This is a genomic window from Streptomyces sp. NPDC001220, from assembly GCF_053597895.1.
Genome location: NZ_JBSFJE010000018.1, coordinates 114,436 through 170,677, shown reverse-complemented (window position 1 = coordinate 170,677; position 56,242 = coordinate 114,436). Strand labels below are relative to the sequence as shown.

At 71.8% G+C, this 56,242-nt stretch carries 51 protein-coding genes (2 of these 51 running past the window's edge); 37 read left to right on the top strand and 14 right to left on the bottom strand.

Features of this window, described 5'->3' with window-relative positions:
- A protein-coding gene (locus ACWDGI_RS35850) for a pyridoxal phosphate-dependent aminotransferase (protein ID WP_450766350.1) crosses the window boundary here: on the bottom strand, positions 1–1,178 show its 5' portion. The gene continues 31 nt to the left of window position 1, outside the view; only the first 1,178 of its 1,209 coding nucleotides appear in the window; its start codon is at positions 1,176–1,178; the stop codon falls past the left edge of the window.
- Positions 1,179–1,259: 81 nt separating this feature from the next.
- On the opposite strand from ACWDGI_RS35850, the gene ACWDGI_RS35845 reads away from it, so the two are divergent.
- Positions 1,260–1,886: a winged helix-turn-helix transcriptional regulator gene (locus ACWDGI_RS35845; protein ID WP_450766348.1), complete on the top strand. Its 627-nt coding sequence runs from the start codon at positions 1,260–1,262 to the stop codon at positions 1,884–1,886.
- A gap of 52 nt (positions 1,887–1,938) precedes the next feature.
- Here ACWDGI_RS35845 and ACWDGI_RS35840 read toward each other — a convergent pair whose 3' ends face one another.
- The 3 genes from ACWDGI_RS35840 to ACWDGI_RS35830 all read right to left on the bottom strand — a co-directional run bounded on the left by ACWDGI_RS35840 (position 1,939) and on the right by ACWDGI_RS35830 (position 5,626).
- Positions 1,939–2,742 (bottom strand): hypothetical protein, encoded by an 804-nt coding sequence (locus tag ACWDGI_RS35840; RefSeq protein WP_450766346.1) that lies wholly within the window; start codon positions 2,740–2,742, stop codon positions 1,939–1,941.
- Positions 2,742–4,013 (bottom strand): VWA domain-containing protein, encoded by a 1,272-nt coding sequence (locus ACWDGI_RS35835; RefSeq protein ID WP_450766344.1) that lies wholly within the window; start codon positions 4,011–4,013, stop codon positions 2,742–2,744. Before ACWDGI_RS35835 ends, ACWDGI_RS35840 begins: the two co-directional genes overlap by 1 nt.
- A gap of 107 nt (positions 4,014–4,120) precedes the next feature.
- Positions 4,121–5,626 (bottom strand): IucA/IucC family protein, encoded by a 1,506-nt coding sequence (locus tag ACWDGI_RS35830; RefSeq protein ID WP_450766343.1) that lies wholly within the window; start codon positions 5,624–5,626, stop codon positions 4,121–4,123.
- Between the two features lie 94 nt (positions 5,627–5,720).
- On the opposite strand from ACWDGI_RS35830, the gene ACWDGI_RS35825 reads away from it, so the two are divergent.
- From ACWDGI_RS35825 to ACWDGI_RS35805, 5 genes are all read left to right on the top strand, one after another.
- Positions 5,721–7,223, top strand: coding sequence for an IucA/IucC family protein (locus ACWDGI_RS35825; protein WP_450766341.1), 1,503 nt, complete (start codon positions 5,721–5,723; stop codon positions 7,221–7,223).
- A 427-nt stretch (positions 7,224–7,650) separates the two neighbouring features.
- The gene (locus ACWDGI_RS35820) at positions 7,651–8,049 is read left to right on the top strand and encodes a nuclear transport factor 2 family protein (protein WP_450766339.1); all 399 of its coding nucleotides are present in this window, start codon (positions 7,651–7,653) and stop codon (positions 8,047–8,049) included.
- A gap of 162 nt (positions 8,050–8,211) precedes the next feature.
- A complete protein-coding gene (locus tag ACWDGI_RS35815) occupies positions 8,212–9,354 on the top strand; it encodes a PP2C family protein-serine/threonine phosphatase (RefSeq protein WP_450766337.1) in 1,143 nt (380 codons plus the stop codon).
- 219 nt (positions 9,355–9,573) lie between these two features.
- A complete protein-coding gene (locus tag ACWDGI_RS35810; protein WP_450766335.1) occupies positions 9,574–10,479 on the top strand; it encodes a HipA family kinase in 906 nt (301 codons plus the stop codon).
- Complete coding sequence (locus ACWDGI_RS35805; protein WP_360475128.1) at positions 10,476–10,751, top strand: SelT/SelW/SelH family protein; 276 nt, start codon at positions 10,476–10,478, stop codon at positions 10,749–10,751. Before ACWDGI_RS35810 ends, ACWDGI_RS35805 begins: the two co-directional genes overlap by 4 nt.
- Before the next feature lie 11 nt (positions 10,752–10,762).
- Here ACWDGI_RS35805 and aceB read toward each other — a convergent pair whose 3' ends face one another.
- Both aceB and ACWDGI_RS35795 read right to left on the bottom strand, forming a co-directional pair.
- On the bottom strand, positions 10,763–12,385 hold the full coding sequence (gene aceB / locus ACWDGI_RS35800; protein WP_450766333.1) for a malate synthase A: 1,623 nt from the start codon (positions 12,383–12,385) through the stop codon (positions 10,763–10,765).
- 184 nt (positions 12,386–12,569) lie between these two features.
- The gene (locus ACWDGI_RS35795) at positions 12,570–13,169 is read right to left on the bottom strand and encodes a nucleotidyltransferase family protein (RefSeq protein WP_450766331.1); all 600 of its coding nucleotides are present in this window, start codon (positions 13,167–13,169) and stop codon (positions 12,570–12,572) included.
- A 157-nt stretch (positions 13,170–13,326) separates the two neighbouring features.
- Between ACWDGI_RS35795 and ACWDGI_RS35790 the strand changes: the two genes are divergently transcribed.
- Positions 13,327–13,641 carry a DUF5955 family protein gene (locus tag ACWDGI_RS35790; protein WP_450766329.1) on the top strand — a complete coding sequence of 105 codons (315 nt, stop codon included), beginning with the start codon at positions 13,327–13,329 and terminating at the stop codon, positions 13,639–13,641.
- A gap of 5 nt (positions 13,642–13,646) precedes the next feature.
- Here the strand turns inward: ACWDGI_RS35790 and ACWDGI_RS35785 are convergent, their stop codons facing one another.
- Positions 13,647–14,438, bottom strand: a complete 792-nt coding sequence (locus tag ACWDGI_RS35785; protein WP_450766327.1) for an IclR family transcriptional regulator — start codon at positions 14,436–14,438, stop codon at positions 13,647–13,649.
- Between the two features lie 285 nt (positions 14,439–14,723).
- Here ACWDGI_RS35785 and allB point away from each other — a divergent pair, with 285 nt between their 5' ends.
- The 4 genes from allB (at position 14,724) to ACWDGI_RS35765 (ending at position 18,777) form a co-directional block, all read left to right on the top strand.
- Positions 14,724–16,064, top strand: a complete 1,341-nt coding sequence (gene allB, locus ACWDGI_RS35780; protein ID WP_450766325.1) for an allantoinase AllB — start codon at positions 14,724–14,726, stop codon at positions 16,062–16,064.
- Positions 16,065–16,116: 52 nt separating this feature from the next.
- Entirely contained in the window at positions 16,117–17,238 is a 1,122-nt protein-coding gene (alc, locus tag ACWDGI_RS35775) for an allantoicase (RefSeq protein WP_450766323.1), read from the top strand.
- Positions 17,239–17,320: 82 nt separating this feature from the next.
- Positions 17,321–18,130, top strand: a complete 810-nt coding sequence (locus tag ACWDGI_RS35770; protein ID WP_450766321.1) for an AIM24 family protein — start codon at positions 17,321–17,323, stop codon at positions 18,128–18,130.
- Between the two features lie 251 nt (positions 18,131–18,381).
- Complete coding sequence (locus ACWDGI_RS35765; protein ID WP_450766319.1) at positions 18,382–18,777, top strand: ribonuclease; 396 nt, start codon at positions 18,382–18,384, stop codon at positions 18,775–18,777.
- A gap of 66 nt (positions 18,778–18,843) precedes the next feature.
- Here the strand turns inward: ACWDGI_RS35765 and ACWDGI_RS35760 are convergent, their stop codons facing one another.
- Positions 18,844–19,044, bottom strand: a complete 201-nt coding sequence (locus ACWDGI_RS35760; protein ID WP_450766317.1) for a hypothetical protein — start codon at positions 19,042–19,044, stop codon at positions 18,844–18,846.
- A 170-nt stretch (positions 19,045–19,214) separates the two neighbouring features.
- On the opposite strand from ACWDGI_RS35760, the gene ACWDGI_RS35755 reads away from it, so the two are divergent.
- The 3 genes from ACWDGI_RS35755 (at position 19,215) to ACWDGI_RS35745 (ending at position 22,459) form a co-directional block, all read left to right on the top strand.
- A complete protein-coding gene (locus ACWDGI_RS35755; RefSeq protein WP_450766315.1) occupies positions 19,215–20,477 on the top strand; it encodes a sensor histidine kinase in 1,263 nt (420 codons plus the stop codon).
- Positions 20,478–20,539: 62 nt separating this feature from the next.
- Positions 20,540–21,202 (top strand): response regulator, encoded by a 663-nt coding sequence (locus tag ACWDGI_RS35750; protein WP_450766313.1) that lies wholly within the window; start codon positions 20,540–20,542, stop codon positions 21,200–21,202.
- Positions 21,203–21,277: 75 nt separating this feature from the next.
- Positions 21,278–22,459 (top strand): cytochrome P450 family protein, encoded by a 1,182-nt coding sequence (locus ACWDGI_RS35745; RefSeq protein WP_450766311.1) that lies wholly within the window; start codon positions 21,278–21,280, stop codon positions 22,457–22,459.
- 64 nt (positions 22,460–22,523) lie between these two features.
- On the opposite strand, the gene ACWDGI_RS35740 is transcribed toward ACWDGI_RS35745, so the two are convergent.
- Positions 22,524–23,534, bottom strand: a complete 1,011-nt coding sequence (locus ACWDGI_RS35740; protein WP_450766309.1) for a Gfo/Idh/MocA family protein — start codon at positions 23,532–23,534, stop codon at positions 22,524–22,526.
- A 130-nt stretch (positions 23,535–23,664) separates the two neighbouring features.
- Here ACWDGI_RS35740 and ACWDGI_RS35735 point away from each other — a divergent pair, with 130 nt between their 5' ends.
- The 8 genes from ACWDGI_RS35735 (at position 23,665) to ACWDGI_RS35700 (ending at position 34,329) form a co-directional block, all read left to right on the top strand.
- Entirely contained in the window at positions 23,665–24,402 is a 738-nt protein-coding gene (locus ACWDGI_RS35735) for a GntR family transcriptional regulator (RefSeq protein WP_450766463.1), read from the top strand.
- 201 nt (positions 24,403–24,603) lie between these two features.
- Positions 24,604–25,608: a sugar ABC transporter substrate-binding protein gene (locus tag ACWDGI_RS35730; protein ID WP_450766307.1), complete on the top strand. Its 1,005-nt coding sequence runs from the start codon at positions 24,604–24,606 to the stop codon at positions 25,606–25,608.
- The gene (locus tag ACWDGI_RS35725; RefSeq protein ID WP_450766305.1) at positions 25,605–26,645 is read left to right on the top strand and encodes an ABC transporter permease; all 1,041 of its coding nucleotides are present in this window, start codon (positions 25,605–25,607) and stop codon (positions 26,643–26,645) included. The genes ACWDGI_RS35730 and ACWDGI_RS35725 overlap by 4 nt, the downstream gene beginning before the upstream one ends.
- Positions 26,642–27,433, top strand: a complete 792-nt coding sequence (locus ACWDGI_RS35720) for an ATP-binding cassette domain-containing protein (RefSeq protein ID WP_450766303.1) — start codon at positions 26,642–26,644, stop codon at positions 27,431–27,433. Before ACWDGI_RS35725 ends, ACWDGI_RS35720 begins: the two co-directional genes overlap by 4 nt.
- Positions 27,434–27,514: 81 nt before the next feature.
- Positions 27,515–28,660, top strand: coding sequence for an ROK family glucokinase (locus ACWDGI_RS35715; RefSeq protein WP_450766301.1), 1,146 nt, complete (start codon positions 27,515–27,517; stop codon positions 28,658–28,660).
- Positions 28,657–29,238, top strand: coding sequence for a sugar kinase (locus ACWDGI_RS35710; RefSeq protein WP_450766299.1), 582 nt, complete (start codon positions 28,657–28,659; stop codon positions 29,236–29,238). Before ACWDGI_RS35715 ends, ACWDGI_RS35710 begins: the two co-directional genes overlap by 4 nt.
- Before the next feature lie 97 nt (positions 29,239–29,335).
- Complete coding sequence (locus ACWDGI_RS35705) at positions 29,336–32,146, top strand: SNF2-related protein (protein ID WP_450766297.1); 2,811 nt, start codon at positions 29,336–29,338, stop codon at positions 32,144–32,146.
- Positions 32,143–34,329 (top strand): SWIM zinc finger family protein, encoded by a 2,187-nt coding sequence (locus tag ACWDGI_RS35700; RefSeq protein WP_450766295.1) that lies wholly within the window; start codon positions 32,143–32,145, stop codon positions 34,327–34,329. Before ACWDGI_RS35705 ends, ACWDGI_RS35700 begins: the two co-directional genes overlap by 4 nt.
- Before the next feature lie 77 nt (positions 34,330–34,406).
- Here ACWDGI_RS35700 and ACWDGI_RS35695 read toward each other — a convergent pair whose 3' ends face one another.
- Positions 34,407–34,940: a TetR/AcrR family transcriptional regulator gene (locus tag ACWDGI_RS35695; RefSeq protein WP_450766293.1), complete on the bottom strand. Its 534-nt coding sequence runs from the start codon at positions 34,938–34,940 to the stop codon at positions 34,407–34,409.
- 393 nt (positions 34,941–35,333) lie between these two features.
- Between ACWDGI_RS35695 and pcaDC the strand changes: the two genes are divergently transcribed.
- The 8 genes from pcaDC (at position 35,334) to ACWDGI_RS35655 (ending at position 41,414) form a co-directional block, all read left to right on the top strand.
- A complete protein-coding gene (gene pcaDC, locus ACWDGI_RS35690) occupies positions 35,334–36,653 on the top strand; it encodes a bifunctional 3-oxoadipate enol-lactonase/4-carboxymuconolactone decarboxylase PcaDC (protein WP_450766291.1) in 1,320 nt (439 codons plus the stop codon).
- Positions 36,654–36,681: 28 nt separating this feature from the next.
- The gene (locus ACWDGI_RS35685) at positions 36,682–37,317 is read left to right on the top strand and encodes an MBL fold metallo-hydrolase (protein ID WP_450766289.1); all 636 of its coding nucleotides are present in this window, start codon (positions 36,682–36,684) and stop codon (positions 37,315–37,317) included.
- Positions 37,318–37,353: 36 nt separating this feature from the next.
- The gene (locus tag ACWDGI_RS35680) at positions 37,354–38,133 is read left to right on the top strand and encodes an exodeoxyribonuclease III (RefSeq protein ID WP_450766287.1); all 780 of its coding nucleotides are present in this window, start codon (positions 37,354–37,356) and stop codon (positions 38,131–38,133) included.
- A gap of 16 nt (positions 38,134–38,149) precedes the next feature.
- A complete protein-coding gene (locus ACWDGI_RS35675) occupies positions 38,150–38,557 on the top strand; it encodes a DUF6278 family protein (RefSeq protein ID WP_450766285.1) in 408 nt (135 codons plus the stop codon).
- 173 nt (positions 38,558–38,730) lie between these two features.
- Positions 38,731–38,961, top strand: coding sequence for a hypothetical protein (locus ACWDGI_RS35670; protein ID WP_450766283.1), 231 nt, complete (start codon positions 38,731–38,733; stop codon positions 38,959–38,961).
- Between the two features lie 16 nt (positions 38,962–38,977).
- On the top strand, positions 38,978–39,913 hold the full coding sequence (locus ACWDGI_RS35665) for a glutamate ABC transporter substrate-binding protein (RefSeq protein ID WP_450766281.1): 936 nt from the start codon (positions 38,978–38,980) through the stop codon (positions 39,911–39,913).
- 11 nt (positions 39,914–39,924) lie between these two features.
- Entirely contained in the window at positions 39,925–40,569 is a 645-nt protein-coding gene (locus ACWDGI_RS35660) for an amino acid ABC transporter permease (protein WP_450766279.1), read from the top strand.
- Positions 40,566–41,414, top strand: coding sequence for an amino acid ABC transporter permease (locus ACWDGI_RS35655; RefSeq protein ID WP_450766277.1), 849 nt, complete (start codon positions 40,566–40,568; stop codon positions 41,412–41,414). Before ACWDGI_RS35660 ends, ACWDGI_RS35655 begins: the two co-directional genes overlap by 4 nt.
- A 43-nt stretch (positions 41,415–41,457) precedes the next feature.
- On the opposite strand, the gene ACWDGI_RS35650 is transcribed toward ACWDGI_RS35655, so the two are convergent.
- Both ACWDGI_RS35650 and ACWDGI_RS35645 read right to left on the bottom strand, forming a co-directional pair.
- Positions 41,458–43,071, bottom strand: coding sequence for an alpha/beta fold hydrolase (locus ACWDGI_RS35650; RefSeq protein ID WP_450766275.1), 1,614 nt, complete (start codon positions 43,069–43,071; stop codon positions 41,458–41,460).
- A 116-nt stretch (positions 43,072–43,187) separates the two neighbouring features.
- On the bottom strand, positions 43,188–43,952 hold the full coding sequence (locus ACWDGI_RS35645; protein WP_450766273.1) for a hypothetical protein: 765 nt from the start codon (positions 43,950–43,952) through the stop codon (positions 43,188–43,190).
- A 143-nt stretch (positions 43,953–44,095) separates the two neighbouring features.
- Here ACWDGI_RS35645 and ggt point away from each other — a divergent pair, with 143 nt between their 5' ends.
- Positions 44,096–45,889 carry a gamma-glutamyltransferase gene (ggt, locus tag ACWDGI_RS35640; RefSeq protein ID WP_450766271.1) on the top strand — a complete coding sequence of 598 codons (1,794 nt, stop codon included), beginning with the start codon at positions 44,096–44,098 and terminating at the stop codon, positions 45,887–45,889.
- A gap of 61 nt (positions 45,890–45,950) precedes the next feature.
- Here ggt and ACWDGI_RS35635 read toward each other — a convergent pair whose 3' ends face one another.
- Entirely contained in the window at positions 45,951–48,482 is a 2,532-nt protein-coding gene (locus tag ACWDGI_RS35635; protein ID WP_450766269.1) for an ATP-dependent Clp protease ATP-binding subunit, read from the bottom strand.
- 206 nt (positions 48,483–48,688) lie between these two features.
- Complete coding sequence (map, locus tag ACWDGI_RS35630) at positions 48,689–49,468, bottom strand: type I methionyl aminopeptidase (RefSeq protein ID WP_450766267.1); 780 nt, start codon at positions 49,466–49,468, stop codon at positions 48,689–48,691.
- 57 nt (positions 49,469–49,525) lie between these two features.
- Here map and ACWDGI_RS35625 point away from each other — a divergent pair, with 57 nt between their 5' ends.
- The 6 genes from ACWDGI_RS35625 to ACWDGI_RS35600 form a co-directional block, all read left to right on the top strand.
- Positions 49,526–49,777 (top strand): helix-turn-helix domain-containing protein, encoded by a 252-nt coding sequence (locus ACWDGI_RS35625; RefSeq protein WP_450766265.1) that lies wholly within the window; start codon positions 49,526–49,528, stop codon positions 49,775–49,777.
- A 126-nt stretch (positions 49,778–49,903) separates the two neighbouring features.
- A complete protein-coding gene (locus tag ACWDGI_RS35620; RefSeq protein ID WP_450766263.1) occupies positions 49,904–51,367 on the top strand; it encodes a hypothetical protein in 1,464 nt (487 codons plus the stop codon).
- A 137-nt stretch (positions 51,368–51,504) separates the two neighbouring features.
- The gene (locus tag ACWDGI_RS35615) at positions 51,505–52,347 is read left to right on the top strand and encodes a nitrilase-related carbon-nitrogen hydrolase (protein WP_450766261.1); all 843 of its coding nucleotides are present in this window, start codon (positions 51,505–51,507) and stop codon (positions 52,345–52,347) included.
- Entirely contained in the window at positions 52,344–53,627 is a 1,284-nt protein-coding gene (locus tag ACWDGI_RS35610) for an aspartate aminotransferase family protein (RefSeq protein ID WP_450766259.1), read from the top strand. Before ACWDGI_RS35615 ends, ACWDGI_RS35610 begins: the two co-directional genes overlap by 4 nt.
- A 174-nt stretch (positions 53,628–53,801) precedes the next feature.
- Positions 53,802–55,382, top strand: a complete 1,581-nt coding sequence (locus tag ACWDGI_RS35605) for a PucR family transcriptional regulator (RefSeq protein ID WP_450766257.1) — start codon at positions 53,802–53,804, stop codon at positions 55,380–55,382.
- Between the two features lie 155 nt (positions 55,383–55,537).
- Positions 55,538–56,242, top strand: partial view of a nitrilase-related carbon-nitrogen hydrolase gene (locus tag ACWDGI_RS35600; protein ID WP_450766255.1) — the 5' portion only. 138 nt of this gene lie beyond the right edge of the window; only the first 705 of its 843 coding nucleotides appear in the window; the start codon lies at positions 55,538–55,540; its stop codon lies off the right edge, out of view.

Below are 56,242 nucleotides of genomic sequence, written 5' to 3'. Positions count from 1 at the left end.
ATCCGGCCGATCGCGGTCTCGAGGTCGTCGGCGTGCGGGAGGGTGAGGATGCGGAAGTGGTCCGGGGCGGGCCAGTTGAAGCCGGTGCCCTGGACGACCTGGATCTTCTCCTGGAGAAGCAGGTCGAGGACGAACTTCTCGTCGTCGTGGATCGGGTGCACCTTGGGATCGATCCGCGGGAAGGCGTACAGGGCGCCCTTGGGCTTCACGCAGCTCACACCGGGGATCTCGTTGAGCTTCTCCCAGGCCACCGTCCGCTGCTCGTGCAACCGGCCGCCGGGGACGACGAGTTCGCGGATGGACTGGCGGCCGCCGAGCGCGGCCTGGATGGCGTACTGGGCCGGGGCGTTGGCGCACAGCCGCATGGAGGCCAGCATGGTGAGGCCCTCCAGATAGTCCTTCGCGTGCTGCTTGGGGCCCGTGACGACCAGCCAGCCGGAGCGGAAGCCGGCCACCCGGTAGGTCTTGGACAGGCCGCAGAAGGTGAGGACCACCAGGTCGGGGGCGAGGGCCGCGGCCGAGTGGTGGACGGCGTCGTCGTACAGGATCTGGTCGTAGATCTCGTCAGCGAAGACCATCAGGCCGTGCCGGCGGGCCAGGTCGAGGATGCCCTCGACGATCGCCTTGGGGTAGACGGCACCCGTGGGGTTGTTGGGGTTGATGATGACCACGGCCTTGGTGCGGTCCGTGATCTTCGACTCCATGTCGGCCAGGTCCGGGTACCAGTCCGCCTGTTCGTCGCAGAGGTAGTGCACCGCCTTGCCGCCGGCGAGGGTGGTCACGGCGGTCCAGAGGGGGAAGTCCGGGGCCGGGACGAGGACTTCGTCGCCGTCCTCGATCAGCGCCTGTACGGCCATGGAGACCAGTTCCGATACGCCGTTGCCGAGGAAGACGTCGTCGACGCCCACCTCGAGGCCGAGCGCCTGGTAGCGCTGGGCCACGGCCCGGCGGGCGGAGAGGATGCCGCGTGAGTCGGTGTAGCCGTGTGCCTGCGGGAGCATCCGGATCATGTCCTGGAGGATCTCCTCCGGTGCCTCGAAGCCGAAGGCCGCCGGGTTGCCGGTGTTCAGGCGCAGCACGCTGTGGCCCGCCTCCTCCAGCGCGTTGGCGTGCTCGATCACCGGCCCGCGGATCTCGTAACAGACCTCACTGAGCTTGTTGGACTGCCGGAACTCCATGCGCCCCTCCGGAAACTCGTGTTGCTTGGTTTTACCAAGTAGCAGCTTGGAAAGTCCAACATCTTGTCTAGACTGCGTCGCATGTCACCTCGCCGAAGCTACGACCAGTACTGTTCCGCGGCCCGCGCCCTCGACGTGGTGGGCGACCGCTGGACCCTGCTGATCGTCCGGGAGCTGCTCGCCGGTCCCCGCCGCTACACCGACCTGCACGCGGATCTGCCGGGGGTCAGTACGGACGTCCTCGCCTCGCGGCTGAAGGACATGGAGCGGGACGGGGTCACGACCCGGCGGCGGCTGCCCCCGCCGGCCGCCGCGTACGTCTACGAACTCACCGCGCGAGGGCGGGAGTTGCTGCCGGTCATCCAGGCGCTGGGCAGGTGGGGGGAGCCCGAGCTGGGCGAACGCCGGCCCACCGACGCGGTCCGCGCCCACTGGTTCGCACTGCCGCTGCTGCGGGCCCTGGACGGCGAGGGGCTGGTCGAAGTCCGGCTCGGGGACGGGGACTTCCATCTGCACGCCGGTGCGGAGGACGGCCCGGTGTACGGCGACGGTCCCGCGCCGCGCGAACCCGACGCACGGCTCGTGCTCGACATCGGGACATGTACGGCCCTGGCCCGGGGGGAGTTGAGCCTGGCGGACGCGGTCCGGGCCGGGCGGGTCACGGTGACCGGGGACGGCGCGCTGGCGAAGGGGCTGCGGGACGCCTGAAACGGTGACCGGGCCCGCCGCGAACGGGGGCCCGGTCACCGGTTACGTCAGGTCAGGCGCCCGGCGGCACCCGGTACGGCCGTCCCGTCCCTCGGGTCAACGCGTATCCGCCGATGCCGGCCAGCGCGGCCAGCACCCCGCCGATCCCGGTCCACACCCAGCGGTCGGTCCACCAGCCGGAGGACCAGCCGTCGTCCGAACCGAAGCTGGAGAGCACCGCGGCCTTGCTGTCGCCGTCGCTCTTCTCGGAGCTGACCGCGATCCCGGGAACCAGCGGCTTCGCCAGCGAACCGTCCACCGCCGCCGAACCGCCGATGTCCTTCGAGTCCACCCGCACCTCGGCGCTCACCGGCTGGCCGAGGTCCGCGTTGCCGAGGTCCACCACCGTCAGCCGGACGTAGTACGTGCCGGGCAGCGGGTCGTTGGCCCACGGCTCCGACCAGGCCCGGACGGTGCGCGTCACACAGGCCAGCCGCACCGAGGTGGTGCCCTGCGCGGCCGTGCGGGTCGCCGCGCCGTACTGGCAGGCCTGGCGGCGCCGCAGCCCGTCGTACACGTCGAGCTGCCAGGTCTGTGCCGCGTGCGAGCCGGGCAGCTTCACCGTCGCCTGGACGTCGGGACGCCGGCCGGCGTCGGCGGGGAAGGACCAGTACAGGTAGTCGCCGGTCGACGCGCCCGCGGTGCCCTGCTGTCCCTGGTCGAGTTCGGTGGCCGTACGGAAGGACGTGCCCGCCTGGGTGGGCGCGCCACTGTCCTCCGAGGCGCTCGGGGAGGGCGAGGCGTCGTCGGCGGCGGCCGGGCCCGCGGCCAGGCCAACCGCCAGCAGGGCGGCGCTCAACACACGTGTGATCGACATCAGTTGGTCCTCCAGACCGCTACCCGCCAGCGCGACACCCAGCCCCACACCAGACCCGCGAGGAAGCCGGTCAGCACCAGCGCCCCGAGCAGCCACCAACCGCGGCCGAGACCGAAGGAGGCGACGTCGGACGCCTTCGACGGTCCGTCCACCACGTCGACCGTCAGCTCGACGGGCAGACCGGGGCTGGTCTTCACGCCGGCCGCGGCCGAGAAGGAGTTGGTCACCTGGAGACAGACGCTCTCCGGGGTGGTGTCCTCGTCGTCGCTCTCGGCCTTCGGGTACCGCAGACCGGTCGAGATGACATCCGTACGGCCCGTGCCCGACGCCTCGCCGCGCACGATCTCGCGTCCCTGCGCGGTCACCGCGCGCAACAGCACCCCGTAGTCCGGATTGACGGCCCGGTCGGCGGCGACGCTGACCGAAGCCCGCAGCTCCTGGCCGGGCTTGACGTCGACCTTGTACCACCGCTGCTGCCCGAACTCCTCGCGGTCGGTGTACAGCCCGGACTTCAGCGCGGGCGCCGAGGAGCACTGGCCGCTGCCGTCCGTGGCCACCGGCGTCACCACCGGATCGGCGGCCCGGTGCACCAACTGCCCGACCCGGTCGGTCAGTTCCTCCTTGTGCTGGACGGAGGTGTAGGTGCCGCCGGTCGCGTCCGCGATGCAGCTCAGCTGGTCCCGGGTCTTGGCGTCCGGCACCAGGCCGAGCGTGTCGATGGTCAGCCCGACGCCCTTGGCGGCGATCTCCCGGGCCACCTCGCACGGGTCCAGCGGCTGGCAGGTGTCCTCGCCGTCGCTGATCAGGACGATACGGCGGGTCCCGGAACCGCCTTGGAGATCGTCGGCCGCCTTGAGCAGCGCGGGGCCGATCGGGGTCCACCCGGTCGGCGAGAGCGTGGCGACGGCGGTCTTCGCCTCGGTGCGGTCCAGGGTGCTGACCGGGTAGAGCTGCGCGGTGTCCTTGCAGCCGGTCTTCTTGTCGTTTCCGGCGTAGTTGGCGCCGAGCGTGCGGATGCCGAGCTGGACCCCCTCCGGCGTCGCGTCGAGCACCTCGTTGAAGGCCTGCTTGGCCGCGGCCATCCGCGTGCCGCCGTCGATGTCAGCCGTCCGCATGGAACCGCTGACGTCCAGCACGAGCTCCACCTTGGGAGCGGCCTGACCCGTCTCGTCCGTCTCGTCGGCGACCGCTCCGCCGGGGAACGCGATCCCGGCCGCCAGGGCGGCGAGCAGAGCGCAGACTCCTGCCGCCGTCCGTTGTGTTCTGATCATCGGCGGATCCTATTGATCAGAGGGGCCGGGCTCCAAAACGAGGTCCGGATGCCAAAAGGAGAGCGGCCGGCGGGCCAACGGAGGGTGGCGGGCGGGAAGGTGAGCGCTCACTGCCCGTCGGCCAGTGGATTCGGCAGTGCCGCCCAGTGGTCGCCGGGTGCCTCCGGCGACAGCCGCATCAGCGTCAACGCCTTCGCCGGCACCGGTCCTTCGAGGAGGGCCGTCAGGTCGGGGGTGGCGGGAAGGTCCCGTACGGCCGTCCCCAGCGCCGTCGCCAGAGCCGGTCCGGAACCCGCCGTGCCGGCCAGGGCGCCCGCGACCAGAGAGCCGAACAGCTTGCGGCGCAGCGTCGTTTCGTCGTCCGTGACCAGGCGCCCCGTCAGCCCGGGCGGGGTGATGCCGTGCCGGGTCAGACGGGCCGGACTGAGGCGGATGTCGGCCAGGTCGCGATAGACCAGCCGCAGCGGCGCGCCGGTCCCGGACAGCACCACCAGGAGGTTCTGGCCGTGTGCTTCCAGGGCCACGCCCAGGTCCAGCAGCCGCAGCCCCACGGTCAGGGCGAGCCGGGTGAACTCGGCCAGCCAGGAGGGCGATTCCGGGAGGGCCGTGGTGGCGAGGGCGGCCACCGGCAGGACCCGCTCGCCCGGCGCCGCGTACGCCTCGGGCGACTCGCGCAACACGGCCGCCAGGTCGGGGGAGTGGGCGGTGGCCGCGCCCAGGGTGCGGGTGAAGTGCAGAAGCCCGTCCGTGCGGGACGCCAGGTCCGTCGCGAACGACGACAGGGTCATGGCCGCGTCGATCGAGTACGTCGAGATGTCCCGGACGGACGAGGTCAGCCGGGCGCTCAGCGCCGTCTTCACATGCGGTCCGCCGGGCAGGGCGAGGGTGCGCAGGGACATCAGGGGGTGCGCGGTCCGCCAGGGCTCGCCGGGGCCGCCCTTGAGGACATGGGCGGTCTGCCATGGATGCACCGGGATCAACAGCCGCCCGGCGTCCCGGAGTTCCTCCGGCCAGTCACCGGTCAGCAGACAGTCCCCGGCCGCCACCGGAACCGTCTCCAGCCGCACCGCCGGCCGGTGCTCCGGCCCGTACGCGAGCTGCTCCGCCACCGAGAAACCGGGCCGGGACCGGCAGTTGGGGTGGAAGGGATGCCCGTCGACCACCCGCTGCTCCCACTCCCAGTCCTGCCCGGGCCACTCCTTCGGAGGGAACTCCCGGTCGGCCCGCGAGAGCGCCAACGACGCCGCGCTGTGCCCCAGTTCGGCCGCGAACCCCGCCGAGTGCGGCCACCCCAGATCCGTCATCAACCGTGCCGGGTCGTCGTACGACACCCCGTCCAGTCGTACGGCGGTCACATACGCGTCGGTGGCGTACGGATCCGCGCGCGGGCCGTGCAGGGCGCGTCCGTCGGCCAGCCACAGGGCCAGGCCGTGCGCCCCGCGCACCCGGCGCGCCACCCACGGCAGCGGCTCGTGCGCCAGCGCCCGCCACAGCCGGGTCAGCACCGCCGCCCGCGCACCGGGCAGCTCGGCCGTGTACCCGGACACCAGGTCCGGCCGCGCCTCGGCCAGCTCCGTGGCGAGCTGTGTCTCGATGGGGGAGGGACGGTGCACGGGAGGGCTCCTCGGGGGACGGGTCCGACGGTCATGATGGCTGATGACGGCAGACATACTGATCGTGATCGGACCGTGTGGACGTAGAGAACGAATGGAACGCGTGGATCTCATGCCCCCCGGCGACGGCATCGGCGAGCGCGCCGACGCGTACGCTGCCGCGCCCCTGCTCAACTGTCTGCTGCGGGAGCTGGCCGAGCCGCTCCCGGGCACCGGGGAAGGGAAACCGCTGGTCTACCGGCTGCCCGGCGGCGGACGGCTGCTGCGGGTGCGCGGTGCGCGCAGGCCGGCCACGCCCGAGGTGTACGCGGCCGGCCGCTGGCACCGCATCGGCCACACCGAGCTGGTGAAACTCGTCGCCGAGGAACTGCGCGCGCACACCGGCCTGTCCAACGGTGACCTGCCGGCCGAGATGATCGACAGCCGGGACGTGGTCGCCGCGCTGCTCACGGCACGCGCCCGGGCGACGGCACCCGACGACCCGTATCTGCGCTCGGAACAGTCCCTCATCACCGGCCATCCCTACCACCCTGCCCCGAAGGCGCGCGGCGGCGGCCCGGTCACCGCCTGGTTGCCGTACGCGCCCGAGGCGCACGCCCGGTTCCCGCTGGTGCTGCTCGGGGTGCGCGAGGACCAGGTGGCCGAGGAGGGCGACATGTCGGCGCTGGACGCGCTGGCCGCCGTACCGCCGGGCTACCGGCTGCTGCCGGCCCACCCCTGGCAGCTCGACCTGGTCGCCCGTGACCTGGCCCCGGCCTTCGCCGACGGACGTCTGGTACGACTGCGGGAGACCGACTTCGCGGTCTGGCCGACGGCCGCGATCCGCACGGTCCACGAGCCGGAGCGCGATCTCTTCCTGAAGTTCAGCCTGGACGTCCGGATCACCAACGACATCCGCCGGCTGTGGGCGCACGACCTGCGGAAACTGCGCCGCACGGACACGGCCGCGACCGCCGCCTTCGCCGCGATGGACGGGCCCGCGGCCTGGCTCGGCGACCGTGGATACCGCACCGCCCGCTTCGCCTTCGAGGAACTCGCGGTCGTCGTCCGGGACGGGCTGCGCGGGGCGCTGCTGCCCGGAGCGACCCCGCTGCTCGCCGCCGGCCTGGTGGAGGGCTTCGAGGGCAGCCCCCTGGCCACGGCGGCGGATCCGGGTGCCTGGTGGCAGGCGTACCTGCGCGCGGTCGTACCCCCGGCGCTCATGGCCTTCGCCGACCACGGGGTCGTCATCGAGGCGCATCTGCAGAACACCCTGGTCGCCGTCGACCCGGACGGTACACCGGTGCAGGCGCTGTACCGGGACGCCGAGGGCGTCAAGCTGCTGGGCGACGTGGAGCGGGCCGCCGGGTGGGAGCGGCTGGTGTACTGCCTGGTCGTCAACCATCTGATCGAGGTCGCCGTCGTGCTCGCCGAGCGCCACCCCGGGTTCGATCCCTGGCCCGCGGCCCGCCGGGAGCTGGCACGGCATCGGCTCCCCGAGGTGGCCGGACTGCTGGCCGCGCCGACCCTGCCGGGCAAGACCAACCTGCTGCTGCGCTGGACGGGAGCGGACGGCGCCGACGCACGCTACCTGCCGCTGCCGAACCCCTTGGCCTGAAGCCGTGGCGGCCGGCGGGGCGGCCCGTCGGACCCGCCGCTGTACGCACGGGGTCCTGCCGCTGAGGGCCAGTGCGCGGCCGAACAGGGGCGCCTTCGTCCCGGTCCATTAGGGGACAATGGGAGAGGGCTCCTCCGGGAAGTGAATTCCCGTTCCTGCCGCGGGAGAGTTGCATTCCCTGGCCGCCAGTATTGCGTTCGGTACGACCGTAGTTCTGCATTCGGTACGACCGTGCGGCCCCTTCGTGCAAGTCTTCCTGAACCTAGGTCCGACTGGTCCACCTTCACCGCGCCCGCACCGCGCCGCGGGAGCCATACTGGCCATGTGAAGCACAACGGCGAACCGGGTGACCTTCTGTCCAACTGACTGCGAAGGCCTTTCGCGGGGGCGAGGCCACGGGAATCACATTCGATCACCGGAGACTCGCATGACAACGCCTGCACAGAACAAAGAGCTGGTACTGAATGCTTTCGACACCCTGTTCGGAAAGCGCGACTACCTGGCGGCCGAAGAGTTCTGGTCCGAAAAGTACATTCAGCACAGCAAGCATATTCCGCCGGGCCGTGAGGGTCTTTTCGGCCTTGTCCGAGGTCTCCCCGACACCCTTCGCTACGAGAACCAGTTCGTGATCGCCGAAGGTGACCACGTCATGCTGTACGGCCGCTATGCCGGCGGCGGCGCTCCCGCCGCCTCGGTGGTCGCCGACGTGGTCCGTGTCGAGGACGGCAAGCTCGCCGAGCACTGGGACGTCTGGGAGGACGAGGCGGCCCGACCGGAATCCGCGGGCGGGTGGCCGATGTTCGGCGACCGGTTTCCCGGCGAGTGAGTCCGGAGCCGGGAACGGGCCGGAGGCCGGGATCCGAGGCCCTCCACGGCGGCGCTGAACGCGGCCGGACGGTCACAGGAGGCCACACCGGGAATGGGGGACATGTCGGCATGTGTTCCGGAAGCAGGACGACGAGCACCGGAGCACGACGTGAGCGCTGCGATGATCACTGCATCTGTGGTCGAGACCCTGCGAGCATGGCGTCGTTCGACGCGCCCTCTGTGGCTGGTCGGGCCCCTCCTGCTGATCGTCGCGATCCCGGTGGCCGACGGGTTCCTGCCGCCGGACATCCATCTCGCCCATCTCCTCGTCGTCGCCGTCGCGGTCACCGCGGTCGGCGCCGGGCCGCGGGCCACCGCGCTGATCGGGGCACTGGCGGTCCTCGCGCTGGTCTACGCCGGCGTGGAACGGCGGTCACTGACCACCGAGAACGTTCTCGTCGAACTGGCCGCCCTGCTCGCCGTCTGTACCTTCTTCGTCCTCTTCACCCGGCTGCGGGACCGGCGCGACCGCGAACTCGTCCGGGTGCGCTCGGTGTCCGACGCGGCACAGGGCGTCGTGCTGCGGCCGCTGCCGCAGCGGGCCGGTCCGGTCACTCTCGCCTCGCGGTACCGCAGCGCCGAGGCGGACGCGACCATCGGGGGCGACCTGTATGCGGCCGCCCGGATCCCCGGCTCCACGCGGCTGCTCATCGGAGACGTGCGGGGCAAGGGGCTCCCCTCCATCAGTGACACGGCGATCGTGCTGGGTGCCTTCCGGGCCGCCGCCCACCGCCGGATCCCGCTGCCGGAGCTGGTCGCCTACATCGAGGACGCCGTCCAGTGGGGGCTCGCGGAGTTCTCGGAGCCGAACGAGGACGCCGCCGAGCGCTTCGTGACCGCCGCCGTCCTGGACATCCCGGACGACGAGCCGGTGGTGCATCTGATCAGCTGTGGGCACCCGCCACCCTTCCTGCTGCGCGGTTGCGCCAGGACGGCGCTGCCGCTGACGGTTCCCGAACCGTCGCCCCCGCTCGGCCTCGGCGTGTGGCCCGCCGACCCGCACGGCACGGACGGTGCCGGCGCCCGCTATGTGACGGCGACCTTCCCGTTCGAGCACGGTGACAGGCTGGTCCTGTACACCGACGGCGTCAGCGAGGCCCGTAACGCCGACGGCGACTTCTATCCGCTCGCCGAGCGCGCCACGGCCTGGGCGGACAAGGCGCCCGGTCCGCTGGTCGAGCGGCTCGCCGCGGACGTCCGGGCGTACACGGGCGGCCGGCTGCACGACGACATGGCCATGATCGTCGCCCAGCGCGACGCGTAGGTTCCGGTCCGGACGGCGGCGCCGCGCACCTGGTACCCGGCCGCCCCTGTCGGCGTACGCAACCGCCGTCGAGAGCAGCGGAGTCCGGGGCGATGCCGGCGCGACGGGTCGGGCCGCCCGGCTGTCACGCTTGGTTACTATGCTCACTTCATGCCCGGATCGCGGCACGGGGGAGCCATCCGTGGAAGGTAAGGCAGACGAGCGATGGGGCCTTGGAAGATGCTGAGAGAGGTTACCGCTGACCGGTATGTCGCTCCCCTGCGCTCTGGTGGCTCCGTACCCGGGATCGTCGAGGCCGACGACCTGGGGACGTACGTCGTCAAGTTCACCGGCTCCGCGCAGGGCCGCAAGGCGCTCGTCGCCGAGGTGATCGTGGGGGAACTGGCGCGGGCGCTCGGACTGCGCTTCCCCGAGCTGGTGCTCGTGCACTTCGACCCGGCGATCGCCGAGGACGAGCCGCACCAGGAAGTGCGCGAGCTGCACGCGGCCAGCGCCGGGGTGAACCTCGGGATGGACTTCCTGCCCGGCGCGAAGGACTTCACCCCGGAGATCGCCGAGGTCTTCCCGGTGGACCCGCTGGAGGCCGGCCGGATCGTCTGGCTGGACGCGCTCACCGTCAACGTCGACCGTACGGTGCACAGCTCCAACCTCATGGTCTGGCCGACGTTCGGCACCGCGCCCCCGCACCTGTGGCTCATCGACCACGGAGCGGCCCTCGTCTTCCATCACCGCTGGGACACCTCGGCACCCGAGAAGGCCTACGACTTCCGCCACCACGCCCTCGGCCGGTACGGCCCCGACACCCGGGCCGCCGACGCCGAACTCGCGCCCAGGGTCACCGAGAAGCTGCTCAGGGACACCCTCGCCGAGGTCCCCGACGCCTGGCTCACCGACTTCGGCACACCCGCGGAGATGCGTGAGGCCTACGTCGGCTATCTGCTGGCCCGGGTCCGGTCCTCCGCGCAGTGGCTGCCCACCGATTTCCCGGGCCGCGACCAGCTCGCGGCCGAGGAGGCCGCCCGCGCGGCCAGATCACAGCAGGGACGCCCGGCCTGGCTGAAGCAGGTTCCCGACCTGCACGGCAAGCCCGCGGCTCAACAGGATTGGTCGGTGCACCTCGGATGAGTGACAGCCAGCGCGTCGAGATCGAATACTGCACCCAGTGCCGCTGGCTGCCCCGCGCGGCCTGGCTGGCGCAGGAGCTGCTCACCACCTTCGAGGCCGAGCTGACCGAACTGGCCCTGAAGCCCGGCAAGGGCGGGATCTTCGTCGTCCGGGTGAACGACGAGGTGGTCTGGGACCGCAGGGAACAGGGGTTCCCCGAGCCCACGGCCGTGAAGCAGGCCGTACGCGACCGAGTGGCCCCGGGGAAGTCCCTGGGCCACTCGGACAAGTGAGCCTCTGAAGATCAGCCGCGCAGCTGCTGGTACGCGGGCAGCGTCAGGAAGTCCGCGTAGTCGTCGTCGAGGGCGACGGTGAGCAGCAGGTCGTGGGCCTGCTGCCAGTGGCCGGCCGCGAAGGCCTGCTCGCCGGTCTCCTTGCGGATGGTGTCGAGTTCCTCGGCGGCGATCTTGCGGGCCAGTTCCGGCGTGGCCTTCTCGCCGTTCTCGAACTCGACGCCCGCGTTGATCCACTGCCAGATCTGGGAGCGGGAGATCTCCGCGGTGGCCGCGTCCTCCATGAGGTTGAAGATGGCCACCGCGCCGAGACCGCGCAGCCAGGCCTCGATGTAACGGATGCCCACCTGGACGGCGTTGACCAGACCGGCGTAGGTCGGCCTGGCGTCCAGCGAGTCGACCGCGATCAGGTCGGCGGCCTCGACGTGGACGTCCTCGCGCAGCCGGTCCTTCTGGTTCGGCCTGTCGCCGAGAACCCGGTCGAAGGACTCCATGGCGATCGGGACCAGGTCGGGGTGGGCGACCCAGGAGCCGTCGAAACCGTCGTTCGCCTCCCGGTCCTTGTCGGCGCGGACCTTTTCGAAGGCCACCTTGTTGACCTCGGGGTCCCGCCGGGAGGGGATGAAGGCCGCCATGCCGCCGATCGCGTGCGCACCGCGCTTGTGGCAGGTGCGGACGAGGAGTTCGGTGTACGCCCGCATGAACGGGGCGGTCATCGTCACCGCGTTGCGGTCCGGCAGGACGAACCGGGGCCCGCCGTCACGGAAGTTCTTGACGATGGAGAACAGGTAGTCCCAGCGGCCGGCGTTCAACCCGGAGGCGTGGTCGCGGAGTTCGTAGAGGATCTCCTCCATCTCGTACGCGGCCGTGATCGTCTCGATCAGCACGGTGGCGCGGACCGTGCCCTGCGGGATGCCGACGTGGTCCTGGGCGAAGACGAACACGTCGTTCCACAGCCGGGCTTCGAGGTGCGACTCGGTCTTCGGCAGGTAGAAGTACGGTCCCTTGCCGAGGTCGAGCAGCCGCTGCGCGTTGTGGAAGAAGTAGAGCCCGAAGTCGACGAAGGCGCCCGGCACCTGCTCGCCGTCGACCTCGATGTGCCGCTCGTTCAGGTGCCAGCCGCGCGGCCGCATCACGACCGTCGCCAGCTCCTCGTCCGGGCGCAGGGCGTACGACTTGCCCGAGCCGGAGTCCGTGAAGTCGATGTTCCGGGTGTAGGCGTCGATCAGGTTCAGCTGGCCCAGGACGACGTTCTCCCAGGTCGGCGCGGAGGCGTCCTCGAAGTCCGCGAGCCAGACCCGGGCGCCCGAGTTGAGGGCGTTGATGGTCATCTTGCGGTCGGTGGGGCCGGTGATCTCGACCCGGCGGTCGTTGAGCGCCTCGGGGGAGGGGGCCACCCGCCAGGATTCGTCCGCGCGGATCGCGGCGGTCTCCGGGAGGAAGTCGAGCGTGGAGGTGCGGGCGATCTCGGCGCGGCGCTCGGCCCGGCGGGCGAGGAGTTCGGCACGGCGCGGCGAGAACCGCCGGTGCAGCTCGGCGACGAAGGCGAGCGCCGCGTCGGTGAGGACCTCCTCCTGCCGGGGCAGGGGCTCGGCGTCGACGATGGCCGGCGGAGACGGCGCTGGTGCGGACATGAGCTGTCACTTCCTTCAGCGGTGGCACCGGGTGCCAGTCGTTCCGGGTAGAGCGAAGCACACCCGATCAGGGGTCGGGCGCTTCTGAACAGTGGATACTAGTTTCCTCATTGTGGAAGTTCAATGGTTTGTTGATGTCGAGATTCTCCGGGTCGAGCCAAGGTGGCGCTCAGTGCCATCCCATTCACTCAAGGTGGCCCAGATCCGCTTCGGTGTCGATGTCGAACGGCTCGGCCACGTCCCCGCACTCGACCAGGGCGATGGCCGCCTCGTGGGCCTTGAGATAGGCGCGGGCGCCCCGGTCCCCGGTCGCGCTCGCGGCGATCCCCGGCCAGTGCCGGGAGCCGAACAGCACGGGATGGCCGCGCACCCCGTCGTAGGCGGCCGCCACCAGCGAGTCCTCGTCCCGGTATCCGCCGAGTACCCGGGCCACCGCCTTGTCCCCGATCCCCGGCTGGTCCACCAGCGACACCAGGGCGGCCCGCACCCCTGTCCCGGCGAGCGAGGCCAGCCCCACCCGCAGCGAGGACCCCATGCCCTCGGCCCAGTCCGGGTTCTCCACGATCACGCAGCCGCCCAGTTCGGCCCGCTCCCGCACGTCGTCCGCACGGGCCCCCAGCACCACGTGCACCGGCCCGCAGCCGCCCGCGCGCAACACGCCGACCGCGTGCTCCACCAGGGGGCGCCCGCGATGCGTGAGCAGTGCCTTGGGCCGGCCGCCGAGCCGTCTGCCACCGCCGGCGGCGAGCAGCAGCCCGGCGATCTGGTCATGCGTGTCCGTCATGCGTCCTGCATACCCGACGTGGGGTCGGACGGCCGGTTCCGCAGGGCTGAATTTCGGTCCGCGCTGTAGCGCGTCGAGCACGGGAAGGCGTTTACTGACCCGCGTCGCCAGCCGCCCGACCACCGTCAAGGGGCGACGGGCGAGGGGGGGGAGAGCTGTGTTGCGGAGCTTGGGACAGAGACCAGTGACCGGCAGTGACGAGGATCCGAGAGTGACGGAACTACGGACGGCGGTCTCCCGACTGCGCCGCGAACTGGCCGCGCATCCGGCCGAGTTCACGGACCGCGCGATAGCCGAGGACGAGCTGGCCGCCCTGGCGGCGATGGCCGTCGGCGGCATGCCGGAGATCCCGCGGCTGCGCCGCTCCCTGTTACTGATCGCGGGAGCCATCGGTTCGGTGAGCGCACTGTCCCGGGGTCTGTCGGACGTACGCCAGGCGGTGGACCTGTTCGGGGAGACGCCGAGGCGCTGAGCCTCTCAGGCCCCAGAACTCGCCAGCGCCTCGGACAACTCGACGGCCACCTGCTGGAGCACGGGCACGATCTTCTCCGTCGCCGCCTCGGTGACCCGTCCCGCGGGTCCGGAGATCGAGATCGCCGCCGCGGTGGGCGAGTCCGGCACGGACACCGCGAGGCACCGCACCCCGACCTCCTGCTCGTTGTCGTCCACGGCGTACCCGAGCTGCCGTACCTCCGCCAGGGCGCTCAGGAACCCCTCCGGGGTGGTGATCGTCCTCTCCGTGGCCGCCGGCATGCCGGTCCGTGCCAGCAGCGCCCGCACCTCGGCGTCCGGCACACTCGCCAGCAGCGCCTTGCCCACCCCCGTGGAGTGCGGCAGCACCCGCCGGCCCACCTCGGTGAACATCCGCATCGAGTGCTTCGACGGCACCTGCGCCACGTACACGATCTCGTCCCCGTCGAGCAGCGCCATGTTCGCCGTCTCGCCGGTCTCCTCGACCAGCCGCGCGAGGTACGGCCGTGCCCAGGTGCCCAGCAGCCGGGACGCCGACTCGCCGAGCCGGATCAGCCGGGGCCCGAGCGCGTACCGCCGGTTGGCCTGCTGGCGTACATAGCCGCAGGCGACCAGCGTGCGCATCAGCCGGTGGATCGTCGGCAACGGCAGCCCGCTGCTCGCGGACAGCTCGCTCAGGCCGACCTCGCCGCCCGCGTCCGCCATCCGCTCCAGCAGGTCGAAGGCGCGCTCGAGGGACTGGACGCCGCCGCCGTTGGACTTGGCGGAGTCGGTGGTGCTGGCGCTGGACGTCGGCACGGCGCGTTCCTTTCGGGGCTGCCTTTCGGACCGGGCAGAAGAGCAGAAGCCTACCCGGCGGCCGGTTGACGCCCTTCTTGTGCGTAGCTACGTTCTACTTGGCGGAATTCTAATTCCACTTTGTGGAAACGTCCAGAGTGTGAGCCTGTGCGGCCTCGAGAAGCAGTGTGCCCTTGACGGCGCGGGGGCGGGAGTGAAGACTCCTTCAACAGAACGTTGAATTCCGTTACATGGGTGTAAATCCCGTTTCCCGGAAGTAAAACGGCGGCAGAGAGAGGGGTCCGGGTGTCCGACGCTGAACTGGTGCTGCGCTCGACGCGCGTCATCACCCCGGAGGGGACACGGGCCGCTTCGGTCGCCGTGTCCGCCGGGACGATCACTGCCGTACTGCCGTACGACGCCCCCGTCCCGGCGGGCGCCCGCCTGGAGGACTTCGGCGACGACGTGCTGCTGCCCGGCCTGGTCGACACCCATGTGCATGTGAACGACCCGGGCCGCACCGAGTGGGAGGGCTTCTGGACCGCCACGCGCGCGGCGGCGGCCGGCGGCATCACCACCCTCGTCGACATGCCGCTCAACTCCCTGCCGCCGACCACGACCGTCGACAACCTCAGGGTCAAGCAGGCGGTCGCCGCCGACAAGGCGCACACGGACGTCGGTTTCTGGGGCGGCGCACTGCCCGACAACGTCAAGGACCTGCGGCCGCTGCACGACGCCGGGGTCTTCGGTTTCAAGGCGTTCCTGTCGCCGTCCGGCGTGGACGAGTTCCCGCATCTCGACCAGGAGGGGCTCGCGCGGTCCCTGGCGGAGATCACCGCCTTCGGCGGCCTGCTGATCGTGCACGCCGAGGACCCGCACCACCTGGCCGCCGCCCCGCAGCACGGCGGCCCCAAGTACGCCGACTTCCTGGCCTCGCGTCCGCGCGACGCGGAGGACACGGCGATCGCGCAGCTGATCGCGCAGGCGAAACGCCTCCACGCGCGCGTGCACGTCCTGCACCTGTCCTCGTCGGACGCCCTGCCGCTGATCGCCGAGGCCAAGCGGGACGGCGTACGGATCACCGTCGAGACCTGCCCGCACTACCTCACCCTCACCGCCGAGGAAGTCCCGGACGGCGCCAGCGAGTTCAAGTGCTGCCCGCCCATCCGGGAGTCGGCCAACCAGGACCTGCTCTGGCAGGCACTGGCCGACGGCACCATCGACTGTGTGGTCACCGACCACTCGCCCTCGACCGCCGACCTGAAGACCGCCGACTTCGCGACCGCCTGGGGCGGCATCTCCGGCCTCCAGCTCAGCCTCCCCGCCGTGTGGACGGCGGCTCGCGAGCGCGGCCACGGTCTTGAGGACGTGGTCCGCTGGATGTCGGCCCGCACGGCCGCGCTCGTCGGCCTCGACGACCGCAAGGGCGCCATCGCCCCGGGCCGGGACGCCGACTTCGCCGTCCTCGCGCCCGACGAGACCTTCACCGTGGACCCGGCGGGCCTCCAGCACCGCAACCAGGTCACCGCCTACGCGGGCAAGACCCTGTACGGCGTCGTGAGGTCCACCTGGCTGCGCGGCGAACGCATCGTCGCGGACGGCGCGTTCACGGCCCCGAAGGGACGCCTGCTGACCCGCACCCCCTGACCACCGCTCGCTTCCGCACCCGCAGCGGCCGACACCGAGAGGAAGACCTTCTTTGACGGCGATCCCGACCTTCACCGGCGACGCGAACCCCTACTCCGGCGGCGACCCGTACGCCGACTACCGCACCGCCGACCTCCCCTTCACCCAGTACGCCAACCTCGCCGACCGGCAGCTCGGCGCCGGGGTCATCGCCGCCAACGACGAGTTCTTCGCCCAGCGGGAGAACCTGCTGGTGCCCGGGCGGCCCGAGTTCGACCCCGAGCACTTCGGGCACAAGGGCAAGATCATGGACGGCTGGGAGACGCGCCGCCGACGCGGTGCCTCGGCCGGGCACCCCTGGCCGACGGCCGAGGATCACGACTGGGCGCTGGTCCGCCTCGGCGCCCCCGGCGTCGTCCGCGGGATCGTCGTCGACACGGCCCACTTCCGCGGCAACTACCCGCAGGCGGTGTCGGTCGAGGGCACGTCGGCACCGGGCTCGGCGTCCCCCGAGGATCTTCTCGGCGACGACGTGAAATGGACGACGCTCGTCCCGCGCACGCAGGTGGGCGGCCACGCGGCGAACGGCTTCGCCGTCTCCGTCGAACAGCGCTTCACCCACCTCCGCGTCAACCAGCACCCCGACGGCGGCATCGCCCGCCTGCGCGTGTACGGCGAGGTCGCCCCGGACCCCGAGTGGCTCGCCGCGCTCGGCACCTTCGACGTGCTCGCCCTGGAGAACGGCGGTCAGGTCGAGGACGCCTCCGACCTCTTCTACTCACCGGCCACCAACACCATCCAGCCGGGCCGCTCCCGCAAGATGGACGACGGCTGGGAGACGCGCCGGCGCCGCGACCAGGGCAACGACTGGATCCGCTACCGGCTGGTGGCCCAGTCCCAGATCCGGGCGATCGAGATCGACACGGCGTACCTGAAGGGCAACAGCGCCGGCTGGGCGTCGGTGTCGGTGCGGGACGGCGAGGACGGCGAGGACGGCGACTGGCGGGAGATCCTCCCGCGCACCCGCCTCCAGCCGGACACCAACCACCGCTTCGTCCTGGCTTCCCCCGCCGTGGGCACGCACGCGCGCGTGGACATCTTCCCGGACGGCGGGATCTCCCGCCTGCGGCTGTTCGGAACGCCGACGGAAGCAGGAGCGGCATCCCTGGCCACAAGGCACCGCGAACTGTCCTGAAGCCTCCTCGCCCGCCCGCCCGGCCTCCGCAGGTACGGGCGGGCGACGGGAACCGCCGAAGCGTCGGCTACGTTCTTTCCCCGTGACCCTTCAGCAAGAAATCGTCGGCAACGCCATGCAGATGGCGGTCGTCAACCTGCACCCCGGCCAGACCGTCTACTGCGAAGCCGGAAAGTTCCTGTTCAAGACCACGAACGTGACCATGGAGACCCGGCTCAGCGGCCCGAACGGCGGGGGCCAGCAGCAGGGCGGTGGCGGCGGCATGGGCGGCATGCTGCGCCAGGCCATGGGCACCGCCATGCAGGTCGGCCAGCGGATGCTCGCCGGCGAGTCACTGGCCTTCCAGTACTTCAGCGCGCAGGGCGGTGAGGGCACCGTCGGCTTCGCGGGCGTGCTGCCCGGCGAGATGCGCGCCCTGGAGCTCAACGGCACGCGCGCGTGGTTCGCCGAGAAGGACGCCTTCGTGGCGGCCGAGTCCACCGTCGAGTTCGGCATCGCCTTCCAGGGCGGCCGCACCGGCATGAGCGGCGGCGAGGGCTTCGTCCTGGAGAAGTTCACCGGCCACGGCACCGTGATCATCGCCGGCGCCGGCAACTTCATCGACCTCAACCCCGCCGACTTCGGCGGCCGCATAGAGGTCGACACGGGCTGTGTCGTCGCCTTCGAGGAGGGCATCCAGTACGGCGTCCAGCGCGTCGGCGGCCTCAACCGCCAGGGCCTCATGAACGCCGTCTTCGGCGGCGAGGGCCTCTCCCTGGCCACCCTGGAGGGCAACGGCCGGGTGATCCTGCAGTCCCTCACCATCGAGAGCCTCGCCAACGCCCTGAAGAAGGCCCAGGGCGGCGACAAGCAGGGCCCGACGGGCGGACTGTTCTCCACGCACGCGGGGTGAGCCGCCGCAGGGACGATCACGGCCGATGAGGTGCGGGCGCCCGCCGGGTGCGGCGACGCGGAATGCGGCGGGTTCGTCACCGGGGTCTTCGACCGGGTCGGCGGTCGGCGCCCTCCTGCTCGCGCGGCCGGGGCCCGCCCCGTGAAGGCCGCGGGCCCCAGGTTAACTCCCTGAAAACTCACGGGACTTGCCGGAAAATTCTCCAGACTTGTCATTGACATGCCACTGTCTACGCGCGTCATCATGAAGCCATGAGATTCCCCCCACGAATCACCCGCACCGGCGCCGCCGGCGTCGTCCTGTCCGCCCTCCTCGTCGGCGGTACCGTCACCGCCACCACGGCGGACGCCGCGGCCGCCTCGGTCGGCAGCATCTGCTACAGCGACCTGCCGTCACAGGCGTACGACACCCTCGACCTGATCGCGTCGGGCGGTCCGTTCCCGTACTCGCAGGACGGCGTCGTCTTCCGCAACCAGGAGGGCGTGCTGCCCAGCCAGGCGAGCGGCTACTACCACGAGTACACCGTGAAGACGCCCGGTTCTTCCACGCGCGGCGCACGTCGCATCGTGACCGGCAAGAAGACCCAGGAGGACTACTACACGGCGGACCACTACGTGACGTTCGACCTGGTCGACTTCGGCTGCTGAGTTCCCGGCCGAGTCCACCGGCCGATCGCCGGGAAAGGCGCGCCCGGCCGGAGGTCGGGTCCGCGTTCAGCCTGACCTCCGGCTCTCCGCGACGGCGAACAGCGCGATCGCCAGCACGATGAGTGCGACGCTCGCGTAGACGCCGTAGCCGTCGAGGAAGCCGAGCCGTTGCACGAGACCCACGTGCCAGTGGGTGAACTCGTGCAACAGGCCCAGCGCACCCTGCACCAGAGCGACGAATCCGAGCAGTTCCAGCAGCTGTTTCACAGCACGACTCTCGCCCCGCGGCCGCCCCCCATACCATCGGCCGCGGGGCGAGCCGTGGCCGCCGGAAGTCGCCACGCACGCGCGCGTGCCGTGCCGAAAGTCCACACGAGCCCGACTTTGGTCGACGATCCCGTTCTCGGGGAGGTGTCACCGGCGGGCCCTGCGTAGATTTGTCGACCGTGAGCGGTGACATCTCGGTACGGACGTTCGAACGGCGGCGGTGGCTTTTCCCGTCCGCCATGATCCATGAACTCGATCCCGACGCCGGCCCGGCCGGCCGGCGGCCCAGGCGCACCGCGCGGGACTGGCTCGTCGACTTCAGCTGTTTCCTGCTCGCCGTCCTGCTGGGCGTGGCCGCCGCGAACACCATGCGGCAGGACCCGAACGTCTCCCACGGCCTCGCGGTCTCCGACCAGCTGATCGGCGGTCTGGCCTGCGCCGCGGTCTGGCTGCGCCGCCGCTGGCCGACGGGCCTGGCCATCGCCATGGTCCCGGTCGGCTTCGCCTCCGACACCGCGGGCGGCGCCGCCATGGTCGCCCTGTTCACGCTCGCCGTGCACCGCCCGTTCCGGTACGTCGCCTGGATCGCCGGCGCCAACCTCGCGCTGGTCCCGCTCTTCTACTGGCTGCGTCCCGACCCCGACCTGCCCTACCTGGCCGTCGTCATCCTGGTCGTGCTCTTCACCCTCCTGGTCATCAGCCTCGGCATGTTCGTGCGCTCCAAGCGGCAACTGATGGTCAGCCTGCACGACCGGGCCCGGCGGGCCGAGACCGAGGCCGGGCTGCGCGCCGAGCGGGCCCAGCGGCTGGCCCGGGAGGCCATCGCCCGGGAGATGCACGACGTCCTCGCCCACCGGCTGACCCTGCTCAGCGTGCACGCCGGGGCCCTGGAGTTCCGTCCCGACGCGCCCCGGGCGGAGATCGCCCGGGCGGCCGGGGTGATCCGGGAGAGCGCCCACGAGGCCCTCCAGGACCTGCGTGAGATCATCGGCGTCCTGCGTGCCGCGGACGGCGACGAGGCGGGGGGCCGGCCGCAGCCCACGCTGGCCGCCCTCGACGCGCTCGTCGGCGAGTCGCGCGAGGCCGGCATGAAGGTCACCCTCGACAACCACGTCGGCGACCCGGCGGCCGTCCCCGCCTCCGTCGGCCGCACCGCCTACCGCATCGCCCAGGAGGGCCTCACCAACGCCCGCAAGCACGCCCCCGGCGCCGAGGTCACCGTGCGCGTCACCGGAGCACCCGGCGACGGCCTGGACATCACCGTGCACAACCCCGCCCCGGCGGCCGACGCCCCGCACGTCCCCGGCTCGGGCCAGGGTCTGATCGGCCTGACCGAACGCGCGACGCTGGCCGGCGGCCGGCTGGAGCACCGGGCCACCGGCGACGGCGGCTTCGAGGTGCGGGCCTGGCTGCCCTGGGGGGCCGCCGCCTGAGCCACCGTGCCCGGCGCCCGAACGGCCACGTGATGTCGTACCCGCGTGATTACGTAGGAGCCATGACCGCGATCAGACTGCTGCTCGTCGACGACGACCCCCTGGTGCGGGCAGGGCTGTCCCTGATGATGGGCGGGGCCGGGGACATCGAGATCGTCGGGGAGGGCGCCGACGGCGACGAGGTCGAGGCGCTCGTCGACCGCACCCACCCGGACGTCGTCCTGATGGACATCCGGATGCCGTCCGTGGACGGGCTCACCGCCACCGAGCGGCTGCGCGCGCGTGCGGACGCCCCGCAGGTCGTCGTCCTGACCACCTTCCACGCCGACGAACAGGTGTTGCACGCCCTGCGCGCGGGGGCCGCCGGGTTCGTCCTCAAGGACACCCCGCCCGCCGAGATCGTGGACGCGGTGCGCCGGGTCGCGGCCGGTGACCCCGTCCTGTCGCCCGCCGTCACCCGCCAGCTGATGCGGCACGCGGCGGGCACCCGGGCCGACACCCGGCAGGCACGCGCGCGTGACCGGCTCGCCGCCCTCAACGACCGCGAACGCGAGGTCGCCGTCGCGGTCGGCCGGGGCCTCGCCAACGCCGAGATCGCCACCGGCCTGTTCATGAGCGTCGCCACCGTCAAGACCCACGTCTCCCGCATCCTGGCCAAGCTCGGCCTGAACAACCGCGTCCAGATCGCGCTGCTGGCATACGACGCGGGACTGCTGGAGGAGTAGGGGCACCAGCCGGGCGCCCCGAACGTTCTCCCGGTACGGGACGGCCTCGGGGACCTCCTGAAGGGGGAGTACAGCATGCAGGTGACCGACCTCGGCGAGTACGGCGACGGTCTGCGCACGGACCCGCACACGGTCTACGCCCGGCTGCGCGAGCGCGGCCCGGTGCACCGGGTGCGGTGGCCGCTGCCCGACGCGTACCACGAGACCTGGCTGGTCGTCGGGTACGAGGAGGCCCGCGCGGCGCTCGCCGACCCCAGACTGGCCAAGGACACCGAGAAGGCCGGCTTCAAGTTTCTCGACGAGGAGCTGATCGGCAAGTACCTGCTGGTCGCCGACCCGCCCCAGCACACCCGGCTGCGCGGTCTCATCACGCGCGCGTTCACCGCCCGCCGGGTGGCCGCGCTGGAGCCGCGGATCCAGGAGATCACCGACCGCCTGCTCGACGGGATGCTCCCACGCGGCCGCGCCGACCTCATCGACGCCCTCGCCTACCCGCTGCCGATCACGGTGATCAGCGAACTGCTCGGCGTACCCGAGCTGGACCGCGCACGGTTCCGGAAGCTCTCCAACGAGGTGGTCGGCTCCGCCCGTCCGAGCAACGAGTACGACGCGTTCGCCGAGCTCGCCGAGTATCTGAGGGAGCTGATCGAGGACAAGCGGTCCGCGGGCCCGAGCGACGACCTGCTCAGCGACCTGATCCGCACCACCGCCGAGGACGGCGACCGGCTCTCCGTCGAGGAACTGCGCGGCATGGCCTTCGTCCTGCTGATCGCCGGCCACGAGACCACCGTCAACCTGATCGGCAACGGCGTCCTCGCCCTGCTCACCCACCCTGCCCAACTCGCCGCCCTGCGCGCCGACATGAGCCTGCTGGACGGCGCGGTCGAGGAGATCCTGCGCTGGGAGGGCCCGGTGGAGAACGCGACGTACCGGTACGCCGCCGAGCCCCTGGAGATCGCCGGCACCGTCATCGAGCGGGGCGAGCCTGTGATGGTCGGCCTCACCGCCGCCGACCGCGACGGCGCCCGCTATCCGGAGCCCGACCGCTTCGACATCCGCCGCGACCACCGCGGCCACCTCGCCTTCGGCCACGGCATCCATTACTGCCTGGGCGCACCCCTGGCCCGCCTGGAGAGCCGCACGGCCCTGCGCGCCCTCCTGGAGCGCGCCCCGGACCTGGCCCTGGACGGCCCGCACGGCGAGTGGCTGCCGGGCACGCTGATGAGAGGGGTGCGGAACCTTCCGGTGCGCTGGTAGCCGGGGTGTGCTGGTGGCCGGGTGATCCGGCAGCCGGTGGGCTGCCGGCCGGCGGCAGCCGCGGTCAGCCCAGCCGGTCCGGGATCTCGGCGAGGGCCACCGGCCTCCGCTCGTGCCGGGAGACCTCGCAGGCCTCCGCGATCCGCAGCGCCTGGAGCGCCTCGCGCCCGTCGCAGGGGTTGGCGAGCCCGCCGCGCACCACCTCGACGAAGGCACACAACTCGGCCTCGTAGGCGGGGCCGAACCGCTCCAGGAAGCCGGGCCACGGCTTGTCCGCGGGCGGCGGCCCGGTCGGCTCGGTGGAGGCCACCGGCGTACGGTCGTCCAGGCCGACCACGACGGTGTCCCGCTCCCCGGCCAGCTCCATCCGCACGTCGTACCCGGCGCCGTTCAGCCGGGTCGCGGTGGCGGTGGCCAGCATGCCGTCGTCCAGGGTGAGCAGGGCCGCGCCGGTGTCCACGTCACCGGCCTCGCGGAACATGGCGGGCCCGGCGTCCGAGCCGGTCGCGTACACGTCGACGACCTCGCGGCCGGTCACCCAGCGCAGCACGTCGAAGTCGTGGATCAGGGTGTCCCGGAACAGCCCGCCGGACAGCGGCAGCCACTCCGGCGGGGGCGGCGACTGGTCGGAGGTCAGCGCCCGCACGGTGTGCAGGCGACCGAGCCGGCCCGAGCGCACGGCCTCGCGGGCACCCGCGTACCCCTTGTCGAAGCGCCGCTGGAAGCCCATCTGCAGGACCGTCCCGGCCTTCTCCACCTCGGCCAGGGCGTGCAACGTGCCCGGCAGGTCGAGGGCGATCGGCTTCTCGCAGAAGACCGGGATCCCGGAGCGCGCGGCCCGGCCGATCAGGTCGGCGTGCGCCGAGGTCGCGGTGGTGATCACCACGGCGTCCACGCCCCACTTGAAGATCTCGTCCGTCCCGGGTGCCGCCGTCTCCCCGAGGCGGTGTGCCAGATCCTGGGCCCGCGCCGGATCCACGTCCGTCAGGATCAGTGACCCGACCTCACGATTACGGCTGAGCGTGTTCGCATGAATGGTTCCGATGCGGCCCGTCCCGATGACCCCGATGCGCATGGGAACAAGGTGCGGGTGCACCCCGTACGCTGTCAATGCGTATGTCCGGACAATCGAACTACACAACTTCCCGTCAACCCGTCACGGGGATACGCTCGGGCCCGTGCCGAAACCAGATGTGGACCCGACCGTGCCGCTCGACCTGAGGGTGGACCGGAGCTCGCCGGTGCCGTTGTACTTCCAGCTCGCGCAGCAGCTGGAGGCGGCCATCGAGCACGGCTCGCTCACCCCCGGCAGCCTGCTGGGCAACGAGATCGAGCTCGCCGCACGGCTCGGCCTGTCCCGCCCGACCGTGCGTCAGGCCATCCAGTCCCTGGTCGACAAGGGTCTGCTTGTCCGTCGCCGGGGTGTCGGCACCCAGGTCGTGCACAGCCAGGTCAAACGCCCCCTGGAGCTCAGCAGCCTCTACGACGACCTGGAGTCGGCCGGCCAGCGCCCCGCGACGAAGGTACTGGTCAACACCGTCGTCCCGGCGTCCGCCGAGATCGCCGCCGCGCTCGCGGTGGCCGAGGACACCGAGGTGCACCGCATCGAGCGGCTGCGGCTGGCGCATGGCGAGCCGATGGCGTACCTGACCAACTACCTGCCGCCCGGCCTGCTCGACCTGGACACCGGGCAACTGGAGGCGACCGGCCTCTACCGCCTGATGCGGGCCGCCGGGATCACCCTGCACAGCGCCCGCCAGTCCATCGGCGCGCGGGGCGCCACGGCCGCCGAGGCCGAGCGGCTCGCCGAGCCGGAGGGCGCCCCGCTGCTCACCATGCGGCGCACCACGTACGACGACACCGGCCGTGCCGTGGAGTTCGGCGACCACATCTACCGGCCGACCCGCTACTCCTTCGAGTTCCAGCTGCTCGTACGGTCCTGAGCGTGGCCCGGTTTCCGACGTTCCGTTAGTCGCAATGTCCGGACAATGTGAGCACAGAGTGCCGCCCGCCGCCGTCAGGGGTGTACCCCATGTTCGATACTGAGGCTTTTGGGGCAGGCGAGGTCGCCGTCGGTGGTCACCCACGGTGAGCTTCGCCCGCCCCTCTCGCACGTATGAGCACGGCAAGAAGGGCACGGCCTCGTGGCACGGATTCGGACCTGGGTGGGCATCGCGGTGGCGGGGGCGCTCGGCGTCACCCTCACCGGGTGCAGCAGTACCGGCGGCAAGCGGGCGGAGGACGCCCGGAACGCCGCGGCGGCCCAGGGGAGGGCGGCGGTGAACACCCCCCGCTGGACCTTCGCGATGATCACTCACTCGGGGGACGGCGACACCTTCTGGGACATCGTGCAGAGCGGTGCGAAGCAGGCCGCCCGCAAGGACAACATCAACTTCCTGTACTCGCACGACGACGAGGCCCAGCAGCAGGCGCAGCTCGTGGACGCGGCGGTCGACAAGAAGGTCGACGGGATCATCGTCACCCTCGCCAAGCCGGACGCCCTCAAGGCGGCCGTGGCCCGCGCCGAGAAGGCCGGCATCCCGGTGATCACCGTGAACTCCGGTTCCGAGGAGTCCAAGGCCTTCGGCGCCCTCGCGCACATCGGTCAGGACGAGACCATCGCGGGTCGGGCGGTCGGCGACGAGCTGGACAGGCGCGGCAGGAAGAAGGCCCTGTGCGTCCTGCACGAGCAGGGCAACGTCGGCCACGAGCAGCGCTGCGCGGGCGTCGCCGAGAACTTCGACGGCGAGGTCGAGAACCTCTACGTCAACGGCACCAACATGCCCGACGTGCAGTCCTCGATCGAGGCGAAGCTCCAGGCCGACCGCTCGATCGACGCCGTCGTCACGCTCGGGGCGCCGTACGCCGACACCGCCGTGAAGGCGAAGACGGACGCGGGCAGCACGGCCGAGGTCGACACCTTCGACCTCAACGCCAAGGTCGCCGCCGAGCTGAAGGACGGCACCCTCGGCTTCGCCGTGGACCAGCAGCCGTACCTCCAGGGCTACCAGGCGGTCGACCTGCTGTGGCTCTACAAGTACAACGGCGACGTCCTCGGCGGCGGGCAGCCGGTGCTCACCGGCCCGCAGATCATCACCAAGGACCAGGCGGCCGCGCTGGCGAAGTACACCGAGCGGGGCACCCGATGAGCGCCACCTTGGAAGACTCACTTGATGAAAGGATTCTGCAGACCTCTCCGCTGCGCAGACTCCTCTCCCGTCCGGAGCTGGGCTCGGTCGTCGGCGCGCTCGCCGTCTTCCTCTTCTTCGCCGTGGCCGCCGACGGCTTCGTGCGCGCGTCCAGCATCAGCACGGTGCTCTACGCCTCCTCGACGATCGGCATCATGGCCGTACCGGTGGCGCTGCTGATGATCGGCGGCGAGTTCGACCTCTCCGCGGGCGTCCTGGTGACGTCCGCCGCGCTGATCTCCTCGATGTTCAGCTACCAGATGACGGCGAACACCTGGGTCGGCGCAGGGGTCTCGCTGCTCGTGACCCTCGCCATCGGCGCCTTCAACGGCTTCGTGCTCACCCGCACCAAGCTGCCCAGCTTCATCGTCACCCTGGGCACCTTCCTGATGCTCACCGGCATGAACCTCGGCTTCACCAAACTGATCGACGGCACGGTCTCCACCAAGACGATCGCCGACATGGAGGGCTTCCCGTCCGCGCACGCGGTCTTCGCCTCCACACTCACCGTCGGCGGCGTCGACTTCAAGATCACGATCATCTGGTGGCTCGCCCTGGTCGCGATCGCCTCCTGGATCCTGCTGCGCACCCGCGCCGGCAACTGGATCTTCGCGGTCGGCGGCAACCAGGACGCGGCCCGCGCGGTCGGCGTCCCCGTCACCCGGACCAAGATCGCCCTCTACATGGGCGTGGCGCTCGGCGCCTGGATCTCCGGCCAGCACCTGCTCTTCTCCTACGACGCCGTCCAGTCCGGCGAGGGCGTCGGCAACGAGCTGATCTACATCATCGCTGCCGTCATCGGCGGCTGCCTGATCACCGGCGGCTACGGCAGCGCGGTCGGCTCGGCGGTCGGGGCGCTCCTCTTCGGCATGACCAGCAAGGGCATCGTCTTCGCCGAGTGGAACCCCGACTGGTTCAAGTTCTTCCTCGGAGCGATGCTGCTCCTCGCGACCCTGCTCAACACCTGGGTCCGCAAGCGCGCGGAGGCCACCGCATGACCCTCGTCCGGCTGGCCGACGTCAGCAAGCACTACGGCACCGTCCGCGCCCTGGAGGGGGTCTCCCTGGAGGTCCACGCGGGCGAGATCACCTGCGTCCTCGGCGACAACGGGGCCGGCAAGTCCACCCTGATCAAGATCATCGCGGGTCTGCACCGGCACGACGGCGGCACGCTCGTCGTCGAGGGCGAGGAGACGACGCTGACCTCCCCGCGCGAGGCCCTGGACCGAGGCATCGCCACGGTGTACCAGGACCTGGCGGTCGTGCCGCTGATGCCGGTGTGGCGCAACTTCTTCCTCGGCTCGGAACCCCGCAAGGGCCGGGTGCTCAAACGCCTGGACGTCGACTTCATGCGCCGCACCACCCGCGCCGAGCTCCTCCGCATGGGCATCGACCTGCGGGACGTCGACCAGCCCATCGGCACCCTGTCGGGCGGCGAACGCCAGTGCGTGGCGATCGCGCGGGCCGTCTACTTCGGCGCGAAGGTCCTGATCCTGGACGAGCCGACGGCGGCACTGGGAGTGAAGCAGTCAGGTGTGGTCCTGAAATACGTGGCGGCGGCACGCGACCAGGGCCTGGGTGTTGTGTTGATCACCCACAACCCGCATCACGCGTACCTGGTGGGGGACAGGTTCGTGCTGTTGAGGAGGGGCACGATGGTGGGGAGCTACGACCGTGACTCGGTCACCCTGGACGAGCTGACCCAGCAGATGGCAGGCGGAAGCGACCTGGATTCGCTACGCCACGAACTGCGGCGGGGCCAGGGGCGCGGGGAACCGCGCGACTAGCCACTACGGAGCCGCACCCGGCAACGGCGCTTATCTCCCCCGAACGGCGCTACCCGCACGCGTACGGCAGAATCAAGCCCGATGAGCACCTACCGCGACCTCACGGCCCCCATAGGCTCCCGCCGAGCCCCCGTCCTGCGAACGGTGGGCACACGGGAGCGCCGGTCCCACCTGACGGCGCCCCGTGTCCCCACCGTCGGCATCGACATCGGCGGCACCAAGGTCATGGCGGGCGTCGTGGACGCCGACGGCAACATCCTGGAGAAGCTCCGCGCGGAGACCCCGGACAAGTCCAAGAGCCCGAAGGTCGTCGAGGACACGATCGTCGAGCTGGTCCTGGACCTGTCCGACCGGCACGACGTGCACGCCGTCGGCATCGGCGCCGCCGGCTGGGTCGACGCCGACCGCAACCGCGTGCTCTTCGCCCCGCACCTGTCCTGGCGCAACGAACCGCTGCGCGACCGCCTCTCCGGCCGGCTCTCGGTCCCCGTCCTCGTCGACAACGACGCCAACACCGCCGCCTGGGCGGAGTGGCGGTTCGGCGCCGGCCGCGGCGAGGACCACCTGGTCATGATCACGCTCGGCACCGGCATCGGCGGCGCGATCCTGGAGGACGGCCAGGTCAAGCGCGGCAAGTACGGCGTCGCCGGCGAGTTCGGCCACATGCAGGTCGTGCCCGGCGGCCACCGCTGCCCGTGCGGCAACCGCGGCTGCTGGGAGCAGTACAGCTCCGGCAACGCGCTGGTCCGCGAGGCCAAGGAGCTGGCCGTGGCCGACTCCCCGGTGGCCTACGGGATCATCGAGCACGTCAAGGGCAACATCAACGAGATCACCGGCCCGATGATCACCGAGCTGGCCCGCGAGGGCGACGCGATGTGCATCGAGCTGCTCCAGGACATCGGCCAGTGGCTCGGTGTCGGCATCGCCAACCTCGCCGCCGCCCTCGACCCGTCCTGCTTCGTCATCGGCGGTGGCGTGAGCGCCGCCGACGACCTGCTGATCGGCCCCGCGCGGGACGCGTTCAAGCGCCAGCTCACCGGCCGCGGCTACCGCCCCGAGGCCCGGATCGCCCGCGCCCAGCTGGGCCCCGAGGCCGGCATGGTCGGCGCCGCCGACCTCGCCCGCCTGGTCGCCCGCCGCTTCCGGCGTGCCAAGCGGCGCCGGGTCGAGCGGTACGAGCGCTACGAGCGGTTCGCGGAGGCCCGCCGCACCCGGGACACCGCATGACCGCTTCGCTGCCCCGCCAGGCCGCGTCCCCGGAGGAACCGAAGCGCCCGCCCGAGACCCCCGGGCACAAGGCCCGCCGCCGGACGCTCACGCTGCTGATCATCGTGCTGCTCATCGGCGTACCGGCCGGCTACCTGGTGATCTCCGCCAACCAGAGCCGCAACAGCGGCAAGGACAAGGAGTCCAAGTACTCTGCGACCGGCCTCACCGAGGGCTGGCCGTCCAAGGTGCAGCGGCGGCTCTACCAGGTGCCCGTCCCGCACCCGGCCGACAGGATCGCCTACTACGAGACGAACAACTGGAAGACCAGCCGTCTCTACGTCCAGTTCCGGACCAACAGCGCGGGCCTGGACAGTTTCCTGGAGGGCATGGGCGTCAACCGGGACGCGCTCAAGAAGGACGACATCAGCATCAGCTCCCGCGACCAGAAGATCACCGGCTGGAAGTTCACCGGTCCCGGCCCCTGGTCGGGCCTGACGCACAAGCAGAAGAACCCGTCGCCCACCCAGGACGTGGTCGTGAACACGGCCGACCCGAACTACCCGATGATCTACGTCGTCTCCCGCACCGTTCCGTGACCACGGCCCCCGGCCGGCCGCCGGGGCCGATTGTCAGACCCCGCCCGTACAGTCGAAGACGTCTGATCCGACATGTGGGCGGGAGGTGGCAGAACGTATGAGCGGCACGGTGACCGAGACCCCCGACGGCGTCCCGCTGCGCCTGGCGGCGGTCTATCTGCCCGCCGACCTCCCGCGCCAGGGCCGCATCGCCTTCTGGGACCCGGACGGCGCCCCGCTGCCCGCCGCCGCGACCGAGGACCTGACGGTCGTACGACGGCACGGCGCCGGTGTCCGCCGCCGGCAGGTGCCCGCGCTGACCCTGCCGCTCGGCGAGGCCCTCCCCCTGCTCGTGCGGGCCCGCCGTGACCCGGCCGCACACCCCGCCACCGCCTGCTGGGGCGCCGCCGCCCAGCACGCGCTGCGGCTCGCCGCCCGGGGCCGCCTGCTGCCGGGCCTCACCCCGGCCGGACACGACGCCTGGCGCGCCGGGCCCCTGGAGCCCGCCGACATCGCCCACCTGCGTGCGGTGGCCGCCGCACTGCCCGCCGAGGGCCACGCCGTCCCGCTGCCCGGCCCCGGCCCGCTCCTGCTGCCTCAGCCGGAGGCGCTGATCCGCTCCTTCCTGGACGCGGTCGCCGACACCCTGCCCCGCACCCCGGCCGCGCCGCACACCTCGGGCAGGCCGTTCGCCGCCCGCGAGGCCCAGCGGCTGCCCGACGCCCAGGAGTGGGCCGCGGAGGTCGCCGCCGGCATGGACGCGGGCGTGCGCATCTCGCTCCGCCTCGACCTGTCGGCCTACGACCTCTTCGACGACGGCGAGGGAGCGCACCGCGCGGGAGCGGCGATCGTCCAGGTGCACAGCCTGGCCGACCCCACCCTGATGACCGACGCGACGGCACTGTGGGCGGGGCGGTCCGACGCCGCCTTCGGTCCCCGCGCGCGTGTGGACGCGGCGCTGGCCGTACGCCGGGCCGCGCGGGTGTGGCCACCGCTGGACCGGCTGGCCGAACAGGACGTGCCGGACGTGCTCGCTCTCTCCGAGGAGGAGTTGGGCGATCTGCTCGGGGTGGCCGCGACCCGGCTCGCGGCGGCCGGGGTCGCCGTGCACTGGCCCCGGGACCTGGCCCAGGACCTCACCGCGGCCGCCGTGATCCGCTCCGCGCCCGGCTCGGCGACCGACAGCACGGGCTTCTTCGAGGGCGAGGATCTGCTGCAGTTCCGCTGGCAGCTGGCGCTCGGCGGGGACCCCCTCAGCGACGCCGAGATGGACGCGCTGGCCGAGGCCCACCGTCCGGTCGTACGGCTGCGGGACCGCTGGGTGCTCGTCGATCCGGCCCTGGTCCGCAAGGCCCGCAAGCGCGAACTGGGCCTGCTCGACCCGGTCGACGCGCTCTCCGTGGCACTCACCGGCGAGGCCGAGGTGGACGGCGAGACCGTACCGGCGGTCCCGGTCGGCCTCCTCGCGGCCCTGCGCGACCGCCTCACGGCCGGCGTCCAGCCCGCCGAGCCGCCCGCCGCCCTGCGGGCCACCCTGCGCGACTACCAGCTGCGGGGCCTGGCCTGGCTCGACCTCATGACCTCCCTCGGCCTCGGCGGCTGCCTCGCCGACGACATGGGCCTCGGCAAGACGATCACGGTCATCGCCCTGCACCTCAGGCGGGCCCGCACCGAACCGACCCTGGTGGTCTGCCCCGCCTCGCTGCTCGGCAACTGGCAGCGGGAGATCGGCCGGTTCGCGCCCGGCGTCCCCGTCCGCCGCTTCCACGGTCCCGACCGCACTCTGGACGGCCTCGACGGCGGCTTCGTCCTCACCACCTACGGCACCATGCGGGCCGCCGCGGCCAGGCTCGCCGACCAGCCCTGGGGCATGGTCGTCGCCGACGAGGCACAGCACGTCAAGAACCCCTACTCGGCCACCGCCAAGGCGCTGCGCACCATCCCGACCCCCGCGCGCGTGGCCCTCACCGGCACCCCCGTGGAGAACAACCTCTCCGAACTCTGGGCCCTGCTCGACTGGACCACCCCCGGACTCCTCGGCCCGCTGAAGTCCTTCCGCGCCCGGCACGCGCGCGCCGTCGAGAACGGCGAGGACCAGGAGGCGGTGGCCCGGCTCGCCCGCCTGGTCCGCCCCTTCCTGCTGCGCCGCAAGAAGTCCGACCCGGGCATCGTCCCCGAGCTGCCGCCCAAGACCGAGACCGACCACCCTGTCCCCCTCACCCGCGAACAGGCCGCGCTGTACGAGGCGGTGGTCCGCGAGTCGATGCTCGCCATCGAGACGACGGCGCAGGGCATCGCGCGCCGGGGCCTGGTCCTCAAGCTCCTCGGCGCCCTGAAGCAGATCTGCGACCACCCGGCGCTCTACCTCAAGGAGGAGACGCGCGCCGACGGACTGGCCGCCCGCTCCGGCAAACTCACCCTGCTCGACGAACTGTTGGACACGGTCCTCGCCGAGGACGGCTCGGTGCTCGTCTTCACCCAGTACGTCGGCATGGCCCGCATGATCACCGCGCACCTCCAGGCCCGCGCGGTCCCGGTCGACCTCCTGCACGGCGGCACCCCGGTACCGGAGCGCGAGGGCATGGTGGACCGCTTCCAGAGCGGCGCGACCCCGGTCCTGGTGCTGTCGCTGAAGGCCGCGGGCACCGGCCTCAACCTCACCCGCGCGGGTCATGTCGTCCACTTCGACCGCTGGTGGAACCCGGCGGTGGAGGAGCAGGCCACCGACCGCGCCTATCGCATCGGCCAGACCCAGCCCGTCCAGGTGCACCGCCTGGTCACCGAGGGCACGGTGGAGGACCGCATCGCCGAGATGCTGGAGGCCAAGCGCGCCCTCGCCGACGCGATCCTGGGCTCCGGCGAGTCCGCGCTGACCGAGCTGTCGGACCGCGAGCTGTCGGACCTGGTGTCGCTGCGGAGGACGTCATGAGCGAGGACGAGCAGCGGCCGGGCGACGCGGCACGGCGGGCGTTGCGGGCGGCGCGGGGACGCGGTGCGGAGACCGGGGGAGACGAGGCGGCCGCGGCCGGGGCGCGGCCCGGGGGCCCCGCCGCGCCGGGTACGGACGCCGAGCGGCGGGTACCCAGGGCGTCCGAGGCGGCGCGGCTGGCGCTGCGGGCGGCCGCGACCGCGGCCTCGAAGGAGGCGGAGCGGCGGGACGCCGAAGCCGAGGCCGACGCGGGCCGGGCCGCCGTGAGCGGTGGTGCCGCTGTCCCCGACCCCGGGCCGGTGGACGCCGGGGAGCCGGCACCCGCTGCCGTACGACCGGGCGCCCGCCCCGGTGACGTGGCGCGCGAGGCGCTGCGTGCGGCCCGCGCGGAGGCGGCAGCGGCGGAGGCCGCGGAAGGAGCGTCGGTTCGCGCGGTACGCCGGCTGCCGTCGCCGGCCCCGGCGGAGTCGGTTCGTGGTCGCACCGCCCAGGACCTGAGGCAGTTCCTGGCGACCGCGTTCAGGATGCCGAAAGAGGAACCCGACCCGAACGAGCCGGCACCGGCCGACGCCCCGGCGGATCAGGCGACCTCGACGGCGCACCTCGACGAGGACGGGGCGCGACCCACGACATCGCAACACGCCCAGACGAAGCTCACTCCGGCCGCGCCCACCGACCGCCCGCAGCCGACGATCCCCGCGCCTGCCGCCCCCGAGCGACCGCAGCCGACGGCCCCCGCGCCTGCCGCCGCCGAGCGACCGCAGTCCGACGCCCCCGCGTCCGCCGCCCCTCCCCGCATCCCCGAACCGACCTTCTCCTCTGCGTCTGCCATGGCCTCCCGTGCCCCGGATCCGACCGGTTCCGTCTCGGCCGCCGGTCGGCCGGAGCCGGAGGGCGCCTCCAACGCCCCCCGCCTGCCCCGGACCATGGCCACCCCCCATCGCGACAGCGAGCTTCGCCGGACCTTTCCCTCGCTTCCCTCCCGCGCCGGTGCCGCTGGGGCGGACTTCGCCGGTACCTGGTGGGGGAACGCCTGGGTGCGGGCGTTGGAAGACGGGGCGCTGGACGTGCAGCGGCTGGTGCGGGGGCGGGGTTATGCCGAGCGTGGGCACGTGGACGCCATCACCGTGACGCCGGGACTGGTCCTGGCGTATGTACAGGGGAGCCGGCCGCGGCCGTATCGCGTGCAGGTGCGGTTGCGCACCTTCGGCGAGGACGAGTGGGAGCGGTTCCTGACGGCCGCCGCCGACCGGCCCGGAGACATCGCGGCGCTGCTCGACAAGGAGCTTCCGCAGGCGCTCGCCGAGAGCGGGGTGCCCTTGTTGCCGGGGCCCGGCGAGCTCGAACCCCGTTGCAGCTGCCCGGACTACGGGCACCCCTGCAAGCACGCGGCCGCCCTCTGCTACCAGACCGCGCGGCTGCTGGACGCCGACCCGTTCGTGCTGCTACTGCTGCGCGGCCGCGGCGAGCGCGAGGTCCTCGACGCCCTGTCCCGGCGCAACGCCGCCCGCGCGGCCCGCGAGCGGCAGCCGGTGTCCCTGCCAGGCGTCCGCGCCACCGAGGCCCTGGCGCCGCGACAACTACCGCCGTTGCCAGCCCCGTTGCCGGTACCGTCGCACCCCGAGCAGCCCCCGGTGTACCCGGGCGTGCCCGGCGGACCCGACCCCTTCACGCTGGACCAGCTCGCCACGGACGCCGCCGCCCGCGCCCACGCCCTGCTCGCCACCGGACGCGACCCGGTCGGCGAACTGAGCCTCTGGCAGGACGCGGTACGCCTCGCCGCGGCCCGCCCCGGCTCCGGCCTGACCGCGTCCACCCGCGCCCTCTACGCCTCGCTCGCGGACGCCGTCGGCCGCACCCCGGGCGACCTGGCCCGCGCGGTCGCGGCCTGGCGGCAGGGCGGCCCGGAGGGGTTGGCCGTGCTGGAGGAACCCTGGGATCCGCCGGCCGGCCGTTTCGACCGGGCCAGACCCCTGCTCCTGGCCGCCGACCTCCCGGCCTTCCGGCCCTGGCGCAACCACCTGACCCACCCCGGCGGCCATGTCCAGCTCCGACTGGGCCACGACGGTCTGTGGTACGCCTACGAGTCCGAACCGGGCCACGACGACTGGTGGCCCAGAGGCACCCCCGACCTGGACCCGGTGGGCGCGCTGACGGGCCTCGGGGCGACGGACGACCTCTAGAGACCCCGGCGCCAGGTGTTCGTGCCGATGCCGTCGTGCCGGGCCACGCACCCGGGGAAGGGCGTATCGAGCCCGGGTCAGGACGAACGCGGCAGATACCCGCGCGCCCACCACGCCGGAGCGCAGGCCACGGCCGCGTCGACCATGTCGTCCTTGGTGACCGAGGGGTCGTCGAGCCAGGCCTTGATGGCACCGGCGAAACCGTGCGCCATGAACTGGGCGATCACCTGCGGGTCGGCGTCGGGCAGCGCGGAGCGGTCGGCGCGCGCCATGAACGCCAGGGCGTACTCGGCGAAGTGGCGCACGAGCGCCTCGTAGACCCCGCTGGCCGCCGGATCGCCGAGGGAGAGCCGGTAGACCGCCCGGAACCGTTCGACGTGGTTGCCCACTTCCGCGGTGGTCAGCCGCAGCAGATCGCCGGCCGGGTGCCCGTGTCGCGCCCGCTCGTCCTCCAGCCGGTGACCACGGTCGAGGTCGGCGTCGAGGACCTGGATGAGCAGCTCCAGCGGAGTGCTGTAGCGGTTGTAGAAGGTGGCCCGGGTGACCCCGGCGCGGTCGGCCAGTTCGGCGACGCTGATCTGGGAGACCGGCCGCTCCGAGGCGAGTTCCACGATGGCCCGCTCGAAGGCCTGGGTGGTCCGGGTGATGCGCGGGTCGATCCGGCCGCTCAGCGTACTGCCCTCCTGTCAGCCGGCGACCGCGTCGCTTCCCGGTTCCGGGTGCCCGGTCCGCCGCCCTGTGCTGGGTCCATCTTGCGGCACGGGAATGCGAACGCCATAAAGCAGGGATATGTGAAACCGGATATCGGGAATCTTCGCGAAGTCGCCACAATGGTCGGTTCCTTGACAGGAGAAGACGGAACTCGTTCACCGTCTGGCACTCAATCCGCTGGTCGGCGAGATTTGAGAGGGTTTTCCGAAGAACCCGCCGGGGCCGCGGGAGCGAGAGCCGTTAGGTTCGGACCGGCGATGTGAGATTTCGTGACGCATGAGAGGCTCAGACGGGTGAGCGAGACACCACCGAACACCCTGCAATACCGCTTTGACGGGCCAGAAGACGCACCTGTCCTGATCCTGGGTCCCTCCCTGGGTACCACCTGGCACATGTGGGACCGGCAGGTCCCGGAGTTGACCCAGCAGTGGCGGGTCTTCCGTTACGACCTCCCCGGCCACGGCGGCTCCCCGGCCCACCCGGCCGGTTCCGTCACCGAACTGACAGCCCGGCTGCTGGCCACGCTCGACTCCTTCGGGGTGCAGCGCTTCGGCTACGCGGGCTGCGCGCTCGGCGGTGCCGTCGGCATCGAGCTGGCCCTGCGGCACCCGGAGCGGATCGCCTCGCTCGCGCTGGTCGCCGCCTCACCCCGGTTCGGGACGGCGGACGAGTTCCGGCAGCGCGGTGTGATCGTGCGGACGAACGGCCTCGACCCGATCGCCCGGACCTCGCCCGAGCGCTGGTTCACCGGCGGGTTCGCCGCCGCGCAGCCCGCGATCACCGAGTGGGCCGTCCAGATGGTGCGCACCACCGACCCCGGCTGCTACATCGCCGCCTGCGAGGCCCTGGCGGGCTTCGACGTACGCCATGAACTCGCCCGGATCGGCGTGCCCACGCTCGTCCTGGTCGGCTCGGACGACCAGGTCACCGGCCCCGCCGAGGCCCGCACCCTGGTCGCCGGGATCCCGGACGCCCGGCTCGCCGTGGTGCCCGGCGCCTCCCATCTGGTCCCGGTCGAGCAGCCGGCCGCCGTCACCGACCTGCTGGTGCGGCACTTCTCCACCGCCTGGCAGCCCGCCTACGACTCGACCACCGGCCAGATGGCCATCCCGGCCGCCCCGCCGAAGCCGGTCCTGGCCGCCGCTCCGCAGGCCGTACCCCAGGTCGCCCCGCAGGTCACGCCCCTCGCCGAGATCGCCCCGGCCGCCGCGGTGCCGCAGCCGCTCGGGCGGCCCGACCCCTACGACGCGGGACTGAAGGTCCGCCGTGAGGTGCTCGGCGACGCGCACGTGGACCGGGCGCTGGCCCAGGCCGACGAGTTCTCCGGGGACTTCCAGGAGTTCATCACCCGCTACGCGTGGGGCGAGATCTGGGACCGGCCCGGACTCGACCGGCGCTCGCGCAGCTGCGTCACGCTCACCGCGCTGGTCGCGGGCGGCCACCTGGAGGAGCTGGGCTTCCATGTCCGGGCGGCCCTGCGCAACGGCCTCACCCCGGGCGAGATCAAGGAGGTCCTGCTCCAGGCGGCGGTGTACTGCGGGGTGCCGGCGGCGAACAGCGCCTTCCGGGTCGCCCAGCAGATCATCCGTGAGGAGACCACTCCCGAGGACTGACGGGCCGCCCGGGGGCAGGATGGTGACCATGAAGCTCACGAAGAAGTCCCACGCGTGCGTGCGCCTGGAGAAGGACGGGCGCACGCTCGTCCTGGACCCCGGCGGGTTCAGCGAGGAGGACGCGGCCGTCGGCGCCGACGCGATCCTGATCACGCACGAGCACCCCGACCACTTCGACGAGGGCCGGCTGCGAGCCGCGCTGGACGCCGACCCGGCCGCCGAGATCTGGACCCTGGAGTCCGTCGCCGACCAGCTCGCGGCGGCCTTCCCGGGCCGGGTGCACACCGTCGGCCACGGCGACACGTTCACCGCCGCCGGCTTCGACGTCCAGGTGCACGGCGAACTGCACGCGGTGATCCACCCCGACATCCCGCGCATCACCAACGTCGGCTACCTGATCGACGGCGGCAAGGTCTTCCACCCCGGCGACGCCCTCACCGTCCCCGACCACCCCGTCGAGACGCTGATGCTCCCCGTGATGGCCCCCTGGAACAAGATCTCCGAGGTCATCGACTACGTCCGCGAGGTGAAGCCGCGGCGCGCCTACGACATCCACGACGCCCTGCTCACCGACCTGGCCCGCCCGATCTACGACCGCCAGATCGGCGCCCTGGGCGGCGCGGACCACCAGCGGCTGGCCCCGGGGGCGTCGGCGGACGTCTGAGGCACGTTGTCAGAGGGGCCCGGTAGGTTGTCAGGCATGCGCATCGCGACCTGGAACGTGAACTCGATCACCGCCCGCCTGCCGAGGCTCCTCGCCTGGCTGGAGAGCAGCGGCACCGACGTGCTCTGCCTCCAGGAGGCCAAGGTCGCCGAGGCGCAGTTCCCGGTCGAGCAACTGCGCGAGCTGGGCTACGAGGCGGCGGTCCACGCCACCGGCCGGTGGAACGGCGTGGCGGTGCTGTCCAGGGTCGGTCTGGCGGACGTCGTCAAGGGCCTGCCCGGCGACCCCGGCTACGACGGGAGCGTGGAGCCCCGCGCGATCTCGGCGACCTGCGGTCCGGTCCGCGTCTGGTCGGTGTACGTGCCCAACGGCCGCGAGGTGGACCACCCGCACTACGCCTACAAGCTCCAGTGGTTCGAGGCCCTCAAGGCGGCCGTGGCCGGCGACGCGGGCGGCAGCCGCCCCTTCGCGGTCCTCGGCGACTACAACGTGGCGCCGGCGGACGACGACGTCTTCGACCCGGCCGCCTTCGAGGGCCTCACCCACGTCACACCGGCCGAGCGGGCCGCCCTGACCGCACTGCGCGAGACCGGCCTGTCCGACGTGGTCCCGCGCCCCCTGAAGTACGACCACCCGTACACCTACTGGGACTACCGCCAGCTCGCCTTCCCCAAGAACCGCGGCATGCGCATCGACCTGGTGTACGGCAACGAACCCTTTGCCAAGGCCGTGCAGGACGCCTACGTCGACCGCGAGGAGCGCAAGGGAAAGGGCGCCTCCGATCACGCTCCGGTGGTGGTGGACCTGGACGTGTAGGTGTCAACCTGGGGCCATGAACATCCCCTTCCTGGGTAACAGGCACCACCACGCCGGTGACGTGCCCGTGATCGCCGACCCCGATCTGCTCGCCGAGTGCGAGCTGCTGCGCGCCCAGGCGGCCGAGGAGGGTGTCACGCTCGACGACACCCCGGCCTCGCTGGAGGCCCTCGACCAGTTGGTCCCGCGCTGGCGGGACGACGAGGAGACCCTGACCTGGCTCGGCACCGACGCCGGCCTGTATCTGGGCACCGTCCTGATCCGGACCGTGCCCGGTGCGGAATGGGAGATCCGTGCGGACGGGGAGCCGGTCGTGCGCCTCGAGTCCGGGCGGGAGTTCGAGGTCGTCGAGTCCGGCCACGACTGGGCCGAGAGCGGGGTCCCCGAGCTCTCCCAGCTCTACGCGGAGGTCGCAGAGGCCTGACCGGCGGCCGTGCGAACGGCGATCACCGCAGCGATCACCGCATCGCCACCCCCGGCGATAAAGACCGTGTAAATACGGCTAATGCCCGAAAAGTGCGTGTCGTGCCTCAAGTCCTTCCGCGGCTGGATAGTTTGCGGCAACCACGACACAGCTGAGAGTGGGTAGGGCTGCGGATGGCCGTCGATCGTTTGATCGAGCTGCGTGACGTCGACAAGTACCACGGCGAGCTCCACGTCCTGCCGGACGCCGGTCTCACCGTCGGCAAGGGGGAGGCGGCCGACGAGGTCCCGGCGGCCGTGCGGCAGCTCGCCCGGGACGGCGTGGACCGCGCCCCGGAGGAGTTCCTCACCGCCCCGCGCGGCGAGCGGGCCAGGGACGTCCACTCCGAGATCCTCGAGCCCTGAGCGGGGAGTGCGACCCATGCGCCGTACCCCCCGGCTGCCCGCCGCCCCGGCCCTGCTGAGCGCCCTGCTCACCGCACTGCTCGCCACCGCCGGAGCCGCCGGCTGCGGCAAGGAGGGCAGCCCGCCCAGGAAGGGCCCGGCGGCCGGCACACTTCCGCACTACCAGGTGGCGCGGAACGTCCGGCTGCCCGCCTCCAGGGCCTGGACCAGGGCGAAGCGGCGCGGTTACTTCGTCGTGGGTGCCAAGGAGGACCAGCCCTACCTCGGCGAGCGGGACCCGGCCACCGGCGTCTACTCGGGCTTCGACATCGAGATCGCCAGGATGATGTCCGCCTCCCTGGGCCTCGCCCCGGAGACCGTCCGCTTCCGGACCATCGCCTCCGCCAACCGCGAGACCGCCCTGCAGAACGGCCAGATCGACTACTACGTCGGCACCTACACCATCAACGCCAACCGCAGGAAGCTGGTCGGCTTCGCCGGACCCTACTACCTGGCCGGCCAGTCCCTGCTGGTGCGCCATGACGAGAACGACATCCACGGCCCCCAGGACCTCGCCGGCAAACGCGTCTGCTCGGCCGCCGGTTCGACGCCGTACCAGCGGATCAGGGCCGACTACCCGAAGGCGGTCCTGGTCGCCTACGACACCTACTCCGTGTGTGTGGACAACCTGCTCACCTACCAGGTCGCCGCCGTCACCACCGACGACGCCATCCTCATCGGCTACGCGGCGAAGGCCCCCGGCGAACTCAAGGTCGTCGGCAAGCCGTTCTCCCAGGAGCCGTTCGGCATCGGCGTCCCGCGCGACGACACCGCCCTGCGTTTCGCGATGGACGACGCATTGGAGGCCCGTGAGAAGAACGGCGACTGGAAGAAGGCCTACGACGCGACGCTCGGCCTGTCCGGGGTCCCCGCCCCGAAGCCGCCCCCGATCGACCGCTATCCCGCGAGCTGAGCGAGGACGGCATGAACGTACTGACCGACAACTTCCGCACGTATGCCGAGGGTTTCCTCGGCACCGTCGAACTGACCGTCTACGCTTCGGTCCTCGCCCTGGTCCTGGGCTTCCTGATGGCGGCCTTCCGGGTCGCCCCCGTGGCCTCGCTGCGGTTCCTCGGCACGGCCTGGGTCACCGTGCTGCGCAACACCCCGCTCACCCTGCTGTTCTTCGCGGTGCTGCTCGGCCTGCCCCGGTTCGGACTCGTACTGCCCTTCCAGGCGTTCGCGGTCCTCGCGCTCGGCTGCTACACCTCGGCGTTCATCTGCGAGGCGCTGCGCGCCGGCATCAACACCGTGCCCAGGGGACAGGGCGAGGCCGCCCGCAGCCTCGGCATGACCTTCGGGCAGACCCTCGGCCTGGTGATCCTGCCCCAGGCGTTCCGGTCGGTCATCCCGCCGGTCGGCTCCACCCTCATCGCGCTCGCCAAGAACTCCGCGATCGCGGGCGCGTTCAGCGTCACCGAACTCCTCGGCACCTACCGGACCTTGAGCGAGCTCGGCCACGACATCGTCTGGACGTTCGTCTGGATCGCCGTAGGCTACCTCGTCATCACCCTCGCCATCAGCGCCCTGTTCACCCTGCTGGAGCGGAAGTGGGGGGTCGCCCGATGACCGGGGCCGGCGCGCTCTACGACGTCCCGGGTCCCCTCACCAGAAGACGGCACGCGGTGTACGGCGTCCTGTCGACCCTCGTCGTCCTCGGCCTGCTCGCCTGGATCCTGTATCTCCTCATCGACACCGGACAGTTCACGTACACGAAGTGGATGCCCTTCGCGTACAAGGGGATTCAGGAACTCCTGCTGCGGGGCCTCGGCAACACGCTCGCGGCCTTCGCGACGGCCGCCGTCCTCTCCCTCGCGCTGGGCGGCCTGCTGGCCACCGGACGGCTCTCGGAACACCGGCCGGTGCGCTGGGCGGCCACCGTCGTCGTGGAGTTCTTCCGTGCCATGCCCGTACTGGTGATGATCTTCTTCATCTTCGTGGCGCTGAAGGTCCGGCCGCTGCCCGCCCTGGTCGCCGGACTCACCCTCTACAACGGCTCGGTGCTCGCCGAGGTGTTCCGCTCCGGTGTGAACAGCGTCGAACGCGGCCAGCGGGAGGCCGCGTTCGCGCTCGGCATGCGCAAGACCCAGGTCATGGCGTACGTCCTGGCGCCGCAGGCGGTACGGGCCATGCTGCCCGCCATCATCAGCCAGCTCGTGGTGGCCCTCAAGGACACCTCGCTCGGCTATCTCATCACCTACGAGGAGTTCCTCCATGCCGGGAAACTGATCGCATCCAACCTCGACTACGATTTGCCCTTCATCCCCGTGGTGATGGTGATCTCGCCGATCTACATCGGGATGTGTGTGTTGCTCTCGTGGTTCGCCGGCTGGGTGGCCAGACGGGAGCAGCGCAGTCCCAGGACCGAGGCCGTCGAGGTGGCCCCGGCCGAACCGGGGACGCTGCTGCCGTAGGGGGCGGCAGCCAGGGCCAGGCCCGGCCGGCGGCAGCCGGAGATCACTGCTCGCGCAGCGGAACGGACACGTACGACGGGTCGTCCACCGGCGAGGAGAAGGTCAGCTGCGCGCCGGACGGGTTGTGCTCGATGTAGAGCGGGTCCACCGTGTCGACCACCAGTGCCAGCCGGTGCCCGGCCGGCACGTCGTAGGCCGTGGAGAACAGGTCCAGGTCCACGTCGAACGCCTGGCCGGGGGTGCGGTCGTACCAGGTGTACGGCGCGTTGGTGACCAGCTTGCCGAGGCCGAGCGGGCCCACGTCGTACAGGTAGGCGACGAGGGTGCCGCTCTCCTTGGTCGGGGTGAGGGTGGTGTGCAGCCGGGCCGTGCCGCGCACCCGCTGGGCGCTGCCGTACCGCTCGGACTGCCAGACGGCGGCCCAGCGGCGGGGGAGCAGCGGGATCGAGGCGACCGGCGGCAGCTGGGCGATCTGGTCGAGGAGGCCGGAGAGGAGGACCACCCCGCCGTCCGCGCCCGAGTCGACGTTCGCATGGATCGTGGTCGAGCCGGCGAGGGTGATCTTCTTGCGGGTGGCGCCCACCGACTTCCAGTCCGGGTAACCCTCGTAGCCGCCGTCGGTACGGGACTTGAGCTGGACCGGCTGCTCGCGGTCGATGCCGTTGTCCGTGCCCTTGAGGTAGTGGTCGAACCAGCGCTCGGTGTCGGTCCACACGTCGTTCGGCACCCCCAGCAGGCCGGTGAGCTCGGCCGTGGCGTGGTCGCCGGGGCGCAGCTCCAGGCGCTTCGGGCCGGTCAGCTTCCCGTAGAAGTCGGCGTACTGGTTGGCCGGGAAGATGGAATCGCTCCAGGCGTTGGCCATGAGGACGGCCGCGCCGTTCTCGTTGAGCTGGTCGACATAGGTCGCGACGGAACGTTTCGCCCCCCAGGCGATCATGGCCTGTTCCCGGTCCAGGTTCGAGGCGTAGAAGTCGTCGAAGACCTGCCGGACTTCGGGGCTCTCGCGCCCGGTGAGGGTCGCCGAGCCGTCCAGGAGGGCGGCCGCCTCGACGTGCTGGGTACGGCCCGAGTAGATCGAGTCGATCAGATCCGCCCAGCCGCTGAGCGCGCCGACCGCCTTGATCCGCTTGTCGTGCGCGGCGGCCAGCAGGCTGATCCCGGCGCCGTACGAGACCCCCGCGATGCCGATGTGTCCGGGATCGGCGGTGGTGTTGGCCAGGGCCCAGTCGATGACCTTGGACGCGTCCGCCACGTCCGGCGGACCGGCCACTTCTATCTGCCCGCCGGACTGCCAGAACCCGCGCACGTTGTAACTGAGCACGATGTAGCCGGCGTCGGCGAGTTTCTGGGCCTGGGCCAGATACTCGACCTGGGGCAGCGACCAGCTCGTGGGGAGCACGATGAGCGGGTAGCGCCGCGTGCCGTCGGCGCCCGCGGGCGTGACGACGTTCGCCTTCAGGACGGTGCCGCCGTCGCCGGTGATGTCGACGAAGCGGACGGAGGCGGCGGCCTGGGCGGCCGGGGCCACGCCGACGACGCCGACGGCGATCAGGGCCGCGGAGACGGCCCCCGCGGCGGTCGTACGCAGCGTGGCGGTGCGCGGGTCGGCGCGGCGGCCGGTGGCGGTACGGCGGCTGGTGGTGCGACCTCGTCCCATGGGTCACTCCTCACTCGTGTCAGTGCAAAGTGACCAGACGGTAACCGCGACCCTTTACCGTAAGTAACCCGTCGGTAAGTTACGTGCGGGTAAAGATTGTTGAATGGTGCAGCCACTCAGGAGGCGCGGTGCGAGGAACGCGTGGTCTCGGTGGTGGCGGGCGGCAGCGGCGCCTGGGCGGCACGCGTCACGTCCGAGACGAGTTCGACCACGTCAGGGCCGTACGCCTGCGAGTTGACCACCTTGAGGAGCAGCACGAAGGTGTTGTTGCCGTGCTTGCGGGCGAGCCGCTCGTGGTTGCGGGCGAGGTAGCGGGTGGCCGCCTGGTTGGTGATCGCGCGCTGTCCGCAGAAGAGGAACACCGGTCGGGCGTCGGGGCGTTGGCCGGCGGTGAGACGGGCCAGCAGGACGTACTCAGTGATGCCCGGGTCGAGGCGGTAGCGCTCGGTGCCGATCTGGAAGGCGCCGCGGTCCGGGCCCGGTTCCGGGTCGACGTTGACCCGTACGCCCGGCAGCATCGCCGACATGTGCGCCGTCATGCGCCGGTTCGACCCGGGCCCGCCCACGCAGAACTCGGTGCGCTCGCCGAAGCCCTGCTGGACGTTGTCCTGGGTCACCATCTGGAGGTTGGCGCCGCAGTCCTTGATCAGGGCGGCCAGCTCCAGGAGCGCGAACACGTCGAAGCGGTGCACCGCCGGTTCGGAGGTGGCCGGATCGCGATTGACGACCAGCAGCGACTCCGAGTTCTCCGGCAGCCCGAAGAAGGCCTGCTTGCGGCGCAGACCGCGCCGCCACAGCGAGGTCCGGGCCAGCCAGCCGAGCGCCGCGCTGATGCCGGCGGCCACGACGCCAAGGATAATGTTCCGCAGGTCGTCATTCATGGGCGCGCATGGTAGCGGTCACAGGTGGCCGGAACGTACCCGTGTTCGAAGTGTGGCGGTCATATGACAGTGCCCTGAATGTGGCTGTCGGGGCCGGGGCCCCGCCGGTACGCTGCGCGGACGTTCCGGAACTGGAGGTGCGGATGCGTCGCCCTGTCACGCGGAAACTGACCGTTCTGGCGGTCTCGGCCGCCGTGGTGTCGGTGGGGGCGGCAGCGCCTCCCGCCCCCGGCGGTGCGACCGTCGCGAAATCGCCGGTGGCCGTCGGCTACGGCGGTGCGGTCTCCAGCGTCGACGCGGACGCCACCGCCGCCGGTATCGAGGTGCTCCGCAAGGGCGGCAACGCGGTCGACGCGGCCGTCGCGACCGCCGCCGCGCTCGGGGTCACCGAGCCCTACTCCGCCGGCGTCGGCGGAGGCGGCTACTTCGTCTACTACAACGCCAAGTCCCGTACGGTGCACACGATCGACGGCCGGGAGACCGCGCCGCTGACCGCCGACTCCAACCTCTTCGTGGAGAACGGCAAGCCGCTCGCCTTCGCGGACGCCGTGAGCAGCGGGCTCAGCGTCGGCACGCCCGGGACGCCGGCCACCTGGCAGACCGCGCTGGACCGGTGGGGGAGCGAACGGCTGGGCACGGTGCTGAAACCGGCCGAGCGGATCGCCCGCGACGGGTTCGTCGTCGACGACACCTTCCGGTCGCAGACCGCGTCCAACGAGACCCGGTTCCGCTACTTCCCGGACACCGCGAAGCTGTTCCTGCCGGGCGGACAGCTGCCGGTGGTGGGGTCGACCTTCAAGAACCCCGAGCTGGCCCGGACCTACCAGGAGCTGGGGCGGAAGGGGATCGGGGCGATCTACCGGGGGGACCTCGGCAAGGACATCGTGTCGACGGTCGACAACCCGCCGGTGGACCCGGGCTCGGGGTGGAAGGCCCGGCCCGGCAAGCTCTCCACGAAGGATCTGGCGGCGTACCGTGCCAAGGTGCAGGCGCCCACCGAGACGGCGTACCGCGGACTGAAGGTGTACTCGATCGCGCCGTCCTCGTCCGGTGGGACCACCGTCGGGGAAGCCCTCAACATCCTTGAGAACACCGACCTCTCCAAGGCCAGTGAGGTGCAGTACCTGCACCACTTCATCGAGGCGAGCCGGATCTCGTTCGCGGACCGGGGGAGGTGGGTCGGCGACCCCGCGTTCGAGAAGGTGCCGACGAAGGGGCTGCTGTCGCAGCGGTACGCCGACGAGCGGGCCGCGCTGATCCACGACGACTCGGTGCTGACGAGCCCGGTCGCGCCCGGCGACCCGAACCGTCCGGGGTCGACCGGGACGCCGTCGCCGACCACGTACGAGGGCGAGAACACGACGCACCTCACGGTCGCCGACAAGTGGGGGAACGTCGTCTCCTACACGCTGACCATCGAGCAGACCGGCGGCAGCGCGATCACCGTTCCCGGACGGGGGTTCCTGCTCAACAACGAGCTGACCGACTTCTCGTTCACGCCGGCGAACCCCGCGGTGCACGACCCGAACCTGCCGGGGCCGGGGAAGCGGCCGCGGTCCTCCATCTCACCGACGATCGTGCTCGACAAGGCGAACAAGCCCGTGGTGGCGGTCGGTTCCCCCGGCGGGGCGACCATCATCACCACCGTGCTCCAGGTGCTGACCGAGTTCCTGGACCGGCATCTGCCGTTGGTGGACGCCATCGCCGCGCCTCGGGCGTCGCAGCGGAACGCGGCGAAGACCGAGTTGGAACCGGCGCTGTACAACGACCCCGTGGTGAGGGGCAAGTTGGAGGCCATCGGGCAGTCGTTCTCGCTGAATCCGGAGATCGGGGCGGCTACCGGGGTGCAGCGGCTGCCGGGCGGGAAGTGGCTGGCGGCGGCGGAGACGGTGCGGCGGGGCGGAGGATCCGCGCAGGTGGTGGATCCGGCTCCGTAGCGCGCGGACCGCGGGCGCGCGGGGGCTGGTCGCGCAGTTCCCCGCGCCCCTGACGGGGCGCCTATCCCGGCCGGAACTCCAAGGTGCCGTCCCTCACGTCCACCGTCACCTCGCCGCCTTCCGTGACGGTGCCGTCCAGGAGGCGGCGGGACAGCTGGTTGTCGACTTCCCGCTGGATGGTCCGCCGTAGCGGTCGTGCGCCGTACTCCGGCTGGTAGCCATGTTCCGCCAGCCAGTCGACCGCCGCGTCCGTGAAGCGGGCCGTGATGCCCTGGGCGTGCAGCATGCGGCGGGTGTGCTCGAGCAGCAGCTCGGTGATCTGGTGCAGCTGTTCGCCGGTGAGCTGGCGGAAGACCACGATCTCGTCGATGCGGTTCAGGAACTCCGGGCGGAAGTGGTCCCTGAGCGGGCGGAGGACCTGTTCCCGGCGGGCCTCCTGCGTCGCCTCCTCCCCGCTGGGGCCGAAGCCGACACTCGCGCCGCGCCTGGTGATCACGTCCGAGCCCAGGTTGCTCGTCATCACGATGACCGTGTTGGTGAAGTCCACCGTGCGGCCCTGGGAGTCGGTCAGGCGGCCGTCGTCCAGGACCTGGAGCAGGATGTTGAAGACGTCCGGGTGGGCCTTCTCCACCTCGTCGAGGAGGAGAAGCGAGTAGGGGTGGCGGCGGACCACCTCGGTGAGCTGTCCGGCCTCCTCGTGGCCGACATAGCCGGGCGGGGCGCCGACCAGGCGGGAGACGGTGTGGCGCTCCTGGTACTCGCTCATGTCCAGGCGCACCATCCGGTCCTCGCTGCCGAACAGGACCTCGGCGAGGGCACGGGCCAGTTCGGTCTTGCCGACACCGGTCGGGCCGAGGAAGAGGAAGCTGCCGATCGGGCGGTCCGGGCTGGCGAGCCCGGCGCGGGAGCGGAGCACCGCCTCGGAGACGGCCGCGACCGCCTCGTTCTGGCCGATGACCCGTTGGTGCAGATGAGACTCCAGGCCCAGCAGCCGTTCCTTCTCCTCCTGGGTGAGGTTGCTGACCGGGATACCGGTCTGGCGGGACACCACCTCGGCGATCGCCTCGGCCGTCACCTCCAGGTTCATCCCCTCGTCCGCCTGCTCCTCGCCGGAGAGTTCGGTGATGCGTGTCTTCAACTCGCCGACGCGGTCACGGAGCTGGGTCGCGTGTTCGTACTGCTCGTCGGCGACCGCCTGGTCCTTGTCCCGGGTGAGCTGCTCGATCTCGCGTTCCATGGCCCGTACGTCGCTGCCCTTGGCGCGGGAGCCGAGGCGGACCCGGGCACCGGCCTGGTCGATCAGGTCGATCGCCTTGTCCGGGAGCCTGCGGTCGGTGAGGTAGCGGTCGGACAGCTCGACGGCGGCGACCAGGGCCTCGTCGGTGTAGCGGACCTGGTGGTGGGCCTCGTAGCGGTCGCGCAGGGCGCGCAGGATCTCGATGGTGTCCGGGACGGTCGGCTCGGGCACCAGGATCGGCTGGAAACGGCGGGCCAGCGCCGCGTCCTTCTCGATCTTGCGGAACTCCTCAAGCGTGGTCGCGCCCACGATGTGCAGCTCGCCCCGGGCCAGCGCCGGCTTGAGGATGTTGCCCGCGTCCATCGAGCCGCCCTCGCCGCCGCCTCCGGCGCCGACCACGGTGTGCAGTTCGTCGATGAAGACGACCAGCTGGTCGGAGTGGGCGCGGATCTCCTTCACGATGTTGGTCAGGCGCTCCTCGAAGTCACCCCGGAAGCGGGTGCCCGCGACCACGCCGGGCAGGTCGAGGGCGATCACCCGGCGCCCGGAGAGAACGTCCGGCACGTCCTGGTCGGCGATCCGCTGGGCCAGGCCCTCGACGATGGCGGTCTTGCCGACACCGGCGTCGCCGATCAGCACGGGGTTGTTCTTGCCGCGCCGGGAGAGCACCTCGATGGTCTGCTCGATCTCGTCGTCGCGGCCGATGACCGGGTCGATCCGGCCCTCACCGGCCAGCTCGGTGAGATCGCGGCCGTACTTGTCGAGCGTGGGCGTGCCGGTACGGCGGCGGCTGTCCGTGCCCGTGAGGACCCGGTCGGTGTCCGGGACGTCCGCCGGCAGGCCGGCGGCGAACCGGGCCGCGTTCAGGATGTGCCCGGCGGCCGAGTCCGGGTTGGCGGCGAGCGCGCCCAGCACGTGTTCGGGGCCGATGTATCCGGCGCCGCTGGCCCGGGCCAGGTCGTGCGCGTCCAGCAGGGCCCGCTTCACGGCCGGGGTCAGGGACAGCGAGGTCGGCGGGGGCGCCTCGCCGGGCGGGTGCTGGACCGGGCCGGCGCGGCCGTCGATCTCCGTGGCCAGCGAGTCGGGATCCGCGCCGGACCTGCTGAGCAGGGAGCGGGTCGGCTCCGCCGTCAGGGCCGCGCGCAGCAGATGCTCGGTGTCGAGGTCCCGGCTGCCGTGTTCGGCCGCGTACTGGGCGGCGCCCCGGACCAGTTCCCGGGCGGGCTGGCTGAGCAGCCTGCCGATGTCTATCTGACGGGGGCCCTGGCGTTCGCCTCCGCCGCCGAAGAAGCGGGCGAGGAACTCTCCGAAAGGATCCTGTCCGAAGTCGCTCGGTCCGGGGTAGCCGCTGCTCATGAGCGTTCGTTCCGTTCCGGCGTCCCGGCGCCTGGCGGGACGCCCTCGCTGGTCGACGTGCCGGTCCACGCGGGTGCCCCGTGCAGCGCCCGGTCACACCACCTTCGCACGCCTGCCCGAGGGGGGCATGTCCAGCACCGCGGGGGCGGCCGAGGGGGCCGGTACGGTCGCCGTTGTGCGGAGGAAACCCGCAGGTACGGCCTGTGTCAGCGCTTCGGATTCCGTTCCGTGAGGATGCGCGGCCCCGCCTCCGTGATCGCCACCGTGTGCTCCACGTGCGCCGCGCGGGAGCCGTCGTTCGTGCGCAGGGTCCAGCCGTCGGGAGCCTCGTGGTAGCCGTCCCGGCCGCTGCCGATCAGCATGGGCTCGATCGCCAGGGCCATGCCGTGCCGGAGCGGGAGACCGCGGCCGGGACGGCCCTCGTTGGGCACCTCCGGGTCCTCGTGCATACGGCGGCCCACGCCGTGCCCGCCGAAGCCCTGCGGGATGCCGTAGCCGGCCTCGCGGCAGACGGTGCCGACGGCGTGCGCGATGTCGCCGATGCGGTTGCCGACGACCGCCGCCGCGATGCCCGCCGCCAGGGCCCGCTCGGCCGTCTCGACGAGCCGTACGTCCGCCGGACGCGGCCTGCCGACCGTGAAGCTGATCGCCGAGTCGCCGACCCAGCCGTCGAGCTCGGCGCCGCAGTCGATCGAGACCAGGTCGCCGTCGCGCAGCCGGTAGGAGGTCGGGATGCCGTGCACGATCGCGTCGTTGACGGAGGCGCAGATGACGGCGGGGAACGGGGTGGCCGCGAAGGAGGGCCGGTAGCCGAGGAAGGGGGAGGAGGCCCCGGCCGCCCGCAGCACCCCCCGCGCCACCTCGTCCAGCTCGAGGAGGGAGACGCCGACGGCGGCGGCCTCCCGGACGGCCGTCAGGGCCTGCCCGAGGACCTGGCCGGCCCCGTACATCGCGTCGATCGATACGTCTGTCTTCAGTTCCACCATGCCAATTACTATACCGGCTTTCTAGACCGGCTTAGAATGACGGCTTAGACTGTGGGCATGGTACGCACCCCCCTCACTCCGGAAGAGCGTGAACGCGGCGAGCGGCTCGGGCAGATGCTGCGCGAGGCGCGCGGCGGCCGGAGCATGACCGAGGTCGCGGCCGAGGCCGGTATCTCCGCCGAGACGCTCCGCAAGATCGAGACCGGCCGGGCGCCGACGCCCGCCTTCTTCACCGTCGCCGCGCTGGCCCGTGCGCTCGGCCTGTCGATGGACGAACTGGTGACCCGCTGCGCCCTGGCCCCGGTGTGAGGCGCGTCGGTCAAGATCCCGTAACGAGGGCTCTGCGCGCCCGCTGAAAACTCCCCGTAGCAGCCCCGTAACACAACTGGTGTTGCCTACGAAGCCGGAGTGTTCCGGTCGGGCGGGAGTGCGGCGATGACTGTGGATCAGCTCCCGGGCCAGGTGCGGGAGTTCGCGAACTACCTCAACGGCCTGCTGGCGCGCCTGGACCAGGGGAGCGGCTGGTGCGCGGTGTTCTGGCAGCGCGACCCCGACGGTATGCAGGCCTGCCTCGGCGGCCGTGAGGTCCCGCCCTGGGACGTCGTGGAGGCGCTCGTCCAGGACTTCGCGACCGCCTACGGTCCCGAGGCCGCCGCCCGCGCGGCCGAGCAGGGCCGGCACCTGCACGCCGGCGCCCTCGCCGCGTACGACGCCCGGCCCGGGGTCCGGGAGGAGCTGAGCGACCGCCTCGACGTCATGCTCCGCGAACAGCGCTACGCCGCCGAACGGCTGGCCCAGCTCGGCCGCGCGTACAGCTCCGCGCACTCCCGCGAGGAGGCCGAGTCCCTCGACATCGACCTCGCCTGGGCCCGAGACGACCACGAACGGGCCTCCGCCCGGTGTGCCGAACTCCGGGCCCGTATGGGGCGGTTGGCGCGCCAGGCCGAACCGGGGCCGCCGTCGACCGGCCCGGCCGCCGAACCGACCGCGACCGCGCAAGCGTCCACGGCTGCGCAAGCGTTCACGACCGCGCATGAGTCCGCGTCCGGTACGACGATGCGCGGCCGTCCCGACGGGGTCACGCCCGACGGCGGCACAGCCCGGCCGTCCTCCGTCCCGCAGGCGCCCGAAGCCCCGGCCCCCGCTCCCGCCCCCGCCGCAGCCCCCGCCAAGCAGCGCAAGCGCCGGCGGGGCAGCGCCCGGTTCGCCGGGCTGGCGGAGGACGAGGCCGTGCCCGCCGCCGTACCGCAGACGCCGGAGGCGGCCGTATCCGCGGATCCCGGTGGCCGTCGCACCCCGCGCGGCGCCCGGTTCGCCGGGGCCGCCGCGGCGCCGGTGCGGCCGGAGCCGGTGGTGGAGCAGGCCGACGAGGAGGCGGGACAGGCCGTGACGGGGGCCGTGGCGCGACTCGAACGGCTGCGGGCCGAGGGCCGCACCGGAGAGGCGCACGCGCTCCTGGCCGAGGCCGCGCAGTGGCCCGCCGCCCGCTTCCCCCTGCTCGCGGACGCCCTCCAGCGGGCCGGGCTCGGCGCGGACTGGGCCACGCTGCTCTGGGAGACGGCCTCGCTGCCGCCCGCCCGGCTGGTGGCCGCCGCCGACACGCTGACCGCCGCGGGCCGGACCGCCGACGGCCGCCAGATCCTCCGCCAGGGCGTGGTCCGCCCCGCCACCGAGATCGGCCAGGCCGTCCTCGCCCTGGACACCGCGGGCCGCCACCGCGAGGTCCGGGCCCTGCTGGACACCTACGTCCAGGTCCGCACCCCGGAAGAGGCGGCGCACAGCGCGGAACCCGACCCGCACCGCCTGGTCCCGCTGCTCCTGCGCTCGGCCCGGACGGTCTCGGACCAGCGCCACTGGGACCTGCTGCACGCCCTGCGGGTGGCAGGCCTCACCTCCTGACGCACGGGCGCACCGGCCCCCGCATCCGCCAGCCAGGTTAGAAACGAGATCGACTCGGCGGCTTAACGACGATGGTCTTGGCAAGGACTCCGAGGAGGCTTACTTTCGACCCTCTACGGGCGTAGAAGGAGCAGCTCATGGCCAACGTCGTACGCGCCGCTCTGGTCCAGGCCACCTGGACCGGCGACACCGAGTCCATGGTGGCGAAACACGAGGTGCACGCCCGCGAGGCGGCCCGCCGGGGTGCGAAGATCATCGGATTTCAGGAAGTCTTCAACGCCCCCTACTTCTGCCAGGTCCAGGAACCCGAGCACTACCGCTGGGCCGAGCCGGTCCCGGACGGCCCCACGGTCCGTCGTATGCAGGAGCTGGCCCGTGAGACCGGCATGGTCGTCGTCGTCCCGGTGTTCGAGGTCGAGCAGTCCGGGTTCTACTACAACACCGCCGTGGTGATCGACGCCGACGGCAGCGTCCTCGGCAAGTACCGCAAGCATCACATCCCGCAGGTCAAGGGCTTCTGGGAGAAGTACTACTTCAAGCCCGGGAACGTCGGCTGGCCGGTCTTCGACACCGCCGTCGGCAAGGTCGGCGTGTACATCTGCTACGACCGCCACTTCCCGGAGGGCTGGCGGCAACTCGGTCTCAACGGCGCCCAGTTGGTCTACAACCCGTCGGCCACCTCGCGCGGCCTGTCGGCCTACCTCTGGCAGCTGGAGCAACCGGCGGCCGCCGTCGCCAACGAGTACTTCATCGCCGCCATCAACCGGGTGGGGCAGGAGGAGTACGGAGACAACGACTTCTACGGCACGAGCTATTTCGTCGATCCGCGTGGGCAGTTCGTGGGGGAGGTGGCGAGCGACAAGAGCGAGGAACTCGTCGTCCGTGACCTCGACTTCGACCTGATCGAAGAAGTACGGCAGCAGTGGGCCTTCTACCGCGACCGCCGTCCCGACGCCTACGAAGGGCTGGTACAGCCGTGAACGACCTCTTCGCCCGCCACCGCCAGGTCCTTCCCGACTGGCTGGCCCTCTACTACGACGAGCCGCTGGAGATCACCCACGGGGAGGGCCGGCACGTCTGGGACGCGGGCGGCAACCGCTACCTCGACTTCTTCGGCGGCATCCTCACCACGATGACCGCGCACGCCCTCCCCGAGGTGACGAAGGCGGTGAGCGAGCAGGCAGGACGGATCATCCACTCCTCCACGCTCTACCTCAACCGTCCGATGGTCGAACTGGCCGAGCGTGTCGCGCACTTGAGCGGCATCCCGGACGCCCGGGTGTTCTTCACCACCTCCGGTACCGAGGCCAACGACACCGCCCTGCTGCTCGCGACGACCTACCGCCGGACCAACACGATCCTGGCGATGCGCAACAGCTACCACGGCCGCTCCTTCAGCGCCGTCGGCATCACCGGCAACAAGGGCTGGTCCCCGACCTCCCTCTCACCGCTCCAGACGCTGTACGTCCACGGCGGCGTGCGCACCCGCGGCCCGTACGCCGAGCTGAACGACCGGGACTTCATCGCGGCCTGCGTCGACGACCTGCGCGACCTCCTCGGCCACACCCGCCCGCCGGCCGCGCTGATCGCCGAGCCCATCCAGGGGGTCGGCGGCTTCACCTCCCCGCCCGACGGGCTGTACGCGGCCTTCCGCAAGGTCCTCCAGGAGCAGGGCATCCTCTGGATCGCCGACGAGGTACAGACCGGCTGGGGCCGCACCGGCGAGCACTTCTGGGGCTGGCAGGCACACGGCCAGAGCGGCCCGCCGGACATCGTCACCTTCGCCAAGGGCATCGGCAACGGCATGTCCATCGGCGGCGTGATCGCCCGCTCCGAGATCATGAACTGCCTGGACTCCAACAGCATCTCGACGTTCGGCGGCACCCAGATCACCATGGCGGCGGGCCTCGCCAACCTGGCGTACCTCCTGGACCACGACCTCCAGGGCAACGCCCGCCGGGTGGGCGGCCTGCTGATCGAACGCCTGCGCGCCGTCGCCGCCCAGCTGCCCGGCGTGCGGGAGGTCCGGGGCCGCGGCCTGATGATCGGCGTCGAACTGGTCAAGCCCGGTACGGACGAGGCCGACCCCAAGTCCGCCTCCGCCGTCCTGGAGGCGGCCCGTGAAGGCGGCCTCCTGATCGGCAAGGGCGGCGGCCACAACACCAGCGCCCTGCGCATCGCGCCGCCGTTGTCCTTGACGGTGGCGGAGGCGGAGGAGGGCGCGGCGATTCTCGAACAGGCGCTGAGGAGTGCCTACTAGGCGACCCACCGTGTGTCGACTGCGGCGCCGTCGTGGCTGGTCGCGCAGTTCCCCGCGCCCCTCAAGGGGCGCTGGTGCAGCCCCCTGCTTTTAGGGGCGCGGGGAACTGCGCGACCAGCCCCCACCGGCCGGCAGCCGACACACGCACCGAACCCGACCAAGGGACCACGCAAGATGACCGCCACTTGGGATCCCCCGCACACCACAGACCCCATACTGTCGGTCCGTCAGATCCTCGCCCTGGAACGGGTCCTCGCCGGCGACCCCGAGGTGGTCGCCGGTTCCGCCCACCTCGACCGCCCCGTCCGCTGGGTGCACGTGGCCGAGGCGCCCGACGTCGGCGTCATGCTCACCGGCGGCGAGATGGTCCTCACCACCGGCGTCCTGCTGGCGGACGACGCGCACAAACAGGCCGAGTACATCCAGTCCCTGCACCGGGCCGAGGCCGCCGCGGTCGTCCTCGGCCTCGGCCGCGCCTTCCCGTCCCCGCCCGACGCCATGCGCCGCGCGGCGGACCGCTGCGGCCTCCCCCTGGTGGTCCTGCACCGCCCCTTCCCCTTCGCCGAGCTGACGGAGGAGGTCCAGTCCCGTCTGGTACGGCGGAAGTTCGCCGCCGTCAGCCTCTCCGAGTCGGTCCGTACCGCCCTCACCGGCCTCATCACCGCCGGTGCCCCCCTGCAACGCCTCCTCGACGAGGTCGCCGTGCACAGCGCCTGCCCGGTCGTCGTCACCAACCTCGCGCACCGGGTGCTGGCCACCGCGGGGGAGCGGTCGGCCGTGGACGACGTGCTGCGCGACTGGGAGCGCATCGCCCGGCAGGCCGGCGGCGGTGAGGGCGACGGCTGGATCCGCGCCGAACTCGCCGGCCGCGGCGAGCGCTGGGGCCAGATCATGCTCTGCGGCTACCGCGGTGACACCGCCACCGGGCGGCTGCTCGCCGACCGCGGCGCCGAGGCCCTCGTCCTGCACCGCATGCTCGGCGGCGGCTCCGCCCACAGCTGGGAGGAGCAGTCCGCGCAGAGCCTGCTGACCGACCTGGTCTCCGGGGTCGTACCGGCCCGGCAGTTGCTGCCCAGGGCCCGGGCGGCCGGACTGCCGGTCAACCGGCGGACGTTCGTCCCCGTCGTCGTCACGGACGCCGAACCGGCCCAACTGGAACGGATCCTGCGCCTGTTGGGGCTGCCCGGACTCGTCGCCGAGCTCACCGAACGTGTCACCGCCGTCCTGCTCAGCCTCGCCCGCGACCAGGACGCCGACGCCCTCGCCACGCACTTCGCCGTCCGGCTGCACGGCGAGGCGGCCGAGCCGCAGGCGGTGGTCGCCGCCGCCGGTCCCCGTACCTCCTGGGACGACGTGCCCGCCGGTCTGCGCGAGGCGCAGCACGTGGCCGACGCCGTCGCCGACTCCTCGGACGCCCTCGACCTGCCACCCGTCGTACGGCTCAAGGACGTACACCTGCGGGGCCTGATCCGGCTGCTCCGCGACGACCCGCACGTCCAGTCCTTCGCCGAGCGCGAGCTGGACGGGCTGCTGTGCGGAAAAGGCGTCGACCAGGACCTCCTCGGCGTCCTGCGGACGTACCTCGCCACCGGGCGCAACAAGTCCCGCACCGCCCAGCTGCACCACGTCTCGCGGCCCGCCCTGTACCGCCGCCTGGAGGCGATACAGACCCGGCTCGGCGTCGACCTCGACGACTTCGAACAGGCGGCCTCCGTGCACATCGCACTCCTCGCACATGACGCGCAACAGCGGTGAAACATGCGACGACCTGGGAAAACGGCGGTGAAACATGAGCCGACGACCGCGTGACACGGTGACACGCGGAGCGCCCGCAGACGTGACACCGTGCCACTCAAAGCCCGCTTCCGGACTTTCTAGGCTCCTCGCACACCGAGCGACCGGAGGTCCCGATGAGCCGAGTGATTCGTGCCGCCCTGTTCCAGACCGCCTGGACCGGCGACAAGGAGTCGATGATCCAGGTCCACGAGCAGGCGGTCCGCGACGCGGCCGCGCAGGGCGCCCAGGTCCTGTGCTTCCAGGAACTGTTCTACGGACCCTACTTCTGCCAGGTCCAGGACAAGGCGTTCTACGAGTACGCCGAGCAGGTACCGGACGGCCCGGTCGTCCAGCGTTTCCAGTCCCTCGCGCGGGAGTTGGGCATCGTCCTGATCCTGCCGGTGTACGAGGAGGAGCAGCCCGGCGTCCTCTACAACACCGCGGCCGTGATCGACGCGGACGGCTCGTACCTCGGCAAGTACCGCAAACACCACATCCCCCAGGTCCCCGGCTTCTGGGAGAAGTTCTACTTCCGTCCGGGCAACGCGGGCTGGCCGGTCTTCGAGACCGCGGTCGGGAAGATCGGCGTCTACATCTGCTACGACCGGCACTTCCCGGAGGGCTGGCGGGCGTTGGGCCTCGGCGGTGCCGAGATCGTCTTCAACCCGTCGGCCACCTCGCGTGGACTCTCCCGCTACCTCTGGCAGTTGGAGCAGCCGGCGGCGGCCGTGGCCAACGAGTACTTCGTCGGCGCGATCAACCGGGTCGGCGTGGAGGACCTGGGGGACAACGACTTCTACGGGACCTCGTACTTCGTGGACCCGGAGGGCCAGTTCGCC

What these genes read in the sequence shown, in the direction of transcription:
- ACWDGI_RS35665 (WP_450766281.1), top strand. Translation starts at nt 38,978, where the DNA reads ATGCGCCGTACCCCCCGGCTGCCCGCCGCCCCGGCCCTGCTGAGCGCC.
- ACWDGI_RS35635 (WP_450766269.1), bottom strand. Translation starts at nt 48,482, where the DNA reads ATGAGCAGCGGCTACCCCGGACCGAGCGACTTCGGACAGGATCCTTTC.
- ACWDGI_RS35645 (WP_450766273.1), bottom strand. Translation starts at nt 43,952, where the DNA reads ATGAATGACGACCTGCGGAACATTATCCTTGGCGTCGTGGCCGCCGGC.
- ACWDGI_RS35810 (WP_450766335.1), top strand. Translation starts at nt 9,574, where the DNA reads ATGCTGAGAGAGGTTACCGCTGACCGGTATGTCGCTCCCCTGCGCTCT.
- ACWDGI_RS35840 (WP_450766346.1), bottom strand. Translation starts at nt 2,742, where the DNA reads ATGTCGATCACACGTGTGTTGAGCGCCGCCCTGCTGGCGGTTGGCCTG.
- ACWDGI_RS35750 (WP_450766313.1), top strand. Translation starts at nt 20,540, where the DNA reads ATGACCGCGATCAGACTGCTGCTCGTCGACGACGACCCCCTGGTGCGG.
- ACWDGI_RS35845 (WP_450766348.1), top strand. Translation starts at nt 1,260, where the DNA reads ATGTCACCTCGCCGAAGCTACGACCAGTACTGTTCCGCGGCCCGCGCC.
- ACWDGI_RS35700 (WP_450766295.1), top strand. Translation starts at nt 32,143, where the DNA reads ATGAGCGAGGACGAGCAGCGGCCGGGCGACGCGGCACGGCGGGCGTTG.
- ACWDGI_RS35820 (WP_450766339.1), top strand. Translation starts at nt 7,651, where the DNA reads ATGACAACGCCTGCACAGAACAAAGAGCTGGTACTGAATGCTTTCGAC.
- map (WP_450766267.1), bottom strand. Translation starts at nt 49,468, where the DNA reads ATGGTGGAACTGAAGACAGACGTATCGATCGACGCGATGTACGGGGCC.
- ACWDGI_RS35685 (WP_450766289.1), top strand. Translation starts at nt 36,682, where the DNA reads ATGAAGCTCACGAAGAAGTCCCACGCGTGCGTGCGCCTGGAGAAGGAC.
- ACWDGI_RS35745 (WP_450766311.1), top strand. Translation starts at nt 21,278, where the DNA reads ATGCAGGTGACCGACCTCGGCGAGTACGGCGACGGTCTGCGCACGGAC.
- ACWDGI_RS35725 (WP_450766305.1), top strand. Translation starts at nt 25,605, where the DNA reads ATGAGCGCCACCTTGGAAGACTCACTTGATGAAAGGATTCTGCAGACC.
- ACWDGI_RS35670 (WP_450766283.1), top strand. Translation starts at nt 38,731, where the DNA reads ATGGCCGTCGATCGTTTGATCGAGCTGCGTGACGTCGACAAGTACCAC.
- ACWDGI_RS35605 (WP_450766257.1), top strand. Translation starts at nt 53,802, where the DNA reads ATGACCGCCACTTGGGATCCCCCGCACACCACAGACCCCATACTGTCG.
- ACWDGI_RS35720 (WP_450766303.1), top strand. Translation starts at nt 26,642, where the DNA reads ATGACCCTCGTCCGGCTGGCCGACGTCAGCAAGCACTACGGCACCGTC.
- aceB (WP_450766333.1), bottom strand. Translation starts at nt 12,385, where the DNA reads ATGTCCGCACCAGCGCCGTCTCCGCCGGCCATCGTCGACGCCGAGCCC.
- ACWDGI_RS35825 (WP_450766341.1), top strand. Translation starts at nt 5,721, where the DNA reads ATGGAACGCGTGGATCTCATGCCCCCCGGCGACGGCATCGGCGAGCGC.
- ACWDGI_RS35680 (WP_450766287.1), top strand. Translation starts at nt 37,354, where the DNA reads ATGCGCATCGCGACCTGGAACGTGAACTCGATCACCGCCCGCCTGCCG.
- ACWDGI_RS35650 (WP_450766275.1), bottom strand. Translation starts at nt 43,071, where the DNA reads ATGGGACGAGGTCGCACCACCAGCCGCCGTACCGCCACCGGCCGCCGC.
- ACWDGI_RS35795 (WP_450766331.1), bottom strand. Translation starts at nt 13,169, where the DNA reads ATGACGGACACGCATGACCAGATCGCCGGGCTGCTGCTCGCCGCCGGC.
- ACWDGI_RS35715 (WP_450766301.1), top strand. Translation starts at nt 27,515, where the DNA reads ATGAGCACCTACCGCGACCTCACGGCCCCCATAGGCTCCCGCCGAGCC.
- ACWDGI_RS35705 (WP_450766297.1), top strand. Translation starts at nt 29,336, where the DNA reads ATGAGCGGCACGGTGACCGAGACCCCCGACGGCGTCCCGCTGCGCCTG.
- ggt (WP_450766271.1), top strand. Translation starts at nt 44,096, where the DNA reads ATGCGTCGCCCTGTCACGCGGAAACTGACCGTTCTGGCGGTCTCGGCC.
- ACWDGI_RS35805 (WP_360475128.1), top strand. Translation starts at nt 10,476, where the DNA reads ATGAGTGACAGCCAGCGCGTCGAGATCGAATACTGCACCCAGTGCCGC.
- ACWDGI_RS35835 (WP_450766344.1), bottom strand. Translation starts at nt 4,013, where the DNA reads ATGATCAGAACACAACGGACGGCGGCAGGAGTCTGCGCTCTGCTCGCC.
- ACWDGI_RS35675 (WP_450766285.1), top strand. Translation starts at nt 38,150, where the DNA reads ATGAACATCCCCTTCCTGGGTAACAGGCACCACCACGCCGGTGACGTG.
- ACWDGI_RS35815 (WP_450766337.1), top strand. Translation starts at nt 8,212, where the DNA reads ATGATCACTGCATCTGTGGTCGAGACCCTGCGAGCATGGCGTCGTTCG.
- ACWDGI_RS35615 (WP_450766261.1), top strand. Translation starts at nt 51,505, where the DNA reads ATGGCCAACGTCGTACGCGCCGCTCTGGTCCAGGCCACCTGGACCGGC.
- ACWDGI_RS35625 (WP_450766265.1), top strand. Translation starts at nt 49,526, where the DNA reads ATGGTACGCACCCCCCTCACTCCGGAAGAGCGTGAACGCGGCGAGCGG.
- ACWDGI_RS35740 (WP_450766309.1), bottom strand. Translation starts at nt 23,534, where the DNA reads ATGCGCATCGGGGTCATCGGGACGGGCCGCATCGGAACCATTCATGCG.
- ACWDGI_RS35620 (WP_450766263.1), top strand. Translation starts at nt 49,904, where the DNA reads ATGACTGTGGATCAGCTCCCGGGCCAGGTGCGGGAGTTCGCGAACTAC.
- ACWDGI_RS35660 (WP_450766279.1), top strand. Translation starts at nt 39,925, where the DNA reads ATGAACGTACTGACCGACAACTTCCGCACGTATGCCGAGGGTTTCCTC.
- ACWDGI_RS35655 (WP_450766277.1), top strand. Translation starts at nt 40,566, where the DNA reads ATGACCGGGGCCGGCGCGCTCTACGACGTCCCGGGTCCCCTCACCAGA.
- ACWDGI_RS35765 (WP_450766319.1), top strand. Translation starts at nt 18,382, where the DNA reads ATGAGATTCCCCCCACGAATCACCCGCACCGGCGCCGCCGGCGTCGTC.
- ACWDGI_RS35710 (WP_450766299.1), top strand. Translation starts at nt 28,657, where the DNA reads ATGACCGCTTCGCTGCCCCGCCAGGCCGCGTCCCCGGAGGAACCGAAG.